Source organism: Acinetobacter sp. AOR18_HL, from assembly GCF_027855145.1.
Taxonomy (GTDB): Bacteria; Pseudomonadota; Gammaproteobacteria; order Pseudomonadales; family Moraxellaceae; genus Acinetobacter; species Acinetobacter pittii.
Genome location: NZ_JAKTIG010000023.1, coordinates 1 through 57,671 on the forward strand (window position 1 = coordinate 1; position 57,671 = coordinate 57,671).

A 57,671-nucleotide genomic window follows, 5' to 3' on the forward strand; every position below is an offset into this window, starting at 1 on the left:
GGCAGAGTAAAACTTGAAGTGCGACATAAACCACCTAATTAATTTAAAGGGTTTATGGAGTATATAAAATTGTCATACCATCATCTTAACTTTGAAGATCGTACTGCATTAATGCTTGAGTCAAGAAAAGAAGGCTTTTCAGCCAGAAAATTTGCTGAACTCATTAAAAGACATCCTAGTACGATCTATCGTGAGCTTAAAAGAAATAGCATCAATGACGTTTATCAAGCTCGATATGCTTCTGATAACACCTTCGCTAGACGTAGACGTGGTCACAGAAAACTCAAAATCGATTCAATCCTCTGGAAATTTATTGTTGAAGCGATCCGTTGTTTATGGTCTCCTCAGCAAATAGCAAAGCGTTTAAAGACATTTCCTGATTTGGATCAAACAATGAATGTAAGCCATACAACGATTTATTCAACGATACGAGCATTACCCAAGGGTGAGTTGAAAAAAGACTTATTATCCTGTCTGCGTCATGAAAATAAAAAGCGAAAAGCTAACGGTGAACCTAAAAAAGATTCTATATTACAGGATATTAAAACTATTCATGAGCGCCCAGCCGAAGTTCAAGAAAGAAAAATACCGGGTCATTGGGAAGCTGATTTAATTAAAGGTAAAGACAATAAAAGTTCGATAGCAACACTTATTGAACGAAATACACGGCTCTGTATCTTGGCAACATTACCTGATGCAAAGGCAGAATCAGTGCGCAAGGCTTTAACTGAAGCTCTGAAATATTTACCTGCAGAACTGCGTAAAACGTTGACCTATGACCGTGGACGCGAGATGTCAGAACATAAAATACTCGAAGAAGATTTAGGCATAGATGTATATTTCTGTGACCCACATTCACCTTGGCAAAAAGGCACATGCGAAAATATGAATGGTTTAATTAGGCAATATTTACCTAAAGGGATTGATTTAAATCAGGCAGATCAGCATTATTTAAATCAAGTTGCCATGTCACTGAATACTCGTCCTAGAAAGGCGTTAGATTGGCTTACACCATTAGAGAAATTTGCTCAGCTTGTTGATTATCATATGGCTTTTGAAACTGTCGCACCTCATGTTTGAATTCGCCGAAAGATACTTTTTAATCATCAGATAGGGTATAGAAAATGTTTATTGCAAAAAATATATTTGTATATTTACTATCAATGTTAGCTTTATGCTTACTGATTATTTTCTTTAATTACATAGGAATGAACGAGACGATTAATCTCCTTCTCTCTTCTGCACTGTTTGGAATATTTATTACTTGGTATTTTAAAGGTAGTAGACTCTGTCTCGCCCTATTTAGCTTTTTTTATTGGGCTATGTTTGTCATTAGTCAAAGCTTAGAAGTGATATGGATGCTCGCAAGTTCAGTTATTGTATATTTAGTCATGACTAAAATATTACCTAAACTCAAGACCATCCATATTGGCGTGATAGCCAAATAGCTAAAACGGTTTCACCCCACGATTCACCATACCCACTTTCTTAACTGTGTTAATTTTAGTTTGTTCGGCAATAACTAATTCATTGATGAAAGCTTTTAAGTTTTGCTCATCAAGACGAATAGGATTAAAAGTACTTTCTCCCATTTTTAGAAAGAAAGATTCGATATTTGTATTACGTTGTACATATTTCATTGACCATCGTTGAAACGAGTTTTGTTCAATGGAATATGTACACAACCATTTAACATTGTGGTGTCTTTCATCATTTGTAATTTTTTCAAATAATCGTTCAACCACCTCTCGTTCACCTTCCAAACATTGAAAGAAAGCATTATCGGCATAATAGAGCACCCCACAGATCTGATTCAAATCATTGAAATCTCGTGCTTCTGTCAAAATATCACGTAAATCTTGCAACAAGTCTTCATTTTTTTCGTTTCGTTGACTGGCATAACACAGGCGAACGTTCATTAGCAATTCCGTGAAATATAAAATTTCTTTATTTAAAGATTTTTTAATCTACCATATCTCTATTACTAATAATTTATATTTCACACATATTCTAAAGTTTAAATTAAAAATATGCTCGATTATTAACTATAAGAGCTTAATAACTAATGATTTATATTAACAAGAAAATAAAAAGCCCTCCTATTGAGGGCTTTTAATGCTCTAAAAGAAGAATAAATTTCTTTAAAAGCTAAAATAAAAAAAAGCACTAAAAAGTGCTTTTTTTAGTTGCTGTTATATTATTGTGGAATAATATTTACAGCATTTGGGCCTTTTTGCCCTTGAGTAACGGTAAATGTTACGCGTTGACCTTCATGCAAAGTTTTGAAGCCAGAACCTGCGATTTCTTTGAAGTGAGCGAACACATCTGGACCGTTGTCTTGTTGAATGAAACCAAAACCTTTAGTTTCGTTAAACCACTTTACTGTACCACTTACTGTATTAGACATGATATATCCTACTGATTTCTAATATTTTAGAATCATTAAATAATGACCCTATCATAACTTTGAAAAAAGAATAACAAATTGAGCTTAATATCTTAAAAAACGAAGGATTATGACTAAAACTACGATACTTAAAAGAAGATTTACTAACAAGTCTTTTTTCTAGTTAACAGCATCATACATGAAATAAAATTGTATTCAAGGCTTTTATATAAATAATTTCCAAAACTTAAGTTAAATAAATATAAAACAATAGCTTAATAAAAAGATTAAGAAATTCAGTATATTGCTTAATTAAAAAACAATCTATGATGTGATAAAAACATTGAAAAGCAACAGCTATAAAAATAGCTATTTAGAAAATTGCTTGAGCACGAATGAAAAGTTATTTTTAAAAATATAGATAATAAAAAAAACTCCCGAATAGGAGCCTTATTTTATGGCAGAGGATCAAGGACTCGAACCTTGACGAACGGTTTTGGAGACCGTCATGCTACCATTACACCAATCCTCTATATTCATGATTAAACACTCAAGATTTAATCACAAAAAAAGCAAGATCATAATCTTGCTTTTTTAATGGTGGGGGCGAAGAGACTCGAACTCTTACACCTTGCGGCGCTGGAACCTAAATCCAGTGCGTCTACCAATTTCGCCACGCCCCCATCTGGGACATTTATTTAAAATAAATGTGGCAGAGGATCAAGGACTCGAACCTTGACGAACGGTTTTGGAGACCGTCATGCTACCATTACACCAATCCTCTTCCAAGATCTAGATGACTTAACATCTACATCAAACTTTAAGTTATTAACTTAAAGTGGTGGGGGCGAAGAGACTCGAACTCTTACACCTTGCGGCGCTGGAACCTAAATCCAGTGCGTCTACCAATTTCGCCACGCCCCCGATGGCTGTGTATATTAGCGATAAGATCTGACAGTGACAAGTGTTTTTTTTCTAAAAAAAACTAACCGTGTAAATTGTATACAGATACTAGATCAATGATTTTTATCAATTTGAATCTGTTTTAAGCAATTTATTGCTTCATCAGCATTTGAAAATCGATTTTGCTGCTGTTTTTGTAATAAACCTGCAAGTAAGGGATAAAAAATCAAAAACTGCGCGGGTAATTGAATGGTTAAATTTTGACAGTGCAAGATTGCCCAATCACGATAACTACCTGCTTCTAAGCGATTTTGTGTTAACCATTCATATAGAACGATGCCAAATGCATATAAATCGCTTTGTATTCCCTTATACCCTCCTCTAAATAGCTCAGGAGCCATATAACGAGGTGTTGCATCCATGACTGTATCGCAACTTGAAATCGGTCTCGTTTTCTCAAAATCAATTAAATAAGGCTTTTGCTGAAACTTTCTAAAATGCTCTGCCTTAACGTCTCCATGAATCCAGCCAAGTTCATGAAGTTCTGCAAGCATATTTATTGCGAACCAAATCTTACGATATACATCAGTTAAATCACTTTCATGAACCAATGAACTGAACCACACTTCACTATCAGGTAAAATTAAAACCTTACCCAAAGAATGGCCTAGCTGAGGGATTAAACTGACCTCAATTAATTTATGAGGTAAAAGCCATGCAGGTTTTTTAAAGTGAATTTCTTCGTAAAATAATTGCTCATGCATGAAATCTTGCTCACTTTGAGCATGGGTTTCAGGCAAATGATATTTTAACCAGTAATTTTCGGTATCTATGGTACATGTCCATAAACACCGCCCTAACGCTGCACTTGTTGGCTTTGTTACACATGTTAAGTTTTCTATATGCGAAGCAAAATCATGCCTCAGCATAGTAAGACTCAGGCTGTTGTTTCTTTTCTTCAAAGCGCAAAACTTCTAAACAATGCTGAATTGTCTTACCAATACGAGCATGGGTTTCAATTGAAGAAATTTTTGGCCAAGTTGCACGCTCCCCTTCTCTTTGCAAACGCTTAAACAGATGCGGACGCGGGTTTTGCAAAGTGTAGGTATAGTGACTTAGGCTATATTTAGCAATGATATTTACATCACCATAATAACGCTGTCCCATTACGCCATATCCATGATCTAACAATCTTCTAACTGGAGATATAGAACCAAGTCGTTGACGCGTAAAGTCCATAATGCCCATTGATAGTACTTTACCTTGGCGTCTTAAAATTCTTTCAGGCCAACTTAAAACGTCTTTACGGAAGCGATCCGCATCATTTTGCATAAATGGAACAATATGTGGGTTAACCTGACTCGCAATCGTGTAGTTTAAATTATAAAGCCGCGCCATTCTTTCTTGCGGGAAATCGCTTCTTACACTTCCATCTACCCACTTTGTATTTGCCATATAAGGTGTATGTTCACCGTCATAACGTTTACTGGTTAAACGTACCGGTGGGAATAAAATTGGCACGGCACATGAAGCCAATACAGCACTCCAAACCAAAACATTCGGCGTCATAATGGCATTCATAATTCTTGGGTTTTCTGTTGCATCATATGGCGCCACTGCCACATTAATGTTTAAACCAGATTTTTTGAAAGCCTCTTCAAACGTAAGATCACCTAAATTCTCAATGAGGAATTTTTTCAAATACTGAACGTCGGCAATTCCACCATTGCCTTTAATGAGTTCACGGAATTTTCTAAAATGAAAAGCATCACTAAAAAATTGCTCACCATTTAATAAGTTTTGGATATCTTCACTAGCAGAGGTTCCAAGCATACCTGTCATAATTGCCCCTGCACTTGAGCCAGAGAGCACTTTAGGCATTAAGTCTTGTTCAATTAAAGCTTTACACACACCTGTATGAAAAAGGCCTAAAGTCGCTCCACCCGAAAACATAAGTGCAGGTTGTCCATATGCCTTTTCACAGTTTTCAAAAAACTCTATTTTTTCTTTTCTTTGAAACGTAATACATTCACTTGAAGCGATGTAAGCCAAACTTTGGCTAACTTCTTCAATATAGTCTTCAATTAACTTTTTTGTACCAACATGTGTTGCGGCAAAAAGCATTGGATGACCAATATTTGCAATATCGTAGGTTAGACCCTCTTTAAGTAAATAGATGAGGTCTAATGTACGATGTTGCTGACGATATCTTTTGAGCAAAGTGTATCGATAAGAAATGAGTTCGGCATCGAAGTAAGGTGAACTATTATCAAACTTCCACTCTTGCACACCTGTTTCTTCATCTAGTTTTAATGCAAAAGACTTCCATTCCTCATAAGATTCAGCCATGTCTAACTGACGTTGTAATTTTTTGATACGGTAAGCCTGATGTGGATTCATATCACTTCGTATTTTTTCAAACATATTTCGTCCTCATCTTCCCAGATGATTTTACTGAATAGACATCACAACACTATGCTCGGTCTGAACATTTCAATCAATTGCAAAACCGATAAACTGTATAGGCAATAAGTTTTTTGTCAGCCTGTTAATTTCGGTGTTAGTATCCTATCAAACACTGTTTAACATGATTGACTTACCATGGCTACCATTGATTTACCGGACAATTTAGTTCAAACATTATCACTTGTATTAAATCAGTTACAGCAAGTCTTGCCTGAGCCTCGACAAGAAACAGATTTTACTGCACCTGCTTTTAGATGGGAAAATCAGCAACTTAATGCCATCTATAAGCCAAAAAATATTTATCTTGATGACTTAAAAGGCATTGAGCGTCAAAAAGAAAAAATTATTCAAAATACTTTGCAATTTTTAAATGGTCTACCAGCGAATGATGTGCTGTTAACAGGCTCACGTGGTACAGGAAAATCTTCTATTGTTCGTGCTTTACTCACTGAGTATGCCCCTCAGGGATTACGTTTAATTGAAATTGAACGCGATGATTTATCAGACTTACCTAAAATCCAAAAAATCATTCAAAATCGACCTGAAAAATATATCGTCTATTGTGATGACTTGGCTTTTAATGCCGAAGATGAAAATTACCGTAGTCTAAAAAGTGTATTAGATGGTTCATTACAGTCAGGTTCAAGTAATTTTATTATTTATGCAACCAGTAACCGTCGCCACCTGTTACCAGAATTCATGCATGAAAATACACCTGTAACTAAGGTCGATGTTCCCCAATATACTGAACTACATCCACAAGAAGCGATTGAGGAAAAGATCTCTTTATCGGATCGGTTTGGTCTATGGCTATCTTTTTATCCAATGGATCAAAACCTATATTTAGAAATCGTTGAGCATTATCTTGATAAAGCAAACATGCCTTTCAATGATGAAGTTCGTGCTGAAAGTTTACGTTGGTGTCAAATGCGGGGGCAGCGCTCTGGTCGAGCGGCTTATCAGTTTTCTAAGCATTGGATTGGTTTAAACGCCTTAAAAGATTTGTCTAACAATTAAATAAAATGTCCCGCAAAGCCTTAGCTTTGGCCTATAAACCGCTTAGCTTTGGCAGTTGTTTTTCATAACCTAAAACAAAGATAGCCCTTCTTTAGGTTTATATATGAAAAAACAATTGCCAAAAATTTCTACAGCCAGTAAAGCGCTTGGTAAAAGTTTATTACTTGCACAAGGCGTTTTAGACCAAGCAAAAAAATATTCAACTCTTCCTTTTACTCAAACTCATACCATCCATCCACGAGTTGACGAAAAATATTATAGTTGGACACATTACGGTATCTTTTTCCCGCTTTTACCAGAGCCGCATCGTTACTTAAATATTATGATTTTAATTGGTACACCAGGTGCACTTGCTTTTGACCATGATGATATCATCACTGGAAATCCTAGAAAAACAGCTACATTCTTTTCAAGCACAGCTGCTCTGGAACAAGCCTTATTGAAAGCCTATGTCATTCCCGAAGATACAAAAATTAATAAAGATGGGACCTTAATAGAACTAGGTCAGGAAATTTCAATTCAAGGCAAATTTCCGCACATCCATATTAATGGAGATTACGATGGGTTTGATTTCGACTTTGATATCGATATCAGTTCACATGTTTCATGGTTTATAAAAACACCAATCTATGATCATTTTAGCTTATTGGCAAAGTTTAAAGGTTTTCTAAACTATCAAGCAGAACGCATTGAAACCCAAGGACTTTGTACTTACGAATATGCTCGAGCAGTTGGTCCTCACTCCATCACAAATAAACTTATTCCTGATGCATATAAACTGCCACTTGATTTTTTCACTTATCAAATCATCAATTTAAATGAAACCACTCAGCTTCTTCTTACCAAAGCCGATATTGCAGGACAAACAGCTGCATATACCCTACATATTAGACATCTGGACCAGCCAGCTGAAATTTATACAGATGTAAGCTTTGATATTATTTCGCATCAAGTTGATGACTTTGTTTCACCTAGTAGGCAAAAAATGCGACTTCCAAAATATTTTTCTTGGATCGCTAGAAATGAGGCAAAGCAAATCATCTTAAACATTCAGGCAGAAATTGACTGCCCATTCCGCTATGGTCATGGGCGAGGTTATGCGAGTAGCTATATATTTACAGGTCATTATTTTGGCAATGAAGTTCAAGGCCGTGGTTATATCGAATACATTGATATTGAAAACCAAAAAGCCTTTGAAGAGGAGTAATCTTACTCAGGAATAGTAAGTTCAGTCATTGGCCATCTTGGTGTGGTCGTTACCGCCAACCCATCATGCTGACCTGCTTTTAAACGTTGATAACCAGCAAAAGCAATCATTGCCCCATTATCAGTACATAAAGCAGGCTCTGCATAATAAACTTGCGCTTTAATTTTCGCTAAAGAGGTTTCTAATTGCTCGCGTAGTCTTAAATTTGCGCTAACTCCACCTGCAATCACTAAACGTTTAAGTCCAGTTTGCTTTAAAGCTTTTACTGATTTTTTTACCAAGGTATCTACAATTGCTTCTTGGAATGAAGCAGCAATATCAGCGTCACGATTTTCGCCATTCAATTTTTTCAATTGAACAGAAACAGCTGTTTTTAAACCACTAAAAGAAAAATCCAAGCCTTGATGAAGCATAGGTCTTGGAAACTCAAATGCTAATGGATCACCAGATAATGCAAGTTTTGCGATATTTGGCCCACCTGGATATGGCAAGCTCATCATTTTGGCAACTTTATCAAAAGCTTCGCCCGCAGCATCATCAATAGACTCACCCAATAGTTCATATTGACCAATAGCGTGGGCTGCCATCAATTGTGTATGCCCACCTGAAACTAACAATGCTACAAACGGAAATTCAGGTGGTTGACTTGAAAGTAATGGGGCCAACATATGACCTTCCATATGGTGAACACCAATTGCAGGCTTATTTAAAGAAAAAGCTAAAGTTCTGCCAAACAGTGCACCTGTCATTAATGCTCCCATTAAGCCAGGACCACGCGTATAGGCAACCGCATCAATCTCTTGTTTTGTTACACCACTTTGTTCAAGCAATTGATTCATTAAAGGAATTAATTTACGAACATGGTCACGAGAAGCAAGTTCAGGTACTACTCCACCATATTCGGCATGAAGTTTAATCTGGCTATAAAGAACCTGTCCCCGTAAGCCGAGTTCGCTATCATAAAGTGCCAACCCTGTTTCATCACAAGAAGTTTCCAAGCCTAAAACAATCATCAAAACTGCCTTTTATATGAGTCAAAATATTGCAATCGCTATTATAGACTTGTGATATGAGTTGTAAATGAGTAAAATACTGACCTTCACTTGTGATCGGGCGCAATGGTGTGCCTGATCTTATCCATAATCTAGAGGATTTTACATGCCACAAGTTAAGTTGAAAGAAGGCGAACCAGTTGACGTAGCTATCCGTCGTTTCAAACGTTCATGCGAAAAAGCTGGTGTTTTAGCTGACGTTCGTAAACGCGAATTCTATGAAAAACCAACTCAAGAACGTAAGCGCAAAAAAGCTGCAGCAGTTAAACGCTACCAAAAGAAATTGGCTCGCGAATCTGTACGTACTACTCGCCTTTACTAATTAATTTGTGATTGACTGCTGAATTATGACTACTTTAAAAAACCAAATTACTGATGCATTAAAAACTTCTATGCGTGCCAAAGATATGGCAACAGTGACGGTTTTGCGTAGTCTACAAGCGGCAATTAAGCAAATCGAAGTCGATGAGCGCAAAGAGCTTGACGACGCTCAGGTTCTTGCGGTCATTGAAAAGCAAATTAAACAACGTAAAGAATCGATCAAAGCCTTTGAAGGTGCTGGTCGTAATGATTTAGCTAGTAAAGAACAAGCCGAAGCTGAGATTATCTCTCAGTTTCTACCAGAAGCTATGACTGAGGAAGAGCTTGATTCTATCATTGAGCAAACGATTGCTGCTCAAGAAGCAACTAGCATGAAAGATATGGGTAAGGTGATGAATTCTCTACGTCCGATCATAGCCGGGCGTGCCGATCCTGCTCAAGTTTCAGCAAAAATTAAAGCTAAATTAGCTTAATTCCCTCTCTTCTTATATACCCTTAAATTAAACTTTCTCGTAAGTTTAAATATATTTATGCCTGTGAAAATTCCTAAGTCATCCTAGACCTTAAATTTTCATTCGTCGCTCATCTTGCATTTGTTTCAAACGACTGTCTATTCTTGCCGACATTGCTTGATTATCTTTTGCCAATCGCTGAGCATGCAACATTGATTTAATTGCATTTTCCTCACTACCTGACCAATATTCTGCTTCAGCCCGATAGCGTAGAACATTAACCGCTCTTAAAGGTCCATTCTTATCCAAATTTGCAGCTTGCTGTAAAAATTGCCAACCCTGTATATCTCTTGGATTCTTATTAATAAATCTTTGAACCAAGGTTTGAACTTGCGCAAACTTACCCTGGCGTAGCAGCACCTCAGCCAACTTATAACTAAAAGCTTTATTTTCAGGCATCGTCATTTGTGTAGCAGCAATAGTAGTATAAGCTTGATCTAGCTTGTTTTGGCCAAGATAAATATCTGTCTGCAACAATGTGACAAGAGGCTTTCCACTAGATTTCGCTTGATCTAGAGTAGATTGCGCTTGCACATAATCACCTTGTCTTGTGTAAAATGCCGCTAAAGCAATCAGACCAGCAATATTTTTTTGGGACGCCAAACTTTGTAGTTGGTTTTCAGTTGCTTGATTGGCAACCACCATGGTATACCATTTTAAAATCTCAAAATCTGCATCATATATACGATTTTTAACTCTAGGCAGCTGGTTTGCACGCAGCCGCGCTTCACTCATACGCTCAGTCGTCAATGGATGAGTCAGCCAGAAATCCGGTAAAAAACTTACTCGACTTGTAGCTCTATGCATTGTTTCAAAGTAATCAGCCATACTTTGAGGGTTATAACCTGCCGCATACATATATTGCATGCCGATACGGTCTGCTTCACGCTCTTGATTTCGACTATATGTTAATTGCTTATCCATGAGTGCAGCTTGGGTTCCAAGCATAACTGCTGCTCCCGCATCGCCACCACCCTGCGCAGCTATAGCCACCCCCGCTAAAAGTCCTGCTAGACTTAGCAATGTTTGACCCTTAAAGGCTTCTTCAGAGCGACTAAAATGTCTTTGCGATACATGCGCAATTTCATGCGCCATAACACCAGCAATTTCGTCAATATTTCGTGCTGAGGCAATAAGCCCTGTATTGAGCGCAAATAAGCCACCTGGGACAGCAAAAGCATTAATTTGCGGATCTTTAATCACGACTAGACCAATCGGCTGACCAAGCTGAGTTTCACTTAAAATACTCGAAAATACCTGAAAAAATTGATCTTCTAGCCAGACATCTTGAATAACGGGCATTTGTTTATGAACTTCACGAAAAACTTTTTCGCCAATAAATTTTTCTTTTTGTTGATCAAGCAAACCAATCCCACTTCCAATATTTGGAATTTCTACTTGATTTGCAGAAGGCTGAGGGTCGAAAGGCTGCGCGTACGAAGCATTTGTTATAAAAGCCGTACTTAAAATAATTGGCAAAAATCTCAAATGTTTTTCTCTAGTAAAATTAAACCATCAAAAAAAGTCTACTGATATAAAACATAAAAAATTATGTTCAATCAATAGACTTTTAATATATCACTCGAGATCGCTTAGTTTTGCAATGAAGTGTTATTAATCATTTATGCAAAGTTTGGGTTTACCAAATATCTAGGAGTTTTATCCTCTAAAGCTTCAACTAGATTTTTATAAGCAAGATTTGCCATTTTTTTACGGGTCTCTGCAGTCGCAGATCCTACATGAGGCAAAGTAACAACATTTGGCAGTTTAAAAAGCTCTGAATCTTGTAATGGTTCTTTTTCATATACATCTAAACCAGCTCCAAAGATTTCCCCGCTTTGTAAGGCCTCAATTAAAGCTTGCTCGTCAACTACTGAACCACGCGCAATATTTATAAAAATAGCATGCTTTTGCATAAGCTCAAATTGAGCTTTCCCCATCAAAGCTTTCGATTCATTATTTAAATCAACTGCAGTTACTACAAAATCAGACTGTTGCAATAACTCATCTAAACCAAGATATTGTGCTTTTAAAGGTTCTGCCAATTCAGGCTTTTCACGGCGGTTATGGTAAACAATATTCATGTTAAATCCATAAAAACCACGGCGTGCAATTGCAGCACCAATATTACCAAGCCCAATAATCCCTAATGTCTTTCCAAAAACATCTAAACCAAACTGCTGAGGCCCAACAGTTCTTTTCCATTCACCTTGTTTCGTCCAATGATCAAGAAAAGGAACTTTTCTAGCAGCGCTTAGTAATAATGTAAAAGCAAGATCAGCCGTTGTTTCAGTTAAAACATGAGGTGTATTTGATAACCAGATTTTTCTTTGGTTTAGATAAGCCACATCATAATTGTCATAGCCAACTGTTACAGATGAAATAATTTTGAGTTTTTGAGCAGGCGCAAGATTACTTTCATTAAGAAGTCGACCAGCACCAATCATTCCATCAGCATCTACAACTTGTTGGCGTATTTGCTCATTAATATCACCCAGTTTTGGATTAAGAACCACAACATGATAATCCTGTTGTAATCGAGACAAAATTTCTTCATCAATTTGGCTAAAAACTACAACTTTTTTCATGTAAATCCCTACTACTCGTTGTTATCTTGCATTAATTGCCATAACCTTTTTTTAAGGAGTGGTTTCTCCAACATCTCTTTTAAACTCGCCAAATGGATAATATTGGCATGCTGAATATAAGAACATTCACCAAGGCATAAGATCTTCTTGTCTGCTGCGACAGCATCTAAAAAGCCTTGAATATATGAACCTGCACCACGTTGGTCTTGATAGTTAGCTAAAGGGAAAGGCCATTTTAATTCAGCATATTGCCCTATTTTTGCTTTTTGAATGTTATTCCAAAGCTGCTTTTCTTCTTCACTTAAATTAGTAACATCTAAAAAAATAACGCATTTTTCAAGCGCAAAAGCTTGCAACTCAAATGAAGCAATCGTAACCACTGGAGCTTGTACTTCAGTACGAGGTGACACAACAGGCGGAACTTCTACTGGAAGTGGTACCGCAATTTCAGGTTCAACTTTTGGAACTTCGTTGACTTGTGGTTTTGTCGGTTGCTCAACAACTGGATTGTTCTTAGAAGGCAATATAATTGGTTCACCTTCTGGTGCAGCTTGATCTCGCCAGAGACTTTGAGCATTATTTTTTTGGCACACCTGTGTCTTAGGAATCCACACATCAATTCCTAAAGTTGCTAATATATTTCTTTGCTGCCCAATCATCTGTAAATCAATACCTCTACTCTATCTACATTCTAACGGGCTTCGGTTTTTTTTTCAGTGTTTTATTTCATTCAGATGTTTTTATAATCGTATATGTCTTTTAAATAATCATCACACTATTTCTCTTTTGCATTTGATCCACAATTTCTTCTGTCTCAAAACCAAAACGCCAATAAAGCAATTCAAGCACATCGAGTTCATCTTGCGTGATAATACGGTCGCTCCACAAACACATTTCTGCAATAGCTAGAATACTTAGACGGTCACGCAATAATAAACCAGCAATATCATTTAAAATTTCAGCTAGATCTAATGGCTCATCTGAAATTTCATCATAGATATACATTTCATCGGGATTGAGCAGCGAACGTAAAATGCGCTCACGTACTTCCAACTGATTAGGGCTATTAATTTGCTGAACATGAAGCAAAGCATCAATCAAACGAACAATTTGAGGTTTCTCTTCTTCAAATGCGGTCGGTAGATGTAACGGCATCAAGTTCAACTCATATTTAACACGCTCCAGTAAAAGTGCATCTAACAATCCAATTTCACCATCTTCTTGGATAATAAGGGCTAGCTTAGTAAGAAATTGCCGCGCAATACTTGCAGGTATATGCCCAATATTTTTACAAGCATCATGAAATATTTGAATATGAATACGCCCATCCAAATTCAATAATGCATCGATAATGGCATGACTCACAGGTGCATCTTTTGGAATGAATTCCCGATATTGGCGAATCATCAAAATAGCAACCATCACTTCACGTGAACCAGTCGCAGTTTGTAGTGCTCGCTGAATTAATTCAGGACGCTTTTTATTTCGACGTACATCACTACTCAGGGGCTTAATGGCATCATTTAATGCAAAACTAATTGGTGATAACCTTAATAAAGGTAAAGGCTGTGGAGATGACCACGGAATATAAATTTCTTTCTCAGATTCTTCTAAGAAATGAAATAAGCTAAACAACGGACGGTTGCGAAGTTTCTTTAAATTTTCTAATTGTAAATCTTGTAGCAAAGTAGGATTTAACTCATAAATACGTTCACGAATACTCGGGTGAATATTCATCCAGCTTTGCGGGCTTAGCGAGTTAGCAAAACACATATGTGCGATTGATTCGGAATAAGCACTATGAATTTGCGAACCAGAGTGGTGAACATAAATACGCAATAAAGTTTGGGTATTCGCATTATTTTTTAATAGTCGTACTGTTTTTTGGTCATTACGAAATGTGCGCCCACTCAAAGTCAAATATTTAATAAAGCGAGTAATCAGTACACCTAGGCTTCCAGCCAACCAAATGACTCCACCGACCGCAACAAAAACAGTTTCAAATTTATGTTTATAGCCCGGGCTATAGCGCTTAAAACCTTGCTTGGCTAATTTACTGCCCCACTGACTAAAAGTTGTTAAGCCACTATATAAAATCTTTAATTTTGTATTCTCAACAGCCTCACCAGATAAAATCTGATTAAACTCATGGCCCAACAAACCATATAACTCAAGCTTATCCAGATTCTGTAAAGCACCCCATGTCAGAATAATTACAATATCTTTGGGATGAAAACCTGCCGTAAGTGCATTTACACCAACTTCATCAGGTAGTACATATACAGTTGGAACTTTAAGTGAAAAATTTTGAGCTAAGTGTTCTGTAATTTTTAATGCTGCGAGTTCTTCGGGAGTACTCTCCTCTTTCACCAAACGACGTGCTTTAAGTTGTTTTGCTAAAGAGTGCCCACCTTTACGCAGGATATAAAGTTCGGTAAGTACCGACCAAACCATAATAAAAAGTAATAGTGCAACGAAGTAAGGACTTAAGGTATGCCACCAAATTGGCTGGCTATAATCAAAAAAATGAACGAGTAAACCTAAAATTAAATTTAAGATAAAAATAGTAAGCAGCACAGCAACCAAACACATAGTGATGGACCATGCCATATTTTTATTTTCGATGAGATAGTGGCTTACTTCTTTCAATGTAAATATTCCCAATTACATTGTTAGGTTTCATCATAAAAGAAAAAAGCGGGAAATACCCGCTTTTTTCGGCTATTTCTATTCTTCTTTGATGCCTGTTAAATCTACAGAAGCAGCATCGACATTAACGTCAATATAACCATCTTTTTTCTTCTTAGCAGAGTCATTACGCTTCTGCTCCAAATTATTTAGATAGTTACCATCAATATCACCTGTTACGTAGATTCCATCAAATACCGAGCAGTCAAACTCAGTTAAGTCAGGCACTTTGCTGGTACGCACAGCATTTTTCAAGTCTTCCAATTCTTGGAAAATCAAACGATCAGCACCAATAATTTCTTGGATTTCTTCCACGCTGCGTTCTGAAGCAATAAGCTCAGCTTTAGCAGGCATATCGATACCGTAAACGTTTGGATACATTACTTTCGGTGCTGCTGACGCAAAGTATACTTTTTTTGCACCAGAATCACGTGCCATCTGAATAATCTCATTACACGTTGTACCACGTACAATAGAGTCATCCACCAATAGAACGTTCTTACCTTTGAATTCTAACTCAACAGGGTTTAATTTCTGACGTACAGATTTTTTACGTTGCTGTTGACCCGGCATAATAAAGGTACGGCCGATATAACGGTTTTTCATAAAACCTTCACGGAACTTCACACCTAGAATATTTGCAAGTTCTAAAGCTGAAGTACGGCTCGTATCTGGAATTGGAATCACCACATCAATATCGTGGTCTTCGCCCCAGTCACGTAAAATTTTATGAGCAAGCTTTTCACCCATTTTTAAACGTGCTTTATAAACTGAGATTCCATCAATAATCGCATCAGGACGAGCAAAATAAACGTACTCAAAAATACATGGGCGGTATTTCGGATTAGCAGCACATTGCTTAGAGAACAACTCGCCATTTGCATTGATGAAAATTGCTTCACCCGGTTCAATATCACGCTCAATTTTGAAACCAAGAGCAGTAATAGCAACCGATTCAGAAGCAATGATGTATTCCATCTCACCTTGTTCAGTTACACGCGAACCGTAAATAAGTGGGCGAATACCGTTTGGATCACGGAAACCTACTAAACCATGACCAGTAATCATCGCCACTACACCATACGCACCTTGGCAACGCTCATGCACACGAGAAACCGTGTGAAAAATATCGTCAGCGGTAGGATTTAAAGTGCCTTTTTTCTGTAATTCATGCGCGAATACGTTTAAAAGAACTTCTGAGTCAGAATCTGTATTCATATGACGTAAATCTGTTTTAAACAGGTCATCATGAATTTCTTCTGCATTGGTCAAGTTACCATTATGTGCAAGCGTAATACCATAAGGTGAGTTTACATAAAATGGTTGTGCTTCAGCACTGCTCGCAGAACCAGCAGTTGGGTAACGTACATGGCCAATACCATAATTACCAAGTAATGCTCTCATATGACGAGTATGAAAGACATCACGCACCATACCGTTATCCTTACGAAGGAAAAGACGACCTTCATGGCAGGTTACTATTCCAGCTGCATCTTGCCCACGATGTTGCAACATCGTTAAAGCATCAAACAACATTTGGTTCACTGGCGATTTACCGGCTATACCAACAACTCCACACATAGCAACCTCGCAGACAAGCTAGGAATTAATAAAAAGGATTCTTTGTCGAATGGTCGGATCGGTTTTCTAAATCTTCCGATTCGTCCATTGGTTTTGAAGGAGTGCCTGATGCACTACCTCCAGATGTTATTTGATGAAATGCCTCACTTGCAGCATCTTTAGACAACTCGGTAGCTAAAGGCGCATAAGGCAATAAAAACTGTATAAATTTGGACTGTTTCCAGTGCGGTGAACTTTCAACCCAAGGCCCTACACCCTGCATTGTAATTAGTACAACCAACAAGCCCTTTAAAGAACCAAAAGCACCACCTGCTAAACGATTTAATGGCCCCAATTTCAGACTTTTCAAGAGGCCATTTAAAAATGCAGAGACGATCCATGTTAAAACAATGATCAAAAGCGCTATAAATGCAAAAGCTGCAATTTTTTGAACAACTGGATCATGACTTAAACCCGACATAGACGGAGCAAGAAGGACAGCATATTTTGCACCCATAATTAATGCAATGACCCATCCTACCAAGTTCGCAAAGGCTTTAATAAATCCTTGTCGCAAACCGTTTAGCCCCCCAATGAGCAAAAGTATCAGAATAATGATATCAATTGTGTTCATATTCACTTAAGACATAGCTGCAACACATTGTTTCACTAAAATAGGACCTGTATAAATTAGCCCACTATAGATCTGTACTAATGTTGCTCCAGCTTGCTGTTTGACTGCTGCCTGTTCACCCGACAAAATTCCACCCACGCCAATTAACGGGATTTGTCCTTTTAATGTTTGGGCAAACAAACGTAAGCATTCGGTACTTTTTTCAAAAACAGGTGCGCCTGATAAACCGCCCGACTCATTACCATAAGGAAGATTTTCTACACCTTCTCTTGATAAGGTCGTATTAGTAACGATCAAGCCATCAATTTTAAACTGCACTAACTGCGCTGCAATAAATTCAACATCTTCCGCTGTTAAATCAGGTGCAACTTTCAGAACCAAAGGAACATAGTGATTATTTTGTTCAGCTAGCTCAAGTTGTCTTTCTTTTAAGGTTTGCAATAGTTCAGTTAATGCATCGCCACTTTGTAAACTTCTTAAGTTCTTAGTATTTGGAGATGAAATATTAACGGTAATATAAGAAGCGTAGTTATACACTTTCTCAAGGCAAATCAGGTAGTCATCAACAGCTTTTTCTACAGGAGTATCAGCATTCTTACCAATATTAATGCCTAAAATTCCTTTAAACTTTGAAGCTTTGACATTTTCAATCAGCTTATCAACACCATCATTATTGAACCCCATACGGTTAATAATGGCTTGAGCTTCTGGAATACGGAATAAGCGCGGCTGCGGATTACCCGATTGAGGACGAGGTGTAATGGTTCCAATTTCAATAAAACCGAACCCTAACCCAGCTAAAGCATCAATGTGTGCACCATTTTTATCAAGACCGGCTGCCAAACCTACTGGATTTGGAAATTCAATTCCCATACAAGTCGTCGGTTTCGCTTCTACGCTCTGACGGAGTAAGCCGAACTTATGTGCTTTATCAAGCATAGATAATGTTAATTCATGGGCACGCTCTGGTGCTAAACTAAACAACATCGGGCGAGCAAGTGAATATAACATACCAATCACAATCTACTGATTTTAGGTAGGCATATTATAGGCACAGGGAGCACAAAACACCATGCTTAAGACCAGCATATTTTAATATGTTATTGAACCGTCGCTGTTAATTTAATCTGACCTTCACTTGAAACCATTTCCATTTTTTCAATACTTAAGCCCATTTGTGCCAGTTGGGTTAAAAAGTTAGCTAAAATTGCGTAATTCTGATGAGTAACAATAATTTGTAACTGCTCGCCATTTTGCTGAGAAGTAACCGTTAAACCTTGCTGTTGAGCTACACGTTGTATTTTTTCTGCCTGCCCCAGCTCAAGCTCACTCGCAGGTTTCATAGTGACTGCATTACTTTGCATCCACACCATCAAATCTTTTAAATCATTTAAGCGCTGTTGCTGCTGTTCTGCTAAGGAATGCATTTTCCAAAGTGAAGCCCCAATAATAGCCACTACAACAAAAATTGTAGTAAAGACCACCATGATACGTTCACGGACAGTCAAACGGTCTAAATATTGATTAACTTGTTCGATCCACTGATCAAAGCGGTTTTGCAATTGAGCTAACATTTTCATTATTGTATTTTCACCGCCCCAATAGCCCCACCACCATCGGCTTGAACATTACCTAACTCCGCCTTAAATCCTTGCTGATTAAGCTGCTGTGTTAAAGCTTGCAAATCATCTGCCGATTTTGCTTTCAAGGCCATGGTTAGTGTAGAAGCATCATAATTTAATTGCTGAGCTAAAATTTGTCTTTGCATCAAAATAGGTCCAACACGACTCAATAAAGAAAGTGCTTGTGTATCGCCTTGTTTACTCATTCTTAAATGACTTTCAAATTGGCTTTTTATATTTTGTTCATTTACGCGACTAGAAGGACCAAACCAATATTTATATTGCTCAATTGTCTGCTCAGCTGTTTGATTTGCTACATTTCTTAATTTTACCCAACGCAACAAATCATAGCTAAACTGAACTACTATAATTGCTAACAGAATAACAGCACATGCTTTCCAGTAACCTGAGACAGTTTGCTCTTGTCCTTTGGCTTTTGGCAAAACATTAAAAGGATGCTGTTTAGGTTTATCTAAACCCTGAAATTGATAAAAAAACTCTGAACGTTGCTCAATACTAGAAGCTGCTTCTAAGCTTTCTAACTGTTCTACCGTTAACCCACTATATTGATAGTTTGTTTCAACTGGCTGGAATTCCAAAAACAATCCCAAATCATCTAGTGAATTACCGACCCATTTACTTTCACGCGCCAGTAATTTTTGGTCAATATTACACAGTATAACTTGCTGTTCTTGTGGTTCCGGCAAGATCAAAAAATCTGGCAACAAAGCAACCAGCTTGATTGGCAACAGATTCATCGCATGTTGCCATGTTTCCACAGTAGTTTTTGCAACGCCCAATATTGTTAATTGATCAGCATGAAAATGATGAACTACTTTCATGTGATCAATAGGCAAAGTTACAAACTCTTCAAGCAAATATTTAACACCATCTGCTCCAAGTTGCTTGTAATGAGACTTTGCTATGTGTTGCTGGAATACCTGAGCATGACGACTAGGAAAAAAGACGACAGCCTCTTTTCCTTGGTGCAATTGTAGGTCTTGTATTAATTGATCAAGGCTTTCAGCCTGCAACCAGTTTTCTCCGTTAGACCAATGCCATATTCCATTGGTTTCAGGCATCCATAAATACAGCATAATGGGCTAAATAACCTTTTTAATTATATTGTGGGTATAAAACTATTTTTTTGTGTTGATAAACCAGTTGCAATCACAGCCTGATCATAAATTCGAGCTTCAGCCAGTGCAAATGGATTAAAGTTTTCATGGGTCAGGAGTTCAGCAATATGCCCTACTACATTCATATGACACACGACCACAATTGACTCATAAGGAATCTGAGACAACCACTCGACTGCCTCTTTGGCGTTATCATCCGGTTTAATTTTATCGCATAACAACACAGGCACATCTTTAAAATAAGCTTGAATATGTGCCAATGTCTCTTGAGCACGTAACAAAGGACTAACTACAAAAATATCAGGCTTAACAATATCTTTTAAAAATGTTGCTGTCTGTTCTGCTTGAGCATGTCCACGAGCAGTAAGAGGGCGTTTAGTGTCGTTACCATTTACAGGTGGAGCGGCTTCCCCATGGCGAACCAATGTCAGTTGCATAAATTTTCCTTGTTAATAATTCCTGCATTATAACCACAATTTATGACATTTCTTCTTCAGACTTCGTGATGAGGTAAAACAAATTCAACATCACTACGGTGTCCGTTTTTCATAAGAGATAATGCAATATTTAAAGGAGGCGCCCCTTCGAAAATAACTTCATATAAAGCGTTAGTGATAGGCATATAAACATCTAGTTCTTCTGCTTTACCACGCACCTGAACAATTGTATTAATGCCTTCTGCTGTCTGCCCCAACTCTTTACTTGCCTGATCCAGCGTTTTACCCGAACCTAAAGCATAACCAATCTGATAATTACGGCTTAAAGGACTATTACAAGTCGCGAATAAATCACCAACACCTGACAACCCCAAGAATGTAAGCGGATTTGCACCTTGTTTTACTGCAAAACGGCTCATCTCAGCCAACGCACGCGTTAAAATCATACTCTTGGTGTTTTCACCAATTTTGTAAGCGGCACCAATTCCCATTGCAACCGCATAAATATTTTTAAGTGCACCACCTAATTCCACTCCGTGTACATCATCACTACCAAAAACACGGAATAAAGCACTATGCAGAGCATGTTGCACAGCATAACGAACTAACTCAGAATCACTGGCAATAACGGTGCCAGACGGCATACCCGCCATAATTTCTTTTGCAAGGTTTGGACCTGAAAGTACACCATAAGGAACTTCAGGTAATTCTTCACGAATGATATCGCTCATGAAGCTGAAAGTTTTAGCTTCAACACCTTTGGTCAAAGACACAACCGCTTGTGCAGTAATATAAGGAGCGATTTGTTTTAAGACATCGCGGAATGAGTGACTTGGAATTGCGACTAAAATAATATCTCGGTCACATACAGCTTGTTCAAGATCAGACACAGCGCGTAATGATGACTCTAAAATAAAATCTGGCAAATAACGTTTATTAATGTGGGTTTTATTAATTTCCTCAGCTGTTTCGGCATCACGAATCCAGATCATGGTATCGCAACCATTACGTGCAGCTAAATTTGCCATAGCCGTTCCAAAGCTTCCTCCCCCTAGAACGGTAATACGTAAAGCAGTTTTTTTATCAACCGCAACAGGTTCCACCAAATCTGTAAACTTAAATTCAGCCATCTTTTATTATCCTATTTCTTACTTCTACAGACGTTTAAGCCTGCCAAACTTTTACGAATTCTTTACTTTCAATATCTGCACGTGGTGCAATTACTTTAGCTGCTGTGCCGACGTAAATAATACCTGAAATTAAATCACGAGGTTGCAGACCTAAATGCTGTTTTAACCAATTTGATTCGACAACTGCACCACTACGCCACATGGTCGAAAAACCTTGAGCTTGTAGAGATAATAAAAGATTTTGTACTGCGGCACCCGTACTTAAGATTTGTTCGAAATGCGGTACTTTCGGATGATCTTGTAGTTGTGTAAGCGCCAAAATGAGTAATGGTGCGCGAAAAGGATGTTGTTTAACACGTTCGAGTTGAGCGGGATCAGTTTCACCTAAATCTGCTAGAGCCTTTGCTAAAACTTCACCAAAAGCACCACGTTGTTCGCCTGAAACAACCACAAAACGCGTTGGCTTAAGTCTATGATGATCTGGAGCAGTCAAAGCTGCTTGGAAAGCTAACTCTAATTGCTCTGTACTTGGAGCTGGCTCAACTAATTGGCCAATAGACTGACGCTGATGAATATTTTGGTGAATTATTTGTATTGCTGATTCCGTCATTAATATTGATCTAACTCAAAAATTCAAAATAGATTAGCATAATCTACCGTTAATCCACCATTGAATCTAGCTTATAAAATTAGCGAACTCTCACTTTGACATTTTTTAATACAAAACATCAAAACTCATACAACGTCTTCAAAATCAACTAGAAAACTTATGTTCAAATAGCTATGTCTTTTAGCGATTAACTTTAGGTGCATTATGAAAAAAATAATTTTAGCGAGCGCAATGAGCGGTGTTGTTTTATTACTTGGTGCTTGCGCAACTACTCCTAAAAATACTTTAGCAGTTCAAAAAGAAAATAATCAGTTTGAAGTTACAGGTATTGGCAAAACCAATTTAATTGCGAAAAATAATGCGATTACTGCAGCTCAAAAAACTTGCTCAAAAAGCACTACACCAGTCGTTGTAGATGAAAAAACAACATATAACGGTGTATTAAAAGATGTTGTAAGTGAAAAAACCGGTCAAATGGTTGAAGCAGCAGCAGGCGTTATTGGTACATTAACTGGTAAAAATGCATCTTTAGCAAAAGATGATGACTACCAAACAACGCTTACTTTCTATTGTAAAATTAATTAATCAAAAAAATCCCAATCAAATGATTGGGATTTTTTTATTAGCAATAACCATCTAATCTGGTCAGTGGTAATTTTTTACCAATTGCTTTTTCAATTTCGGGTAAATAAAAGGCATCATCTTCAGATAAGAAACTAATACTTACCCCTTGTGAGCCAGCACGACCTGTACGACCAATACGGTGTACATAATCATCAGATTGTTCAGGCAATGTAAAGTTGATGACATGCGACACGCCATCCACATGAATACCACGACCAGCAACATCTGTCGCAATCATAATATTATGTTTACCTTGCTTAAATTGCTCTAACATTTTTAAACGTTTATCTTGAGCAATCTCACCAGAAAGCATACCAACTCTATATCCATCTTTCTTTAAATGATCATAAAGACGGCGGACTTGGTCACGTCGATTAGCAAAAATCATGACCTTATCGATTGGCTCTTCACGCAAGATATCTTGCAGTAAACGATATTTATCTTGTTTAGCTACAACATAAACACGTTGCTCTACATCGTTATTGGTCTTTTGTTCAGGCTCAATTTCAACAGTTACAGGTTCAAATAACCATTGTCTTGCCAAATTCAAGACGTCATAACTAAACGTCGCTGAGAACATGAGTGTCTGACGTTGTTCCTTACGGGGTGAATAACGAACAATACGTTTTACCGAAGGAATAAAGCCCATGTCTAATAAACGGTCAGCTTCATCAATGACTAAAAATTCAATTTGATCGAGCCAGACTTCTTTTTGTTCTACAAAATCGATTAAACGCCCAGGTGTGGCTACCATGATATCGACAAAATTAGCATCAAGTTGCTTCTTCTGCTTATCGAAATCAACACCACCCAATAGGGTCACTAAATGTAAATTAGAGAATTTTGTGAGAAATTTCGCATCACTTTCAATTTGCAATGCCAACTCACGAGTAGGCGCCAAGATTAAAGCACGAGGCTCGCCACGGAAGCGTTGCTCTTGAATCGGATTATTGAGTAAATCATTAATTACACTAATCAGAAAGGCAGCTGTCTTACCTGTTCCTGTTTGTGCTCGCCCAATTGCATCATGCCCGGCTAATGTATATTTTAAAACCTTTTGCTGAATTGGGGTCATTTGAGTAAACCCTAAAGCATCAATCGCCTTTTTAAGTTGCGGATGTAAATTCAAGGTTTCAAAACCAGATGTCATAAATACGCGCTCTAACAAACAATCTCTCGAATGAGAAGATCATTATAAACAAAAACGCCCCAATTCAAAAATTGGAGCGTCCATCATTCATCAAAAAGATGAATTAGTCTTAGTCTAAAGGCTGAACGTTTTCAGCTTGAAAACCTTTTTGACCTTGTACAACGCTAAATTCTACACGTTGACCATCACGTAGAGAACGGTGACCGTCACCTACGATCGCACGGAAGTGAACGAATACATCGTCGCCGCCGTTACGTTGAATAAAACCAAAGCCTTTAGTGTCATTAAACCACTTTACTACGCCTTGTTCACGAGCTGTCATAAGTCAATCCTCAGATGTTGAAAAAAGGACCTTCCGGTGTTGCAAACAGCAGAGCAAACAAGGTTTTAAAATATTTATAATCTTAAAGCTTGTAATCATTCTGTAAAACTATCAACAATTTCCGGTTACATCCATTTGTTATAGGGTTATTAAATCAATTTGATTGTGTGGTAAATCCTAAAACGGTTCGAGCTTAACACGGGTTTATGACAATTAATAGAATTTTTTTCAAATATTTCCCCTATTTTTAGTTCTTTTTTTAAACAGCTTATTACAATATTTTTTATAGAAATTCCCTGCATCTTCTTTCATAAAATATGCTGTATTTATTAAAAATTTGTTAGAATATTTTTTTTAGTTGTTTTGATGATGAATGAGCAATACTTCTTCTAATACAGCACCCATTGAAATTAATGCCCTTGGACAACCCTGCCCAATGCCATTGTTAATGCTAAAACGTGAACTTAAAAAAGCGTCAGGCAAACAACAATTTTTATTAAAATCTTCAGATCCTCATAGTGAAATTGATGTAACTCGTTACTGTGGTTTACATCATTTTACGTGTCAAACTACACACATATCAGAAAGAGAATTTCACTATTTAATTGAAACTCAATAATTCTTTGCTAAACTAAAAGATTAGAAATTGCATAAAATTTTACATTTCTCTACCCAATTTTCCTTAATTATGAAGCTGATTCAAATTAAGATGAATTTATTGGTTATCCCATTTGATCCTATAAGGAGAACTCATGAGTGACAGCAGCAATCAATTGATGCCCCTGTCATTGTCTGCGCCCGGTGTAAACCTTGGTGCATATATCAGTACTGTCAATCAGATTCCTATTTTAACGGCTGAGCAAGAAAAAGAACTTGCTGAACGTTATTATTATGACCAAGATCTTGATGCCGCAAAAATGCTGGTAATGTCGCATTTACGTTTTGTCGTTCATATTGCGCGCAGCTATGCAGGTTATGGCCTACCACAAGGCGACCTTATTCAAGAAGGTAATTTAGGCTTAATGAAAGCCGTGAAACGTTTCGACCCAAATATGGGCGTGCGTCTAGTATCTTTTGCCGTCCACTGGATTAAGGCAGAAATTCATGAATATGTTATTCGCAACTGGCGTATCGTCAAAATTGCAACAACAAAAGCTCAGCGTAAATTATTTTTCAATTTACGTAGTTTAAAAAAATCGAGTAAAAAGTTAACGCTCGAAGAAGCTCAATCAATTGCTAATGACTTAAATGTAACTCCAGAACAAGTTCTGGAAATGGAAGGTCGTTTAACTGCTTATGATGCTGCTTTTGAAGCACAAGGCGATGACGACGACGATACTCCACACACAGCACCTGCGTTATATCTTGAAGATAACCGCTACGACCCTGCCCGTTTAGTCGAGAACGAAGACTGGGAAGAGCAAAGCACTTCAGCCTTGCATGATGCAATGGACCAGTTAGATGACCGTTCGCGTAATATTTTACAACGCCGCTGGTTAGATGATGATAAATCTACTCTTCACGAGTTAGCAGCTGAATATAATGTTTCGGCAGAACGTATTCGTCAGCTTGAAAAGAATGCGATGGAAAAGATTAAAACTGCCATGTCAGCAAGCTAAAATAAATTTAAAAATAAAAGGGCGAATCGCCCTTTTGTTTTATCTGGCTATGTTTAGCCAACCCAATCTATGTTAACGTTGCCTTTCATTATTCAGTTGCGTTTTTTGTTATGTGGATCGCCATTTCAGCCCTTAATCTTGCTTTTGCAGTCATGTTGGGTGCTTTTGGAGCACATGGTCTTAAAGCTCACGCGGGTCCTGAGCAACTTGCTTGGTGGCAAACTGCAACCGACTACTTTTTTTATCATGCGCTTGGCCTACTAGCCCTTGGTATTTTAAGTAAGGTTCTTCCTCATTTCCCAATCAAGTTATCTTTCTTGCTTATCCAAATTGGTATTCTATTCTTTTGTGGTTCGCTTTATATCATGGCGCTGGGTTTACCACGAATATTAGGTGCAATTACGCCAATCGGTGGAGCCTTAATGATTGCGGGATGGCTAATCTTGGCTTGGAATGCTTTCAAATACGCAAAATAATCGGAATGTGATCATGCAAATTTATTTAAATGGCGAATTAACGGACACGCCTAGCCAAAACCTGTTGCAACTTATTCAGGAGTTGGCACTTGAAGGAAAACGTTTTGCTGTCGAGCACAACCAGCAAATCGTTTCTAAAAGCAAATTAGAGCAAATTTCTATTGCTCAACATGACCGTATCGAAATTATTCACGCTGTTGGCGGCGGCTAAGTCGGAGTTATCCATGCAAGACACCCCTCTCATTATTGGTTCACGTTCTTTTCAATCTCGCTTATTGGTCGGAACTGGCAAATATAAAGACTTAAATGAAACGGATTTAGCTATTCAAGCCAGTGGTGCAGAAATCGTAACTGTCGCAATCCGCCGTGTGAATATTGGACAAAATCCAGATCAACCGAATTTACTGTCTGTCATTCCACCAGAAAAATATACAATTTTACCAAATACCGCAGGTTGTTTTGATGCTGATAGCGCAGTACGTACCTGCATGTTAGCGCGTGAGTTACTTGATGGTCACAACCTAGTAAAACTTGAAGTTTTGGGCGATGAAAAAACCTTATATCCAAATGTAACCGAGACCTTAAAAGCGGCCCGTACTTTGATTGATGATGGTTTTGAGATTATGGTCTATACCTCTGACGACCCAATCATTGCTCAAGAACTTGAAAGTATGGGCTGTGTTGCAATTATGCCTTTAGGTAGTCTAATTGGTTCAGGTTTAGGTATTTTAAATCCACATACCATTTCAATTATCAAAGAAAATGCGAAAGTTCCAGTTTTAGTTGATGCAGGTGTTGGCACAGCAAGTGATGCTGCTATTGCGATGGAACTCGGTTGTGATGGTGTATTGATGAATACAGCGATTGCAGCTGCGCAAAACCCTATTTTGATGGCTTCAGCAATGAAAAAAGCTGTTGAAGCAGGACGTGAAGCATTTTTAGCAGGTCGTATGCCACGTAAACGCATGGCAAATGCAAGCTCACCAGAAACAGGTTATTTCTTTAAATAATCATTTCTTGTGAGAATACAGCCTTTAACTGCCGTTTTAACTTTAATGCGACTTGTATAGGCATTTTACTTTTCAAAGATGAAAAGTAACAAAAATCTTTTGTTTCGCTGATATTACATCCATGTAATACAGCGAAACAGTGGCATCCATGCCACTTCACGATAATCATCGCTTACGAGAGTTTAAGTTGAGTAAGACTAAGCCTGTTGCTCATCACGTTTAAATACCAACTCTTTTGCCGATGAGTTATCAGCATCAAAGTAATAACCCTCGGTATTAAACGCTTTGATGTCTTCAGCTTTATTTAATTGGTTTTCAATCATAAAACGAGCCATTAAACCGCGTGCTTTTTTCGCATAGAAACTAATGACTTTATATTTGCCATTTTTCTGGTCAAGGAAAACAGGCTTTACAATTTCAGCCTTAATTTTCTTTTCATTGACAGACTTGTAATATTCATCTGAAGCTAGATTTACCAGCAATTCAGATTTAATTGCTGCCAAGTCTTCATTAATTTGGTTAGTGATGATATCACCCCAGAATTCATACAAATTATGACCGCGAGTATTTTTTAATTTAGTACCCATCTCTAAACGATAAGGCATCATTAAATCTAAAGGACGCAATAAACCATATAAACCAGAGAGCATACGCAAATGCTGCTGTGCAAAATCAATATCTTTGTCTTTTAAATGATAAGCATCTAAACCGGTGTAAACATCCCCTTTAAATGCATAGATTGCTTGGCGAGCATTTGAGAAATTAAATTCGGGATTCCAATCTCTAAATCGATCTGCATTTAATGTGGCAATTTTCTCACTCACACTCATTAAACTCGCAATTTCCGAAGCAGAAAGTTTGCGACAAACATCAATTAATTGTGCTGAGTTTTCTAACAAGCGAGGCTGAGTAAACTCATCTGTAGGTAACGCTGTTTCATAATCTAAAGTTTTTGCAGGAGAAATTAAAGCAAGCATAGACAACCTGAAAAAATTATTCTTAATACCAACTATAACAGTAGATATTTTTTAATGCTAACTCGTGTTTTCAATGACGACTATCGGTAAAATAGCACTACGTATTGTTATTTAGCGGTTCTTATATGTCTGAGCAAACTTTCATCCAGGGTCCAGTAGGTAAAATTGAACTTTTCGTTGACCGCCCTGAAGGTGAAATCAAAGGCTTTGCGGTTGTTTGCCATCCGCACCCATTGCAAGGTGGAACTCCTCAACATAAAGTCCCTGCTCTTTTAACCCAAATTTTTAATGAATATGGTTGTATTGTTTATCGTCCTAGTTTCCGTGGTTTAGGGGGCAGTGAAGGCATTCATGATGAAGGCCATGGTGAAACTGAAGATATCTTAGCTGTAATTGAGCACGTTCGTAAGCTTCATGAAGGCCTACCATTTTATGCAGGCGGTTTTAGCTTTGGCTCACATGTTTTAGCAAAATGCTTTGCACAGCTTGCACCTGAATTACGACCTGTACAGTTAATTTTATGTGGTTTACCAACAGCTACTGTAGTAGGTTTACGTCACTATAAAACTCCTGAAATTCAAGGTGATATTCTACTCATTCATGGTGAGCAAGATGATATTACTTTACTTTCAGATGCAATTGCATGGGCCAAACCGCAGAAGCATCCAATTACGATTTTGCCGGGCGCTAACCACTTCTTTACAGGTTATTTAAAACAGCTTCGTCAAATCATTACACGCTTTATTATCATGAAATAACAGTAACTTGATGGGCATAACTTGAGAGTATGTCCATCATTTTATAAGCCGTGTCATTATTGAAAATTATTCCAACTTAACCCAAAACGTGCCAAATATTTTTTTACTCGGTCGCTATCATTTGTTGTATTACGTTGTTGTCGAGATACTGAAAAGAGTTGTCTCCCAGCCTCTGCCATTGATTTTGAATTTTCACAGACTTTGAGTACACCTCGTAATTGAATCTGATCAAATTCATCTATTTGTTTTATTTGTTCAGAATCCAAATAGCTCAACAAAATATCTGTATTTTTATCATTGTAAGATTCATCCTGAATAAGCCAAAGCTGCTTTAGACGTTGAATTTCTTTTTCTACAGCTTCACGGCGAATTAACTCACCTTGCGATAAAGTTGCCAAACGAGTTACGCTCGCTGCTAAATCTCTAAAATTTCCTTGCCATGATGCATCTACTGATTTAGCAAACTTTAAATATGTTTCTAAAGCATCACGTTGAAAACGTAATTGTCTTTGATGAATTGCAGCAAAACGCTGTAGCTCAAAATCAATATTGGGTGCAATATCTTCTACACGGTCTTTTAAATTGGGCAAAAAGAACGTCCACGTATTCAAACGAGCCCATAAATCTTCACGAAAACGGCCAGCTTGAACCTCATTACGCAAATCACGGTTAGTACCTGCTATTAGCTGAAAATCGACTTGAATTTCTTTATCACTTCCAACGGGAAAAAAGCTTTTGTCTTCTAGCGCTTTTAGCAGCATAGCTTGTTCATCAAATCCCAATTCACCAATTTCATCTAAAAATAAAATACCTTGGTCAGCACTTTTTAATAAACCAGCACGAGAAGCTGCTGCTCCTGTAAATGCACCTTTTATATGACCAAATAAAGTTGACATGGCACTATCACCACGTAAGGTTGCACAGTTAACATCAATAAAACGACCATTTAATTGAAATTTATCTTTCTTTAACTGAAAAATTTGTTTTGCTAAATGAGACTTACCAACCCCTGTTGCCCCCATTATTAAAATAGGCGCACTAGAGCGGGTTGCAACTAATTCAACTTCCTCAATAAGCTGATTAAACGCTTTATTATGAGTAGAAATATTTGCTTTAAGTTGTTGCCAATTTTGTTTTTGTTCATCATCGAATCGCTGTTTTAAAACATCGTATCGAGACAAATCCAGATCAATAATTCTATATTCACCTTCTGAGGTCTTTTGCTGACTAGGTGAACTTTGGATAAGTTGAGCTGGTAAATAATGCGCATCTATCAATAAATACCAACAAATTTGAGCAACATGCGTTCCCGTTGTGATATGCAGTAAATAGTTATTTTTTTCGACATCAAACGGATAGGTTTTTACAAAGTCATAGAGTGCACCATAAACTTCAGCAAAATCCCAAGGATCTTTAATACTTACCTTATGTCCAGAAACTTCAGTTTGTGGAGAGATCTCTTTAGCATCTGCTGCTATAGATTTAACTAAATTATGATGTTGTCGATCATGTAACAGCACCAATTCATCTACAAGCAAATCTTCATGCATTAACAGGCTAATCGTAGGACGCCAACGCTGCCATCTATCTGGCTTTCTCCCCTGATCAAGTGTAGAACCGACAAAGCCAATAACGACTGTTTTCTTTGCATCCGCCATAATTTCTATAAAATTTTATAAGTGTCTATAATATACAATACGCATTTGACCAAAAAATTCCAAGAATATGCTTCATTTTACTTTTTTAGGCACATCTTCAGGTATACCAACCCTAACACGTAATGTTTCAGGATTAGCAGTTCGTAACAGCAAAAATAAAGACTGGATTTTAATTGATGCCGGCGAAGGTACACAGCACCGCGTTCAACAAGCCAAACTTTCATTACAAAACCTAGTTGCCATTTGTATTACACACGTTCACGGCGACCATTGTTATGGTTTAGTTGGTTTATTGGCAAGTGCAGGCATGAATGCCCGTAGCAAGCCCTTAATCGTGATTGCACCGAAAGAAATTCAGCAATGGTTTAAAATCACTGCCCAGCTTACAGACTTACATTTGCCATATTCCCTTCAATTTATTGATGTAAATGAAGCAACACAGCCACAACAAATCACTGACGAATTCATTGTTCAAGCACATCCACTAAGCCATCGTGTTCCAAGTTTTGCTTTTAGCATTTACATCAAATCGATTCAGAAGAAGTTAGATACCCAAGCTCTAACCCAGTTAGGCGTACCTCAAGGCGATATGTGGGGCCATTTAAAACGAGGCTACGATGTTAAATTTGACGGAAAAACTTTAAAAGCTCAAGACTTTATCAAAATTCAAAATCACCAAGTTCATGCAATTATAGGTGGTGATAATGACCAACCAGAACTATTAGCTGACGCTTGCAAAGATGCCCAACTCCTTATTCATGAGTCTACATACTTACAAACGGTTTTAGATAAAGTCGGCAAAGGTCCAATGCATAGCTCAGCAAAAATGGTGGCTGAATTTGCAGAACAGCAATCTTTAAGTAATTTAATTCTGACGCATTTTAGCCCCCGACATCAGGATAAAGCTGGGCAGCAAGCTATTACTGAAGAAGTTCGCCAGTTTTATAAAGGTCATTTTTATTTAGCAAATGATTTTGATGAATTTACTTTAAATGAAGCTGGACAGCTTTTAAAAGTCGAAAAAAATTATAAGACCAATTAAATACATATATCCAAAAAGATATTTAAATATATTTATGGATATATTTTTAACATTAAAAGTCACCAATAAAATTTACTAGATATAGTTTAAAATTATTTTTATCTATTATTTTCAATATCTTGTATTTAAATTAACTATTTTAAAAAAGTTGGCACACTCAGTGCAATAGTACAAAGCACACAACATCATTCGGATATTGTGAATAACACCTGCCTGCAAACGCTTGGCAGGCAGGCTTTGAAAGGAAAAGAAAATGTCTGTCATTGAAGAAATTAACCAACAAGCTCAGTTTGAACAAAAGCAGCAAGAACGTTCTTATGAAGTTCTGCAAAATGAAAAAAGTATGCCAGTCAAAATGTGGACTAAAGGCGTGCTTGTTGATGACAACTCAAAACAACAATTATTGCAAACAGCTCAAATGCCTTTTATTTATAAATGGATGGCTGTTATGCCAGATGTACACTTCGGTTTAGGAGCAACTATTGGTAGCGTAATTCCAACTAAAGGGGCAATTATTCCTGCAGCTGTGGGTGTAGATATTGGTTGTGGAATGATGGCAACTCGTACAAGCTTAACTGCTTCAGATTTACCAGATAACTTACATGCACTACGTACTGAACTTGAACGTTTAATCCCACATGGAATGACTAAGCGCGGACGTGATCGCGGGTCATGGGAAACTCCACCAGAAATGGTAGATCAAGCTTGGACCGATCTGGTTGCAGACTTTGAATACATTTGTGCAAAACACCCACGTTTAAAAAACACCAACAACCGCAAACATTTGGGAACTTTAGGTACGGGAAACCACTTTGTCGAAATCTGTTTAGATGAGCATGATCATGTTTGGATTATGTTGCACTCAGGTTCTCGTGGTGTAGGAAATGCTATCGGTAATCATTTTATCGAACTTGCCCGTAAAGACATGGAGAAGCATTTCATTAATTTGCCAAATAAAGATTTAGCATACCTAGTAGAAGGAACTGAACACTTTGATGATTACTGGTTTGCTGTAGGTTGGGCTCAACGCTTTGCAATGAAGAACCGAGAAATCATGATGCAATCTGCGATTAAAGCCTTGGCGACTATTGTACCAAAGCCTTTTCAGGCACGTTTGGAAGCAGTGAACTGTCACCATAACTATGTGGAAAAGGAAGAACACTACGGTGAAGAAGTGATGGTCACTCGTAAAGGTGCAGTTCGTGCGCGTTTAGGTGAATATGGAATTATTCCAGGCTCAATGGGAGCGAAGTCGTTTATTGTCCGTGGGCTTGGAAATCAGGAATCTTTCTGTTCATGTTCGCATGGTGCAGGTCGTGTTATGAGCCGTACTGAAGCAAAAAGACGTTTTACTGTTGAAGATCAGATTGCACAAACTGAAGGTGTGGAATGCCGTAAAGATGCTGCTGTTATTGATGAAATTCCTTCGGCATATAAACCGATTGAAGATGTAATGAAAGCACAAAGCGATTTGGTTGAAGTGGTTTATACATTAAGACAAGTGGTGTGTGTTAAGGGCTAGATAATTTACCATACCCAGAAGGTGAGCATATGTTTGTCCAATTAGATCATTTGAAGACCAAAGAGTTACAATCTGATCTTGATGCCATACAAGCCGTATTTGAAGTATTTTTGTTTAATGTCGTACATAAGACAGAATCTTCGAATACGCTAGCTATTCATCAACAGATGTTATTGAATTGTGAAAGTTTAGCAATAGAAAAAACGTTAGACTTAAATACTTTAACCACTAAAAAATTAGATCGCAGCCTTGTAAGTTTTGATCGTTTGGACAAACCTAATTTATTTTCTAGACATAATTGGTTTTGGGGTTTGTTAGAGGCAATCATTGATCCACCATATGGCACAACCCTTACCCATTCTAATCAGGTAGCATTCTTTCAAGCTTTCTTGCGGCTATGCCTTTTCACGGAGAAAGACTGTGAAATATATGATTGGGTTGGTTATTCAGGTAGTGGTCGGGAAGAAAGTTCTGAATGGAATGATTATTTTGAACCGGGCCGAGAATGGTGGGGTAATTGGTGCTTAACCATCTATTCACCAGAGCAAAATAAAGGCTGCTTACTACTTGCCAGCTCAACAGATTAAAGAATAAATTTTTAGGAAAATAAAATATGAAACTCGCAGAAGCACTTTTACTTCGAAGCGATCAACAAAAAAAGCTCGCTTCGTTAAAACAACGAATCAATGCGAATGTATTGGTACAAGAAGGTGATGAACCTAGTGAAGATCCAAATGAACTCATCAAACAAGTGTTTGCTTTAACTCAGGAAAGCAATCAATTGATTTGTCGTATTCACTTGACCAATGCACAAGCAAAACTGGAAGATGGCAAAGTATTGTTGTCCCTATTAAGCTTGCGTGATAGTTATGCTGAACAGCATAAGATTTTAATAGATGCGATTGCCAATACACATCGAGAACCTGATCGTTATAGCTCACGTGAAATTAAGTGGAAGAAAGTCATTCCTGTTTCTAGCTTACAAAAGCAGGCGGATGATATCAGTGCAAAACTCCGTGACTTAAACGTTAAAATTCAGGCTGCTAATTGGCAAATTGATCTAATCGATTAAACAATAGATTTTGTGAAATCATTTTCACAATCAAAGTTTGGACATACTGGGCGAGTACAAGATCCTGCGTTACTCCGATCTGAGGGATTGAAAATAATTCAGGCGGCTATGGCAGCATGTGAGTCGTGCATCGATATTCACTTATGAGACTCAGCACTATGCACCTAGTAAACCTTTGTCGAAAACAAAGTCAAACGTTACTTCGCATTACCATGTACTGACAGTATGTTCATTAAATTAGAAAATAAGGAAAACAGAAGTGAATAAAGCTTTGGCAAATATGCCCAAAACCATCCAAATTGATGGTTCACAAGGTGAAGGTGGTGGACAGATTTTAAGAACTGCTCTTGCCCTTTCAATGATTACAGGTCAGGCATTTGAATTAATTAATATACGTGCAGGACGTAAAAAACCAGGATTAATGCGTCAACATTTGGTTTGTGTACAAGCATCTCAACAAATTAGCCAAGCTTATGTAGAGGGTGCTGAATTACATAGCCAACGTTTATATTTCGCACCTCAGCATGTTCAAAGTGGTAAATATCAATTTCAAATCGGTTCAGCGGGTAGTACAACACTGGTTTTACAAACGCTTCTACCTGTTTTGTTATTACAAAATGAAGCTACTGAACTCACCATTTCAGGGGGTACACATAACCCCCTTGCACCAACAGCAGATTTTATTGAACACTGCTTTTTACCTGCTCTAGCTCAAATTGGAATTAACGTAGATTTTAAATTAAGTAAAGCCGGCTTCTTTCCAATTGGTGCAGGTGAAATTCAGGTTACCGTTCAACCATGGCAACATCGAAACAAGCTAAATTTATTAGATCGCGGTGCTTTGCAAAGTAATGAGGCCTTTGCAGCTGTATTAAATCTTTCAGAAGAAGCACAGATAGCACAACGTGAATTAACCACATTAAGTAAAAAACTAAACTTAAGCTCTCAGCAGCAATATCATTTAAATGGAATTAGCCAAGGCAATACAGTCTATGTGAAAGTTGCTCATCAATATCACACTCAACTGTTTACAGCTTTAGGTGAGATGCGCAAAAGTGCAGAGCAAATAGCTGAACATTTAGCAAAAGATGTAAATCTATATTTATCTTCGCAGGCTGTTGTAGATGAGTATTTGGCAGATCAATTGCTTCTGCCTTTAGCTTTAGGTCAAGGTGGTGAATTCACCGCACAATGTATTAGCGAACATACTCGTACTCAAGCAGCCATGATTGAAAAATTTATTGATTGTGAAATCGAATTTGTCGAGTTAAATCCACATCATTTTCATGTAAAAGTTTAAGAAGCTCACAATTGAGCTTCTTATTTGTAAAAACTACTCTACAGATGCTAAAGCTGTTACCAACAGCTTCCAGCATTTCTCTACAGTATCAACTTTGACTCGTTCACCCGGTGCATGCGCACCTTGAATATCCGGTCCAAAAGAAACCATTTGTAAATGTGGATAATGCTCGGCAATAATCCCACACTCTAAGCCTGCATGAATTACTTTTAGATTTGGCTCAATATTAAATGCATTTTGATAGGCCTGCTGTAAGCACTTTAGAGCAGCTGAATCTGGATTTGGTGTCCAACCCGACACTAACGGCGTAAGTGTAGAGCCGATATTAAATTGACTGAAATGTTTTTGAATTTTTTCTGCAAAGTCTTGAGCTTCTTGGTTCACCATTGAGCGGACCATTAAGACAGCTTTTCCGCCTTCTCTATTTAGTCTTACCACTCCAATATTATTTGAAGTCTCAACTACATCTGATAGAACCTGACTCATACTTGCAACGCCATAAGGACTTGTTGCTAAAGCTTGCAACCATTCATTTTGCGGTTGTTGAGCAATCACTTCGGTCACTTCAGCACTATTAGGCTGAATAGTTAATTGCAGATTGTCATCAATACCTTGTAGCTGTTTTGTCCATGCTGTTTGATATTCAGTGAGTAATTGTTCTAATTCAGGCAATTGGTTAGATGAAATGGCAATGGTTGCTACAGCTTCGCGAGGTAAAGCATTACGAGCTGTACCACCTATAAACTCAACAAGCCGTCCACCAAGCTTCGCTAAATGCTGATTTAAAAAACGGGCCAGAATAACGTTGGCATTACCACGTCCTAAATGGATATCTACGCCAGAGTGGCCACCTTTAAGACCAGCCACCTGAATATTAACAATATTCAAATTTTCAGGAATTGGTTCATAATTAAGCGGTTGCTCAACTTCAATATCAATACTACCAGCACATCCGAGATACAACTCGCCCCACTCTTCTGTATCAATATTAAATAGCCACTTCCCTTTTAGTACACCTGCCTGTAAAAGTCGCGCACCACTCATCCCTGCTTCTTCATCAACTGTTAGAAGAACTTCAATTGGCCCATGAGCAATATCATTTGAGTCTAAAACTGCCAAAGCTAATGCTACCCCAATGCCATTATCAGCACCTAAAGTAGTATCTTTAGCAATTAACCAGCCATCTTCGAGGACTGGCTGGATCGGGTCTTTAAAGAAGTCGTGTACTGTGCCAGTATTGGCTTGAGTGACCATATCTAAATGGCCTTGCAGAATAACGCCAGACACATGTTCTTTACCCAGAGTCGCATTCTTACGAATAATCAAATTCCCCACTTCATCTACGTAAGTTTCTAAATTTCGACTTTCGGCCCAGTTTTGTAAAAATTCACGAAGCTGCTGTTCATGCTTTGAAGGACGAGGAATAATGCAAAGTGTTTGAAAATGCTGCCAAACCACTTGAGGAGATAAGTTCGAAAAATCAAATGGCACCATATATTTATACTCTCACAAATATTCTTAATAAACGTAGGTTTATTGAAAGATAAGACATTATCAGCGCAGTTTTAGGTTTTTATTAAAATCGACGCTGATAAATTAAAAAATGACTTTAAATGTAGAATATATTAGGTATAAAAATCAAAGCTAAATTTCGCGAACCAAACGGAATCCCCACATAATTGAACGAGCTTGTGAAGTTACATAAGCATTACGATAAGCAGTTCGCACATTATAAGTGTTATATATCCATGCCCCTCCACGTAAAACTGGGAAATTACACTGTCCATTATTTTCTTCACCCCAGCGACGATTGGTAACAGGGGCATTTTGATAATTTGGATGCCAGCAATCATCCACCCATTCTCGTGCGTTGGCACTCATATCATATAAACCAAAATTATTAGGCAAGAACTTTCCGACAGGCGATGTTATTCCATAACCATCTGTACAATTAAATAAGGCCCAAGTACTTGTTTGTGGTAGTGCTTGGACTGTCGTAGGGTCTAAAACATTTGCATATTTGCATGCCTCTTCATGATTCAAATCATCTCCCCAGTAAAAGGCTGTTGTCGTTCCGGCACGAGCAGCATACTCCCACTCAACTTCTGTTGGTAAGCGGTAGGTCTGACCTGTTTTTTTAGATAACCATTTCGCAAATTCTCTTCCATCTTCACGACGAACACAAACTGCAGGATCCTGAGATGTTTGAAAGAAACCAGGATTGCTAGGTGTTAAATCATCTCTGTACCACATATTAAATAGGCCATCTCGCTCTTCCCAATTACGGCACCCTTGTACCTCCCATCCCGTTTCTTTTTGGAAAGCCTGAAACTCTGCAATTGTTGTTTCATAAGTTGACATTGCAAATGGTTTTTCGACTTGTACTAAGTGCTGAGGCAATTCGTATGGTCGAGATTGAGCTGGTACATTTTGTTGCTCTTGCTCATTTATATTTCCACCCATTAAAAAGCTACCAGCTGGAATAACCGTCATTTCTGGACAAAAACTATCTGAACAATCTTTGAATTTAGACTTTGCTAGAGTTGATTGATTAATATTGGTGTTGGTTAATGACGCTAATTTAATTTCAGGATTCATATTTGGCGGGTTATTGATTTGACGAATCAATAAATTAATTGTTCCTTGCCATTCACTTAACATTTCCCTTAGCATGGCAGGTCGTTCAATACTTACGCCTGTTCCATCATAGTCTGGAGCATTACACCTCGCTCTTAATACAGTTGACTCATCGGTAAGCTGAGCTAGTTTCGGAATAATTTGATTATCAAGAAAAACTCCTAAATTATTTGAACTAGCGATATTGGCTCTTAGTTCTGCCGCTGATTTTTGAGCAATAGCTGCCTCACTGATAACTTTAGAATAGACACTATCACACTGATTTTCTTGCCATACTAGATTTTGCTTAAGATTCTCTAAAGAAGTAATTGTTCCTTCTAGCAACTTCTGGTTTGTTGAGTTTATGGTGGTATCTTTATCATCACTATTACACGCTGATAATAAGGAGATAATCAATATACCAAAGCCTTTTGAATAATTACTGGAAATTATGTTCATGTTAATTCTCTGTAAAATAATATAAATAAGAAGAGGAAATTGAGTAGTTCTTTGTTAAGAAGCATTTTTAAATTAATAGAAAATTAGTTCAAAATTCAAACAATATTATTTTTTCGTTTGTTAATTTTTATTAAATAATGTCACTACAAAAATAAATAGTTCTTATCAATATTAATAAATAAAAAGGGTGAACAAATATGTTCACCCTTACTTCATAAAATATATTTAATTGATCAAGACTTCCAAACAAATTGGGAAAAGCTATGATCAGCTTTCAAACTATTTTCAACGGCCTGTGCAAGCTGACGAATAATGCTTTGTGTTTCGATTTTCTCAAACCAGTCTTGTTCTTCATCAGGATTGGCAGAGATTTCACACATCAAATGCCCTTCATGGTCTGTTTTCTGGCAAGTAATCGATAATGGCAAAAGATGATTATCAATACTCACTTCTACTTTTTCATGTTCATGCACAATGTGCTGCGCATCAAAACCATAATGCCCCAATTGTTTAAACAGTAAAGCCGCTACATATTCTTGAGTGATATGGCATTCATTTGGTGGATGATCAAGCACTCCATGTTGTGGGCAACTGGCAATAAATTGTAATTTTTTCATCCTTTGTCCTAACACTATTATCATTATCTGCGCTTAGCATAAGCAATAAACAAACAGCAGCCAAGCCTTTAGCCCGCTGCTGCCGTTGCTATTGTGTTAGCAATTATAAAATGTGTCAGGTCAAAAGTTATTGGCTAACTTCGATTGTTAAGCCTGCACGATTCGCCAACTCAGTGAAAGTCGGGAAGCTTGTCGCCACAGTTTCAGTACCCTGAATTGTAATCGGACCAGAATTACGAAGACCTGCCATACTAAAACTCATCGCAATACGGTGGTCATGATGTGATTCAATTTCGCCGCCAGTAAAGATTGGTGACCAATCGCCAGATTTGCCTTTACCTTCGATAATGATGCCATCATCAGTTGGGGTGCAGTCAATACCCATGATTTTTAAGCCATCAGCCATGACCTGAATGCGGTCAGACTCTTTCACTCGAAGCTCTGCTGCACCAGTTAATACAGTTTGACCTTCGGCACAAGCTGCTGCAATAAATAAAGCTGGGAATTCATCAATTGCCAAAGGTACTTGGTCTTCCGGCATATGAATGCCTTTAAGTGTGCGTGAACCTTTAATATGAATATCAGCAATAGGCTCGCCACCGGCAATACGTTCATTTTCAACAGTCAAGTCAGCACCCATCTGTTTTAAAATTTCAATTACGCCAGTACGTGTTGGGTTAATACCTACAGCTTCCAGAATAACATCAGAACCCTCAGTAATTGCAGCACCCACCATAAAGAAAGCAGCAGATGAAATATCAGATGGAACCTGAATATCAGTACCTACTAATTTTCCACCACCAACGAGTGAAATCTTGTTGCCTTCGGTTTTAACATCATAACCAAATGCACGAAGCATACGCTCTGTGTGGTCACGAGTTGGTTCTGGCTCAGTGACTGAAGTTTCACCTTCAGCCCATAGGCCCGCAAGTAAAATACCTGACTTCACCTGAGCAGATGCCATTGGCAAGTCGTATTGAATGCCTTTTAATTGCTGAGCACCAGTAATACTTACAGGTGGTGTACCTTTCTCACCTGTTGTCTGGATTTGCGCACCCATTAAACGCAATGGCTTAGCAATACGTTCCATTGGACGTTTAGAAAGTGATGCATCACCTGTCATCACTGAATCAAATTTTTGTGCTGATAACATGCCTGAAAGCAAACGCATGCTCGTTCCAGAGTTACCCATATACAAGGCACTCGCTGGTGCTTTTAAACCATGCATGCCCACGCCATGAATGGTCACTTCACCATTCTTAGGGCCTTCAATGCTTACACCCATATCACGGAAAGCTTGCAAAGTTGCCAAAGCATCTTCACCTTCAAGGAAGCCAGTGACATGAGTCGTGCCTTCGGCAATAGCACCAAACATAATGGAGCGATGTGACACAGATTTGTCACCCGGTACGGTAAATTTACCTTTAAATGCCTTATTTCCCGGTAAGATACTGAATTGCTGTGTCACCTTATTTTTCTCCATTAAAGGTTTTTTGGCTAACATATGATTGAAATGCTGACGTGCTGCCTGAGCATGGCCGAGTAAACCCATTAATGCATGAGAGTCTTCGTTTTCAATCAATTTTCTAAGTACGGTAAGTTGCTTTTCGAAGCCATCTACAGCATTTAATATGGCTGTTTTATTGGCAAAGAAAATGTCATGCCACATTTGTGGATCACTAGCTGCAATCCTTGAAAAGTCGCGAAAGCCACCTGCTGCATAGCGGAAAATATCAAGATTATCTTCACGATTCGCAAGTTGCTCAACCAAATTAAATGCCATCAAGTGCGGTAAATGACTTGTATGTGCTAAAACTTCATCATGCTTGGCAACGTCCATACAAATGACTTCAGCTTTAGCAGCAGACCAAAGTTGAATTAGTTTATCAACAGCCCATTCTGCACTTGTTGGTAACGGCGTTAAAATAACTTTGTGATTTGCAAATAAATCGACCTTACCTGCATGAACGCCCGTATGCTCACTACCAGCAATAGGATGTCCTGGTACAAAACCTGCTGGTAAATCTTCACCAAATACAGCTTTTGCTGCATCGACGACATTACCTTTTGTACTTCCCACATCAGTTACAATCGTGGTTTCTGTCAAATAAGGTTTAATTAGCTCAAGCACTTTTTGTGTTGCACGTACTGGCAAGGCCAAAACAACTAAATCTGCCCCTTTCACAGCCTCTACAGGATCAGAAAATCCTTGTTGTATTAAGCCAAGTGACTTTGCATCTTCTAAAGTTTTTTGTGAGCGTGTAGAAGCCACAATAGTTGTCGCCAACTTTTCTGCAACAATAACTCGCGCCAAACTCGACCCGATGAGTCCTAAACCAATAAATGCAACTTTTTTAAATAGGGGTTGTGACATAACTTCAACTTTGCTTTTGCTCAAAGTGATTTAAATCTTTGAGCAATTTGTTTTTAAGCATAATGACATGCCCATCTTGATGCATGTCATTATTCCAACATGAGTGATTAAAGAACGGCAGCAGGATAAGAGCCTAAAATACGAAGCTCTTTTACCATTGGGCGAATATCATTGATTGCCGCAGCAACATTCTCTTGATCGATATGACCTTCTAAATCGATAAAGAATACATATGCCCATTTTTCAGGTAATGCTGGACGGGTCTCAATACTTGTTAAGCTAATATTATGTTTTGCAAACGGCGCTAAAATTTCTAATAAAGCACCAGCACGGTCATGTGCTGAAATTAATAACGATGTTTTGTCATTGCCACTTTGTGGAATTTTTTCACGGCCAATGACTAAGAAACGAGTAGTATTTTCCGGATTATCTTCAATATTGCTATGTAAAATTTCAAGGTTATACATACCTGCTGCAATATCAGATGCAATTGCTGCTGAGTGCCATTCGTTACGAATACGGCGTGCAGCTTCTGCATTTGAGTTTAAAGCAACACGTTCAACACCCGGATAATGCGCGTCTAACCATTGACGACATTGAGCCAAAGTTTGTTGGTGTGCGTAAATCTGTTTAATACTGTCTTTACGTGTATTTTCAGAGACTAGAAATTGATGATGAATACGTAATTCAACTTCACCAATCACATTTAAATTCGATGTTTTAAAACAATCTAAAGTATGGTTCACAATACCTTCAGATGAGTTTTCAACCGGAACTACACCATAATGTGCGCTACCCGCTTCCACTTCACGGAACACTTCATCAATTGTTGGTAGTGGACGAACAACTGCATCTTTACCAAAATGCTTAAGCACGGCAGATTGAGTAAAAGTCCCTTCCGGTCCTAAGAATGCAATACTTTGCGGAGCTTCTAAAGCAAGGCAAGCAGACATAATTTCACGGAACAAACGCGCCATGGTGACATCAGACAAAGGACCTTGGTTGCGCTCCATGACTTTGCGTAAAACTTGTGCTTCACGTTCAGGACGATAAAACAAAGGATTCTCTTCAGAAGCAAATTTAGCTTTAGCAACAGCTTCGGCAAGGCTTGCGCGGCGATTTAATAATTCTTGAATCTGTTGATCTACACTATCAATATCTTCACGAATTTGTTCTAAACTAAGAGAAGTCGTTTTGTTTTGATCATCGTTGATCATTAGAATGCAGCCTCAGTAAAATCATCTTTTAAACGAGAGTATAACAATAGTCTGCTTTGATTTGTTAGGCAATATAGCTGTAAGAGCTTTTTTCATTAACCTTTTTGCTTCCATTTCTTGATTACTTTATTTGATAATGATTTTCATTTATCATTTGTATAATAAATTTTATTATCGCCCATTATGCAAAGATCATTTTTCCTTTTATCTACTAGTTTTTTATTGAGTACGTTAATAAGCTGTTCTACCTTCGCCCAAACGCCTATACAAAATCAACCAAAAATCGTTTTTCAAAATAATCAGGCTCAATTTCAAATTAAATCTAAAAATACAGGCCATGATTATCTTATTCAAATTTATAAACCGCCTGTCGCCCCGCCCCAACATGGGTATCCAGTACTTTATATATTAGATGGAAATGCTACATTTCCAAGTGCTGCCAATATTGCTCAGTCGATTGGCGCTGGTTCTACCAAATTAGGACTAGATCCACTCATGATCGTAGCGGTTGGCTACCCTCAGCAAAAAACCTTTGATGTGCAAAAGCGTGCTTATGATTATACTCCAAAACCTTCTGCTGAATTTCAAGCACAAGGTAAATATAAATATGGGGGTGCCGATCAGTTTATTGCTTTTTTAAATAGCGAACTCAAGCCTACAATTGCAAAACAATTTCCGATTAATAGCCAACAGCAAAGTCTTTATGGACATTCTTTTGGAGGTTTATTTGTGCTTTATCATTTTTTTCAAAAGCCAGATGCATTTCAGCGTTACTTTGCTGCAAGCCCTTCCCTCTGGTTTGACCAAGGCATGTTATTTCAGCAGTTAAATCATTGGCAAAGTCAGAAACCAAATCATTCCCCTTTACTCATGACCACAGTCGGTACACATGAGCAAGGTGGTCCTCGCACTCAACTTAACAATAAATTTAATGAAGCAGATTTCTTTAAAGCCTTAGAAAATGAACGTTCAAACCAATTTAGTTATTGGCATTTTTATAACCCTGCTGAACAACACATTACAAATTTGTATGCGAGCTTACCTAAAGCCCTTGTGTTTGCTTCTTGTCAAAATTTAGAAAGCTGTAAATCTTTATTTGATGAGCCATTGCAGAAAACAGCTAAATAATAAAAAAGCCTACTCAAAGGTAGGCTTTTTTGAAGCTATTATTAAGCTTTACCGATTAATCCACGCGCCACGATTTCTTTCATAATTTCATTTGTACCACCGTAAATACGTTGAATACGAGCATCTACAAAGAAACGTGAAATTGGATATTCAGTCATATAGCCATACCCACCAAAGAGTTGCAGCAAGTTATCTGCGACTTTCATTTGCATGTCAGTGCTGAAACTTTTAAGCGCTGCTGCTGTTTCAACATCAAGTTTACCTTCTTGATATAGAGCAACGTTTCTCTCGTAAAAAGCAGCTGTAGCAAGCTCATCAATTTTTGCTTGTGCTAAAACAAAACGCGTATTTTGGAACTGTGAAATAGGTTGACCAAATGCATGACGCTCTTTTACATAAGCAGTTGCCAAATCAATTGCACCACGAATAGCGCCAATTGCGGTAGATGCAATAGCGGTACGTTCACGTGGTAACTCTTGCATTAAATAAGCAAAGCCTTGTCCAGCTTGACCGAGTAACTGGTTTTTAGGAACTTTAACATTGTCAAAAAATAGCTCAGATGTGTCTTGAGAATGTAGACCGATTTTGTCGAGGTTGGTACCTTTCTTAAAGCCTTCCAGATGAGTATCTGCCAATAATAACGACACCCCTTTCGCACGCGCTTGAGGATCAGTTTTTACTGCAAGCACCACAAGGTCAGCATGTTGTCCATTTGAAATAAATGTTTTTGAGCCATTTAATAAATAATGGTCATCTTGCAAAATGGCACTGGTACGCATTGATTGTAAATCCGAGCCTGCTCCAGGTTCAGTCATACCAATTGCACCAACCACTTCACCTGTCACCATTTTCGGCAACCAATATTGTTTTTGCTCTTCTGTCCCGATGTGTAAAATATATGGTGCAGCAATTTCAGAGTGGCAAGAAATCGCTGTTGATAATGCACAGAATCCAGCACGTGCCGATTCTTCAACCAACATTAATGAATAATAGGTTGGTACGCCGTAACCACCGTATTCTTCTGGAACATCCACACACAAAAAGCCATTTTCGCCCAGTTGATTCCAGACAGCACGTGGCATGATTCCTTCGCGTTCCCATTGATCGTATTGCGGTGCAATATGCTCATTCATAAAACGTTTAAAATTATCACGGAATAATTCTAAATCTGCATCGTATGCCAACATAATATTTTCCTTCGGCTTTATTGTTTTATCTAATCTGATTGTTGTGCATGCTAATCATTTTTTAAGCTACTGTCATGACATAGCTGCTCATTAAAACTGTACTTTTCAGTCAGCCAATAAAAAAGGAAGCCAAAGCTTCCTTTTTTATATAGGTTTATTTGAATTAATCTAAACCTTCAGCGACTTGAGGAGTTTTTTGCTCCATCATTTTTCTGTCGACTTCATCTGGATTGTTTAAAGCATCATTTAGCTTATCTTTATCTAAAGCACCGACCCATTTTGCAACAACAATCGATGCTAATGAGTTACCAACGAGGTTAGTTAAAGCACGTGCTTCTGACATGAAACGGTCAATACCTAAAATCAATGCCAAACCTGCTACTGGAATATGTCCAACAGCAGACAAAGTTGCAGCCATAACAATAAAGCCAGAGCCTGTTACACCCGCCGCACCCTTAGATGAGATTAAGAGTACTAATAGCAAAGTAATCTGATGTTGAATATCAAGCTGTGTATTTGTTGCCTGAGCAATAAAGATTGCAGCCATAGTCAAATAAATTGACGTACCATCAAGGTTAAATGAATAACCTGTTGGGATAACCAAACCAACCACAGATTTTTCACAACCTGCAATTTCAAGTTTACGTAACATGCGAGGCAAAACAGATTCAGAAGAAGATGTACCAAGTACAATTAATAACTCTTCACGAATCAGGCGAATCATCTTAAGAATACTGAATCCACTAATACGGCTGATTGTACCCAAAATTAAGAAGATAAAGAGTAAGCACGTAATATAGAAGCAGATAATGAGCTGCCCTAATTGTACGAGTGAACCAACGCCATATTTACCGATAGTGAATGCCATTGCACCGAATGCACCAATCGGAGCCAATTTCATGACCATATTCACAATGTTAAAGAACACATGTGCAACTTGATCAATAAATTTTAAAACTGGACGTCCTGCATCACCTAACTTATGTAAAGCAAAACCAAAGAGGATTGCAAAAAGAAGGACTTGTAAGATTTCACCATTTGCAAATGCACCAACCACCGTATCAGGGATGATGTGCATTAAGAAATCAATGGTAGATTGTGACTCACCAGAACTGACGTATTTTTGAATGCCCGAAGTATCGAGAGTGGTAGGGTCAACATTCATCCCTACACCCGGTTTAGCAATGTTAATTACAACAAGGCCAATTAGAAGTGCAATTGTTGAAACGATTTCAAAGTATAACAACGCAACGCCGCCAGTTTTTCCGACTGACTTCATGCTTTCCATGCCAGCAATACCGCTTACCACGGTACAGAAAATAACTGGAGCAATGATCATCTTGATCAAGCGAATAAAGGCATCACCTAATGGCTTGAGTTTTTCACCTAACCCCGGAATATGCTGTTCGACACCATTGACAATTTGCGTTGAGCTTGGGGAAAAATGTCCTACCAAGATACCCGCAATAATTGCAATAATCACCTGAAAATAAAGTGATTTATAAATCGGTTTTTTAGCCATAACTTTACTTCAATCTATATTTCCAAGTCCGTTGGAAATACCAAAATGAAACGTCTATTCTTTACGAATACACAGCCCTAACCTTTCACATTAACACCGCAAAAGGGAAATGGTTTTTTGTGAACAAAAAACCTTCCTACTACCTCAATGAAAACAAAATCAATGTTTTCTAAAACAGGAGAATACCTGAAGTTTCTAACCACTTTGAGTAGCTAGAAATAACCTCTTACTTTTTCAATAAAAAGCTGAAGATATAGGAGAATCACATAAAATTATGATATGAGTGCTCAAAAAAGCACGGGAAAGTTTACTCGAATTAAATAACGATTCGGTTAATTTTTTAGCTAATACGCATAAAAAACACTCAGGTAACCCTAAGACTTTAGTATAAGAAACACTTTTGATATTTTTTCAGCAGCTTTTTATGTCATATTGATTAAATACTTGTGGACATTTCATTTTGAGCTGCCTACATCCCATCATTTTTATTGTTTTGAACTACGATGAATACTAAACGTAATATCTATAAAGATGCTGAACATCCCTTTGCTCAATATGTCCGTATTTTAGGTAAGGGGAAAACCGGATCTCGCTCTTTAAGCTATGAAGAAGCTTATCAAGCATTTACCATGATTTTAAAAGGCGAAGTGTTAGATGTGCAGCTAGGCGCATTTTTAATGCTGCTTCGGGTTAAAGAAGAATCTATTGAAGAACTCGCGGGTTTCGTTCAAGCAACCAAAGACCAGCTTCATTTTGAGCCTTTAGATGTTGATTTAGATTGGTCATCTTATGCAGGTAAGCGAAAACACTATCCATGGTTTTTATTAGCCGCTCTTACGCTTGCCCAGCATGGCCATAAAATTGTTATGCATGGTGCGTCAGGTCACACGCTTAACCGTGTTTATACAGAGCAAGTCTTAGAATATCTTGGTTATCAAATTTGTCATTCTGAACAAGAAGTTCGTACACAATTAGCAGAGCAAAATTTTGCTTACTTACCACTAGACGTGATTTCACCAGTTTTAAGCGAATTGATATCTCTAAGAAATGTCATGGGATTGCGTTCACCTATTCATACTTTGGCCCGTTTAATCAATCCTTTTAACGCTAAGGCTACCTTACAAGCAATATTCCACCCTGCTTACAGAACTACTCACCAACATAGCGCATTACGCTCAGGCTATCAAAATAGTGCCGTTATTAAAGGCGAAGGTGGTGAATTTGAACGAAACCCAGATGCTAAAACACTCATTTGCGGTATTAAAAATGGTGAGCTCTATGAACATGAGTTGCCAAAGCTCACACCTGAACGAAGCCCAATTGAAGAAGAATTAGATTTAGCAACGTTTAAAGCAGTATGGCTTGGTCAACAGCACCATGAATATGGAGAAATAGCCGTAACAGAAACCATCGGAATCGCGCTATATACGATGGGCGTTGTTGCTAGTTTTGAAGAAGCGATGCAAAAAGCAAAAGTGTTATGGAATACACGAAATTTAAGCAATCTTAATTCGTAGTTAACAAATGCTATCGTGAAGGTCGACATGGATGTCGACCGTATCACTGCGATACAGGAAGTATCGTCAGTGATACAAAGGATTTTTGGTTACTTTTGATCCTTCAAAAGTAATAAAAGCCTATATGCTATAACTTATGAAAAACATGCTATATAAGGCTGTATGGAATAACCAAAAATAATTTTCTGTCTTATTAAGTTTTAAACAAAACGAATAGGTTTAAACTCTGGCTCATGCTTGTGATGATCATCATCACACTCTTCACCTTCTTCTTTTGTACCACGGTCAATATAACCGCTACGCTGATCTTCTGGTAAGTTCTTCAACTCCCAAGCGATTACAGCTTGCATACAAGTTTCACGCTGCTCTTTGGTTAAAACAACGCCGTTTGGCCATTTACCAATTTCTACTGCTGTTTTTAAACGCTCTACAATTTCAGGGTTTAAAACAGATAGCATTTGTTCAATATTCATGATTCATCTCTTTGAAAAGATTCAAAATCTTGGTTCCAACCAAGTTTGGTACGGCAGGCCATATAGAAATCATAACCTGGTGGATGCAATAAACTTAGTTTAAATGGGTGTTTACGGATGTGTAAACTGTCTCCAACATTGAGCGAGACACTATGTTGCCCATCTGCACTCACCATTGGTAATACCCGATTTTCGCGAATAACGATTTTAATTTCGCTTTGACCACCGACTACGATGGGACGTGATGACAATGTATGGGGATGCATTGGAACTAATGCAATAGCATCCATACTTGGATGTAAAATTGGGCCACCACCTGACAATGCATAAGCCGTTGATCCGGTTGGCGTCGAAACAATTAAACCATCACTATGTTGGCGGTAAACATATTGACCATCAATATTAAGTTCGAAGTCAATCATGTGTACTGATTTACCCGAGTGCAAAACCACATCGTTTAAAGCAATGGCGTCATAAATGACTTCACCATTTGTTCTTACTTCCATTTCAAGTAAGAAACGACGGTCAAGCTGGAAATGCCCTTGAAGTACTTGGTCAAGTTTGAAAATGGCTTCTGAAGGTTTGATATCAGTTAAAAAACCCAACCGCCCACGGTTGATACCAATAACAGGCGTATTGTAGCGAACTAAAACTCTAGCAGCGTGGAGTAAAGAACCGTCACCTCCAACAACTATGACTAAATCAGCAACTTCACCCAATAAATGACGACTTACAATTTGTGCATGATCATAAGGCACTAATTCAGCAGTTTCCTGATCAAAAATGGGGTTTAAGCCTAGGTTCAACAAATGATCATGAATTAAACATAGTGTTTCTACTACTGATGATTTATCTGGTCGACCGATTAACCCGACGTTTCTGAAGGACTTATGTGAAATTTGCACGAATGAGTAAGCTCCGCAGCGATACTTGGCTATAATAACATTAACCTGATTAATTTAAAAAAACATAACAACAAGATGCAGTAAAATTCAATCTAAGTTTTCCAATTATTCACAGTTTTATCATTGCAAATTGATGACAAGCTATCGCATCATTACAGGCATTGTTAGGGTTTTATCTCATTTTTATGAAGTTTGAACGTGGTATCGGTTTCTTTGCACTAATCTTTTCCATTTTGGTCATTGGTGCTTTTATTGCTCTTAGTATCTATCTGATTCGTTTAGATAATATTATCCGTGAAAAATTTGAAGGACAACGGTGGGATATTCCCGCCAAAGTGTTTGCACGTCCTTTGGAAATTTATAATAACGCACCTATTACCCAAGCAAATTTCACTCAAGAACTAAAACTCTTGGGTTACAAAACTTCAAGTAATTATGACAAGTCTGGAACCTATGTTGCTCAGGGCAGCAATATGTATATCCACACGCGTGGTTTTGATTACGGCGACAGTGTCGAACCCGAACAAGTACTAGAGTTAAGTTTTGCAAATGATCAGGTTGCTGAAGTTCGAAGTACAAAACCTTCTTCAACGGGTGTTGCACGACTAGAGCCACTTCTGATTGGAGGGATCTACCCTCAACATAATGAAGACCGTGTTCTCATTAAACTGAATAATGTCCCTAAACCACTTATTGAAGCTTTAATTTCAACAGAAGACCGTAATTTCTATCATCATCACGGTATTTCAATTCGTGGTACTGCCCGTGCATTAGTGAGTAATATCACAGGTGGTAAACGTCAAGGTGGTTCAACCCTGACTCAGCAATTGGTTAAAAACTTCTATCTCACACCTGAACGCACATTAAAACGTAAAGTTAATGAAGCATTAATGGCTTTACTCATTGAGCTGCATTACAGCAAAGATGAAATTTTAGAAGCCTACTTAAATGAAGTGAATCTAGGCCAAAATGGTAGCTACTCAATTAATGGCTATGGTTTGGCTTCTCAATTTTATTTTGGTTTACCTTTACGTGAGCTTAGCGTTGCACAACAAGCTTATTTAGTTGGTTTAGTGCAAGGCCCTTCTTTATATAATCCTTGGAAAAATCCTGAAGGTGCAAAAAAACGCCGCGATACCGTGTTAAATAACATGCGTGTAATGGGCTATTTAACTCAAGCAGAATATGAAGATGAAATTGCACGTCCTTTAAATGTGTTAAGTAAGCCAAGTTTGGGCCCTGCAAAATTCCCTGACTTTTTAGATATTGTGCGTCGTCAATTACGCACAGAATATCAAGAGAGTGACTTAACTAATCAGGGCTTACGTATTTTTACGACTTTAGACCCAATTACTCAAACCCAAGTTCAAAATGCGTTTAAAGCTTCTGTAGAGCGTTTAGCAAACAGCAACCCAGCCCGTTTGAAAAACTTACAGGGTGCGGTACTCATTGCACATCCAGAAAACGGCGAGCTCGTTGCTGCTGTTGGTTCTACACAAGACTTTACTGGTTTTAACCGTGCTTTAGATGCAAAACGCCAAGTCGGTTCTTTATTGAAACCTGTCATTTATTTAAGCGCTATTGAATCGGGGCGTTACAACTGGGCAACCCAAATTGAAGATGCACCGATTAGTGTTCCTGTAGATGGCGGTAAAAGCTGGACACCTAAAAACTACAGTGGTGGCGGACATGGTGTAGTCAGCCTGAGTGAAGCTTTAGCAAATTCATATAACCTATCTGCTGTGCGCTTGGGTCAAGAGTTTGGTTTATCTACATTTACAAACAACTTAAGAAAGTTTGGTGTTGAATCGACCATTCCTGCCTACCCTTCTATTTTCCTTGGGGCAGTCAATATGTCACCAATGGAGGTTCTTGGAATTTATGAGAACTTTGCTACAGGTGGCTTTAAATATCCGACTCGTGCAATTCGATCTGTCGTAGATGCCAATGGCCGCCTGCTTGACCGTTATGGCCTGAATGTTCAACAAACCATTGATCCATCTGTTGGCTATATTATGAATTATGGTCTACAACAGGTCATGTCTTCGGGTACTGGTCGCGCAGCTTATAATAGCTTGTCTCCTGCTTTAAAGTTGGCAGGTAAATCAGGTACGACTAACGATACACGTGACTCATGGTTTGCGGGCTACTCAGGTAACCACGTTGCTGTAGTGTGGTTAGGTTTAGATGACAACAAAGTGACTGGATTAACAGGTTCATCGGGTGCATTGCCAGTATGGATTAATGTGATGAAACAATTACGTCAAACGCCTGTAAATCTACGTCAACCAGACACAGTACAGTGGCAGTGGATTGACCGTGCAACGGGTGATTTATCTGCTCAAGCTTGTGATGGTGCTATGTATATTCCGATGCTAACGCATACGGTTCCGCACCGTGCTACTCCATGTGGAGCACCTTATTATCAAGTTGATCCAACATATACGCCACAAAGTGATAACACAATTCCTGACTCTCAGGATGATAATACCGACAGTTATATTCGTGAAAGTGAAAACCAGATGGAACAAGATCTGTCAAACAACTCACGAGTAATTTCAAGTGGTAGTTATAACAACTAAGCGTTAACAGGAAATTAGGATATGTTGAAGAAAGGTGTTTTTTATATTGGTGCTGTTCTTATGGTCGGCTGTACAACTCTGCCCGATCATTCTGACTCCAAAGAGAAAACACCTACTCCTCCAGTCAAAAAGACGGAAACTCCATCAGGTGTAAAAATTACGCCTTATGATCACCCAGAAATTCAACGTAAAAATTTACAGGTGATTGTTCCTCAGCAAAAAAAGCCTCAACATTTTAGTGATGATGGCAGCCAGTTACCTGCATTTAAAGTTTTAATGCAAAAAACACAGCAGGCTTATAAAAATCAGCAGTGGTCAGAGGCAGAGCGCTATGCACTTCAAGCACAGCGTTTAGCACCACAGGCCGCTGAGACTTATTTATTTCTTGCACTTACGGCAAATCATAAACAGCAATATTCTAATGCTGAGTCTTTAGCAAGACGTGGTTTGAGTTTTGCCCAAAGTCAGCCAATGAAAAAGCAGCTTTGGTTGGTTATCTTAAAAGCTGGGCAACAACGCAATAATCAAAAAACTGTTCAAGAAGCACAGCAAGCATTAAAAGCCCTTTAGCTTTTAATGCTTTTTTATTTTCTCATTAGAAATTACGAATACCTCCTAAGCCATATGCACCATGCTGCTGTGCAGTGGCTAAATCATCCGGATGCACTCCTCCTAATGCAAAAACTGGAATCTGGCTATTTTGAGCGAGATCACTAAAACGTTCCCAACCTAATACAACAGCATCTGGATGAGTCGTTGTTGGTTTTACAGGACTAATAAAAACAGCATCACAACCAATCTGCTGAGCTTGTTTTAAAGAAACGGCATCATGACAAGCAGCAATATAACGTACGCCCACTGTTAAATCGCCTTTATGCAAATTCATGAGTTGAGATTGCTTTAAATGAACTGTCTTTATTTGTTTTTGTAATTCAGGACTTAATTGATGCCAGATATCTACATTTATAATTAAACTTGATCGTTGCCCTTCATCTAAAGCAGTTAATTGCTCTATATACTGCGGCTCAAATTCTTCGATACGCCAGTACAATAAAGCATCACTACTTTCTACCGTTGAAAGCGTATTGCTAATTTTGATGAGATGAGGCCAATAGAGTCGTTTTATGATGTTTTTATTGGCTTTTGGAAAGTTTAAATGAAGTAGCTGATCACGTATGTACCATGCCCATGGCTGGTGAATAAGATTTAATAACTCATCAGGTACATAACTATGGAACAAATGAAGGTTGACGATAATGTCATCATATTCATGGTGAATATAATCAAACTGATGCCAATCTTTTAAACCAATACCCACCTCTTCATAAATCTCACGGCGGCAGGCTTCTTCTGGTGTTTCACCTTGTTCAACCTTTCCACCAGGGAACTCATGCTTTCCACCTTGATGTTGCTGCTCTTCGCGCCATCCAACTAATATTTTTCCACGATGGATCAAGATTGCTATAGCGACATCGACTATTGGTTTGGGCATCTTTTTACTCTCTAAAACTTTTCTCAAGTGTAAGCAAATTTTATCATTTTATAAAATCTTAAAAATCTCATTGACAGATCTATTCGATAATGATTATCATTTAAATCGTTCAAGAACATACCACGGAGCACAACAAATGAACGCACCTTTTAGCTTATTTACCCGTAACAATGACACAGCTCACGCCTTACCAATGTTACATTCTAATAACCTCTTTGCATTAGGCCGTGAAATTCGCATTATGCATGCTGGCGAGGAATATCGTTTACGCCTCACTCGCAACAATCGCCTAATTTTAACTAAATAAAAAATATACTCGCGTTTCAATAATATTCGTGGGAAAACAAAAAATGGATAGCATGGGTAACCATGCTATTTTTTATGAAGGAAGAATAATCTCTGCCCTCAGACCACCTTGTTCAGCATGCATAAAACGTAATTTGCCATTATGCAATTCAATAATTTTTCGAGTAATTGAAATTCCTAAGCCAGAACCTTGCTGCTGAGTACCCAGTACCCGAAAAAAACGCTGCCCTAACCGTAATAGCACTTCATCATCTACTCCATTTCCCGTGTCTTCAATACACACCTTAATTTGCTGTTCATATTGACTAATCTCAACATGAATAGAGCCTAGTGTCGGGCTATAACGAATGGCGTTATCAAATAAATTTCTAAAAGCAATAAACAGTAATTCTTCATTCGCATATGTTTTAGTTTCTGTCGATAAAGTATTGGTCTCTATCAACATCTGTTTAGCTTTCGCGTCTAAATCTACAGTTTCAATGACTCTTGCTAGTAAGTAATTTAAATCGATAACTGTCTTAGGAAGTTCAGGCTGTTCAGCTTCATTAGGTTCTAAGCGGGCCAGAAGTAATAAATTTTCAAGTATTTTTGTACTTCTAGAAACGTCTTCTTGTATGCGTTCAAAATCTTGATGAAGTTCTGGAAGATGTTGGTATTTACGCTGCAAAACCTGAAGACGCATTTGTATGGCAGATAAGGGAGAGCGTAGCTCATGCGAAGCATCCGCGGTAAAACGCTGTTCAGCAACGAGAGCTCTTTGCAGTCTTGCAAGCAATTGATTTAAAGCATCTATAACAGGTTGAATTTCTGTAATGACATCCGGCTCTTGAATCGGTTCTAAATTTGATGCAGTTTTTTGAGCAATCCGTCTAGAGAGTAGATTTAACGCGGCCAACTCATGTTCGGTACGCCAACTTATAATCACCCATTGTAATAGCCAGAACAACACCATAAGACCGCTATATCCAGCAAGTGCTTTAAGTACCTCTTCCACACGCGTACTCATTGGTTGAAAAACTTCAACTTGTAACTGAGAATCTTCTTGTTGTGCAGCCAGACTACGCCATAATTGACCATCAAACCAAAAATATGAAAAACCTTCCGATAAGTTACCTTGTTCAAAAAGTTCATGCTGATAGGTATGAGAATGAGTAAGTACTTGGCCTGTGTTTAATAACTCATACTGAATATCAAATTCATCACTCAGCTCATCAAACTGTTTCATGGAGTGTTCAGAAAGATCGGAAACCAGCAAAGTATCTGAAATTTCATCCATGATTTCGTCTTGCACTGACATGTTGTGATAGATCGAAAATATGGTGAGTAAGCTTAAAGCCAGTAATCCCACCACGATACTACTCCACATCGTAGTTTTAACCAGTTGAGACTGCAAAGATGAGCGATTCGATTTCATTTTACATCTCCCATACGGTAGCCTAGCCCCCGTATGGTTTTAATACTGCTGCTTCCGATTTTTTTTCGAAGTTGATAAATAAATACTTCGATTGCGTTACTTTCAATTTCCTCGCCCCATGCATAGAGTGCTTCTTCTAATTGATCACGGGTAATAATATGCTCGGGATGCACCATAAGCTTACGCAATATTTGGAATTCTTTTGCCGTTAAATCGATAGACTTGCCAGCGCTTAATACGACTTTCGCTTGTGTATCAAGTTGTAGGTCACCCCATGTTAAAACCGATTGCTGACTCAAAGTTTGTTTGCGTAATTGAGCGCGGATGCGAGCCGATAATTCTTCTAAACTAAAAGGCTTAACCAAATAATCATTTGCACCTAAATCTAGCCCCTCTACCCGATCATGAATGCTGTCACGTGCAGTAATAAAAATAACAGGAACATTTTTTTGTTTATGGCGGATCGTTGTTAAAACCTTTTCACCAGCCAGTTGAGGTAGTCCCCGATCAAGCAAAATACAGTCATAATCATGCTGTTCGATTGCCGTAAGTGCATAATCACCTCTTTCGACCCAATCTACCTGATAACCGTCTAACTCTAACCATGATTGAATGCTTTCAGCTTGAGAGCGATCATCTTCTGCAAGCAAAATTCTCATCTATTTTTCCTGTTATATCCTGATTTGATCTTGCCAAGCCTTTATAAAAAAAGCAAAGCCGCATGATTTAAATGCGGCTAAAAGTAGTAGATCTACAGACCTTATTCATTAGAACTGAACTTGATCCACATCAATTTCTACTCGTTTTAAAGGTTTATAGTCAATGTCTACTTCACCAATTAAAGTCACATTTGTATTGGCTGAAATAGGGCGACCTTGCCAAAGTTCATCATCTACATCAATTGTAATGTTACCTGTCTTGTCACGGAATTGATATTTTTCATCACCTAAAGACTTTACAACCTGACCATGTAATTTGATCGGTGTATTATCTTTTGAGGTTAATGCCTGTTTTACTGTGGTGACAGTTGTCGGAGCAATTGCAGCTTGATTCACTGGTGTATTCGCGACAACTACGCCAGCAGCAGTCATACCAGCAGTCATCAACATTACTTTAAGCATATTCATATTATTACCCTCTGTTTATGGTTCCCTCTTGGGATAAAGCAATTAAATCAACCATAAATGAGGTGAATCTTAAGAAAAACTTAATTTAATGGCACAACCCTCAAGACCTCTTCTAATGTCGTAAGTCCTTCAATCACTTTACGGGCTCCTGCAATTCTTAAAGGTTCTATACCTTCTTTTTTAGTTTGAGTTCTTAAATCATTTAATGTCACATGACTACTAATAAGGTGTTTAAGCTCAAGACTGACCGGCATAAATTCGTAAATACCGACTCGCCCTTTATAGCCTGTATGACGACATTCTTCACAGCCTACCGCTTGATAAACCGTTTCAGGCATTTCCATAATGTAGTCAAAGGTTAAGTGTTCCCACTCATCCTCATTAATGTGAGTTTTTTTCTTACAGTGTGGACAAAGTTGGCGGACTAAGCGCTGCGCGAGAACACCCAAAATTGTTGCAGCTGTCAGAAATGGCTGTACACCCAAATCATGCAACCGAGTCAAACTAGACGGTGCATCATTGGTATGTAAAGTTGATAAAACCAAATGACCTGTTAATGCTGCCTGAATGGCCATATTCGCTGTATCTTGATCACGAATTTCCCCAATCATAATAATGTCAGGGTCTTGACGCATCAGTGCACGTACACCGTCTGCAAAGCCTAATTCAATTGCATTATTGACCTGCATTTGGTTAAAACTAGGCTCTAGCATTTCAATCGGATCTTCAATGGTACAGACATTGACCTGCTCGGTTGCAAGCTGCTTTAAAGATGAATATAGCGTAGTTGTTTTACCGGAGCCTGTAGGACCCGTGACTAAAATAATACCGTGGCTATTTTTGGTTAATTGTTGCCACTGTTGTAATAAACGCTCTTCAAAACCCAATTGCTGAAAAGAACGTACCAACACATCAGGGTCGAAAATACGCATA

General features: G+C 38.1%; 58 protein-coding genes and 4 tRNA genes (1 of these 62 running past the window's edge). 23 read left to right on the top strand and 39 right to left on the bottom strand.

From position 1 onward, the window contains the following. Nucleotides 1-54 precede the first annotated feature (54 nt). Together MKL51_RS05105 and MKL51_RS05110 are read left to right on the top strand one after the other, a co-directional pair. Nucleotides 55-1,080 carry an IS30-like element ISAba125 family transposase gene (locus MKL51_RS05105; RefSeq protein WP_004994718.1) on the top strand — a complete coding sequence of 342 codons (1,026 nt, stop codon included), beginning with the start codon at nt 55-57 and terminating at the stop codon, nt 1,078-1,080. 44 nt (nt 1,081-1,124) lie between these two features. Continuing rightward, entirely contained in the window at nt 1,125-1,448 is a 324-nt protein-coding gene (locus tag MKL51_RS05110) for a hypothetical protein (RefSeq protein WP_032005339.1), read from the top strand. On the opposite strand, the gene MKL51_RS05115 is transcribed toward MKL51_RS05110, so the two are convergent. From MKL51_RS05115 to MKL51_RS05150, 8 genes are all read right to left on the bottom strand, one after another. Next, nucleotides 1,449-1,919, bottom strand: coding sequence for an AnBLUF65 family BLUF photoreceptors (locus MKL51_RS05115; RefSeq protein ID WP_005073517.1), 471 nt, complete (start codon nt 1,917-1,919; stop codon nt 1,449-1,451). It lies immediately after the preceding gene. A gap of 278 nt (nt 1,920-2,197) precedes the next feature. Further along, nucleotides 2,198-2,407 carry a cold-shock protein gene (locus MKL51_RS05120; protein ID WP_002115279.1) on the bottom strand — a complete coding sequence of 70 codons (210 nt, stop codon included), beginning with the start codon at nt 2,405-2,407 and terminating at the stop codon, nt 2,198-2,200. Nucleotides 2,408-2,844: 437 nt separating this feature from the next. Continuing rightward, nucleotides 2,845-2,918 (bottom strand) — tRNA-Trp (locus tag MKL51_RS05125). A gap of 66 nt (nt 2,919-2,984) precedes the next feature. Beyond that, nucleotides 2,985-3,069: transfer RNA gene (locus tag MKL51_RS05130), tRNA-Leu, on the bottom strand. Nucleotides 3,070-3,096: 27 nt separating this feature from the next. After that, a tRNA-Trp gene (locus MKL51_RS05135) sits at nt 3,097-3,170 on the bottom strand. Nucleotides 3,171-3,225: 55 nt separating this feature from the next. After that, nucleotides 3,226-3,310: transfer RNA gene (locus MKL51_RS05140), tRNA-Leu, on the bottom strand. A 92-nt stretch (nt 3,311-3,402) separates the two neighbouring features. Continuing rightward, the gene (locus tag MKL51_RS05145; RefSeq protein ID WP_032005335.1) at nt 3,403-4,218 is read right to left on the bottom strand and encodes a protein kinase domain-containing protein; all 816 of its coding nucleotides are present in this window, start codon (nt 4,216-4,218) and stop codon (nt 3,403-3,405) included. Continuing rightward, nucleotides 4,205-5,713, bottom strand: a complete 1,509-nt coding sequence (locus tag MKL51_RS05150) for a DUF3336 domain-containing protein (RefSeq protein WP_005073515.1) — start codon at nt 5,711-5,713, stop codon at nt 4,205-4,207. The genes MKL51_RS05145 and MKL51_RS05150 overlap by 14 nt, the downstream gene beginning before the upstream one ends. 177 nt (nt 5,714-5,890) lie before the next feature. Here MKL51_RS05150 and MKL51_RS05155 point away from each other — a divergent pair, with 177 nt between their 5' ends. Next, complete coding sequence (locus MKL51_RS05155) at nt 5,891-6,772, top strand: ATP-binding protein (RefSeq protein ID WP_017480789.1); 882 nt, start codon at nt 5,891-5,893, stop codon at nt 6,770-6,772. 103 nt (nt 6,773-6,875) lie between these two features. Then, nucleotides 6,876-7,979, top strand: a complete 1,104-nt coding sequence (locus tag MKL51_RS05160; protein ID WP_032005333.1) for a DUF6670 family protein — start codon at nt 6,876-6,878, stop codon at nt 7,977-7,979. Between the two features lie 2 nt (nt 7,980-7,981). On the opposite strand, the gene tsaD is transcribed toward MKL51_RS05160, so the two are convergent. Next, nucleotides 7,982-8,992: a tRNA (adenosine(37)-N6)-threonylcarbamoyltransferase complex transferase subunit TsaD gene (tsaD, locus tag MKL51_RS05165; protein WP_005068344.1), complete on the bottom strand. Its 1,011-nt coding sequence runs from the start codon at nt 8,990-8,992 to the stop codon at nt 7,982-7,984. A 145-nt stretch (nt 8,993-9,137) separates the two neighbouring features. Here tsaD and rpsU point away from each other — a divergent pair, with 145 nt between their 5' ends. Both rpsU and MKL51_RS05175 read left to right on the top strand, forming a co-directional pair. Next, the gene (rpsU, locus tag MKL51_RS05170) at nt 9,138-9,353 is read left to right on the top strand and encodes a 30S ribosomal protein S21 (RefSeq protein WP_001136722.1); all 216 of its coding nucleotides are present in this window, start codon (nt 9,138-9,140) and stop codon (nt 9,351-9,353) included. Between the two features lie 25 nt (nt 9,354-9,378). Next, the gene (locus MKL51_RS05175; protein ID WP_002115302.1) at nt 9,379-9,825 is read left to right on the top strand and encodes a GatB/YqeY domain-containing protein; all 447 of its coding nucleotides are present in this window, start codon (nt 9,379-9,381) and stop codon (nt 9,823-9,825) included. Nucleotides 9,826-9,915: 90 nt separating this feature from the next. On the opposite strand, the gene MKL51_RS05180 is transcribed toward MKL51_RS05175, so the two are convergent. The 12 genes from MKL51_RS05180 to MKL51_RS05235 all read right to left on the bottom strand — a co-directional run bounded on the left by MKL51_RS05180 (nt 9,916) and on the right by MKL51_RS05235 (nt 22,272). Then, nucleotides 9,916-11,343 carry a M48 family metalloprotease gene (locus MKL51_RS05180; RefSeq protein ID WP_080612830.1) on the bottom strand — a complete coding sequence of 476 codons (1,428 nt, stop codon included), beginning with the start codon at nt 11,341-11,343 and terminating at the stop codon, nt 9,916-9,918. A 143-nt stretch (nt 11,344-11,486) separates the two neighbouring features. After that, on the bottom strand, nt 11,487-12,452 hold the full coding sequence (locus MKL51_RS05185; RefSeq protein ID WP_017398569.1) for a 2-hydroxyacid dehydrogenase: 966 nt from the start codon (nt 12,450-12,452) through the stop codon (nt 11,487-11,489). An 11-nt stretch (nt 12,453-12,463) separates the two neighbouring features. Then, nucleotides 12,464-13,111, bottom strand: coding sequence for a hypothetical protein (locus MKL51_RS05190; protein WP_017480785.1), 648 nt, complete (start codon nt 13,109-13,111; stop codon nt 12,464-12,466). Nucleotides 13,112-13,211: 100 nt separating this feature from the next. Continuing rightward, on the bottom strand, nt 13,212-15,101 hold the full coding sequence (locus MKL51_RS05195) for a M48 family metalloprotease (RefSeq protein ID WP_270904190.1): 1,890 nt from the start codon (nt 15,099-15,101) through the stop codon (nt 13,212-13,214). Between the two features lie 78 nt (nt 15,102-15,179). Further along, nucleotides 15,180-16,721 carry an amidophosphoribosyltransferase gene (purF, locus tag MKL51_RS05200; protein ID WP_005073509.1) on the bottom strand — a complete coding sequence of 514 codons (1,542 nt, stop codon included), beginning with the start codon at nt 16,719-16,721 and terminating at the stop codon, nt 15,180-15,182. A gap of 25 nt (nt 16,722-16,746) precedes the next feature. Continuing rightward, nucleotides 16,747-17,334 (bottom strand): CvpA family protein, encoded by a 588-nt coding sequence (locus MKL51_RS05205; RefSeq protein ID WP_002115251.1) that lies wholly within the window; start codon nt 17,332-17,334, stop codon nt 16,747-16,749. A 6-nt stretch (nt 17,335-17,340) separates the two neighbouring features. Further along, a complete protein-coding gene (locus tag MKL51_RS05210; protein WP_005068330.1) occupies nt 17,341-18,345 on the bottom strand; it encodes a quinone-dependent dihydroorotate dehydrogenase in 1,005 nt (334 codons plus the stop codon). Nucleotides 18,346-18,434: 89 nt separating this feature from the next. Further along, a complete protein-coding gene (gspM, locus tag MKL51_RS05215) occupies nt 18,435-18,914 on the bottom strand; it encodes a type II secretion system protein GspM (protein ID WP_005073507.1) in 480 nt (159 codons plus the stop codon). Continuing rightward, a complete protein-coding gene (gene gspL, locus MKL51_RS05220; RefSeq protein WP_017480783.1) occupies nt 18,914-20,053 on the bottom strand; it encodes a type II secretion system protein GspL in 1,140 nt (379 codons plus the stop codon). The genes gspM and gspL overlap by 1 nt, the downstream gene beginning before the upstream one ends. A 23-nt stretch (nt 20,054-20,076) precedes the next feature. Beyond that, nucleotides 20,077-20,532, bottom strand: coding sequence for a SixA phosphatase family protein (locus MKL51_RS05225; RefSeq protein ID WP_005068324.1), 456 nt, complete (start codon nt 20,530-20,532; stop codon nt 20,077-20,079). A gap of 56 nt (nt 20,533-20,588) precedes the next feature. Further along, nucleotides 20,589-21,662 carry an NAD(P)H-dependent glycerol-3-phosphate dehydrogenase gene (locus MKL51_RS05230; protein WP_002115297.1) on the bottom strand — a complete coding sequence of 358 codons (1,074 nt, stop codon included), beginning with the start codon at nt 21,660-21,662 and terminating at the stop codon, nt 20,589-20,591. Between the two features lie 34 nt (nt 21,663-21,696). After that, nucleotides 21,697-22,272 (bottom strand): nitroreductase family protein, encoded by a 576-nt coding sequence (locus MKL51_RS05235; RefSeq protein WP_005073504.1) that lies wholly within the window; start codon nt 22,270-22,272, stop codon nt 21,697-21,699. A 204-nt stretch (nt 22,273-22,476) separates the two neighbouring features. Here MKL51_RS05235 and MKL51_RS05240 point away from each other — a divergent pair, with 204 nt between their 5' ends. Beyond that, a complete protein-coding gene (locus MKL51_RS05240) occupies nt 22,477-22,857 on the top strand; it encodes a hypothetical protein (protein ID WP_005068317.1) in 381 nt (126 codons plus the stop codon). A 37-nt stretch (nt 22,858-22,894) separates the two neighbouring features. Here the strand turns inward: MKL51_RS05240 and rhlB are convergent, their stop codons facing one another. Continuing rightward, entirely contained in the window at nt 22,895-24,046 is a 1,152-nt protein-coding gene (gene rhlB / locus MKL51_RS05245) for an ATP-dependent RNA helicase RhlB (RefSeq protein ID WP_002115257.1), read from the bottom strand. Nucleotides 24,047-24,155: 109 nt separating this feature from the next. Beyond that, nucleotides 24,156-24,368 (bottom strand): cold-shock protein, encoded by a 213-nt coding sequence (locus tag MKL51_RS05250; RefSeq protein ID WP_000126912.1) that lies wholly within the window; start codon nt 24,366-24,368, stop codon nt 24,156-24,158. A gap of 373 nt (nt 24,369-24,741) precedes the next feature. Here MKL51_RS05250 and MKL51_RS05260 point away from each other — a divergent pair, with 373 nt between their 5' ends. The 5 genes from MKL51_RS05260 to MKL51_RS05280 all read left to right on the top strand — a co-directional run bounded on the left by MKL51_RS05260 (nt 24,742) and on the right by MKL51_RS05280 (nt 27,473). Continuing rightward, nucleotides 24,742-24,987: a sulfurtransferase TusA family protein gene (locus tag MKL51_RS05260; RefSeq protein WP_005068314.1), complete on the top strand. Its 246-nt coding sequence runs from the start codon at nt 24,742-24,744 to the stop codon at nt 24,985-24,987. Between the two features lie 133 nt (nt 24,988-25,120). Beyond that, nucleotides 25,121-25,987 carry an RNA polymerase sigma factor RpoH gene (gene rpoH / locus MKL51_RS05265; protein ID WP_002115267.1) on the top strand — a complete coding sequence of 289 codons (867 nt, stop codon included), beginning with the start codon at nt 25,121-25,123 and terminating at the stop codon, nt 25,985-25,987. A 110-nt stretch (nt 25,988-26,097) separates the two neighbouring features. After that, nucleotides 26,098-26,463, top strand: coding sequence for a DUF423 domain-containing protein (locus MKL51_RS05270; protein WP_005068311.1), 366 nt, complete (start codon nt 26,098-26,100; stop codon nt 26,461-26,463). 13 nt (nt 26,464-26,476) lie between these two features. Beyond that, nucleotides 26,477-26,674 (top strand): sulfur carrier protein ThiS, encoded by a 198-nt coding sequence (gene thiS / locus MKL51_RS05275; RefSeq protein ID WP_002115323.1) that lies wholly within the window; start codon nt 26,477-26,479, stop codon nt 26,672-26,674. Between the two features lie 13 nt (nt 26,675-26,687). After that, nucleotides 26,688-27,473: a thiazole synthase gene (locus MKL51_RS05280; protein WP_001154366.1), complete on the top strand. Its 786-nt coding sequence runs from the start codon at nt 26,688-26,690 to the stop codon at nt 27,471-27,473. A 197-nt stretch (nt 27,474-27,670) separates the two neighbouring features. On the opposite strand, the gene yaaA is transcribed toward MKL51_RS05280, so the two are convergent. Then, on the bottom strand, nt 27,671-28,450 hold the full coding sequence (gene yaaA, locus MKL51_RS05285) for a peroxide stress protein YaaA (protein ID WP_032005330.1): 780 nt from the start codon (nt 28,448-28,450) through the stop codon (nt 27,671-27,673). A gap of 125 nt (nt 28,451-28,575) precedes the next feature. Here yaaA and MKL51_RS05290 point away from each other — a divergent pair, with 125 nt between their 5' ends. Next, on the top strand, nt 28,576-29,208 hold the full coding sequence (locus MKL51_RS05290) for an alpha/beta hydrolase (RefSeq protein WP_017386507.1): 633 nt from the start codon (nt 28,576-28,578) through the stop codon (nt 29,206-29,208). Between the two features lie 56 nt (nt 29,209-29,264). On the opposite strand, the gene rtcR is transcribed toward MKL51_RS05290, so the two are convergent. Beyond that, nucleotides 29,265-30,866, bottom strand: a complete 1,602-nt coding sequence (gene rtcR / locus MKL51_RS05295) for an RNA repair transcriptional activator RtcR (protein ID WP_032005329.1) — start codon at nt 30,864-30,866, stop codon at nt 29,265-29,267. 67 nt (nt 30,867-30,933) lie between these two features. Here rtcR and MKL51_RS05300 point away from each other — a divergent pair, with 67 nt between their 5' ends. From MKL51_RS05300 to rtcA, 5 genes are all read left to right on the top strand, one after another. After that, nucleotides 30,934-31,908: a ribonuclease Z gene (locus MKL51_RS05300; protein ID WP_032005328.1), complete on the top strand. Its 975-nt coding sequence runs from the start codon at nt 30,934-30,936 to the stop codon at nt 31,906-31,908. 253 nt (nt 31,909-32,161) lie between these two features. Further along, complete coding sequence (locus tag MKL51_RS05305; RefSeq protein ID WP_032005327.1) at nt 32,162-33,430, top strand: RtcB family protein; 1,269 nt, start codon at nt 32,162-32,164, stop codon at nt 33,428-33,430. Between the two features lie 29 nt (nt 33,431-33,459). Further along, nucleotides 33,460-34,017 (top strand): hypothetical protein, encoded by a 558-nt coding sequence (locus MKL51_RS05310; protein WP_032042561.1) that lies wholly within the window; start codon nt 33,460-33,462, stop codon nt 34,015-34,017. A 26-nt stretch (nt 34,018-34,043) separates the two neighbouring features. Beyond that, a complete protein-coding gene (locus MKL51_RS05315) occupies nt 34,044-34,502 on the top strand; it encodes a DIP1984 family protein (RefSeq protein WP_005073494.1) in 459 nt (152 codons plus the stop codon). A gap of 259 nt (nt 34,503-34,761) precedes the next feature. Then, nucleotides 34,762-35,802 carry an RNA 3'-terminal phosphate cyclase gene (gene rtcA, locus MKL51_RS05320; RefSeq protein ID WP_032042560.1) on the top strand — a complete coding sequence of 347 codons (1,041 nt, stop codon included), beginning with the start codon at nt 34,762-34,764 and terminating at the stop codon, nt 35,800-35,802. A gap of 33 nt (nt 35,803-35,835) precedes the next feature. Here the strand turns inward: rtcA and MKL51_RS05325 are convergent, their stop codons facing one another. From MKL51_RS05325 to pheA, 5 genes are all read right to left on the bottom strand, one after another. Then, on the bottom strand, nt 35,836-37,296 hold the full coding sequence (locus MKL51_RS05325; protein ID WP_032005324.1) for an aminoacyl-histidine dipeptidase: 1,461 nt from the start codon (nt 37,294-37,296) through the stop codon (nt 35,836-35,838). A 150-nt stretch (nt 37,297-37,446) separates the two neighbouring features. After that, nucleotides 37,447-38,877: a formylglycine-generating enzyme family protein gene (locus tag MKL51_RS05330; protein ID WP_017480774.1), complete on the bottom strand. Its 1,431-nt coding sequence runs from the start codon at nt 38,875-38,877 to the stop codon at nt 37,447-37,449. Nucleotides 38,878-39,110: 233 nt separating this feature from the next. Continuing rightward, a complete protein-coding gene (locus tag MKL51_RS05335) occupies nt 39,111-39,494 on the bottom strand; it encodes a hypothetical protein (protein WP_002118252.1) in 384 nt (127 codons plus the stop codon). A 127-nt stretch (nt 39,495-39,621) separates the two neighbouring features. Further along, complete coding sequence (locus MKL51_RS05340) at nt 39,622-41,868, bottom strand: bifunctional prephenate dehydrogenase/3-phosphoshikimate 1-carboxyvinyltransferase (RefSeq protein WP_032005323.1); 2,247 nt, start codon at nt 41,866-41,868, stop codon at nt 39,622-39,624. Between the two features lie 107 nt (nt 41,869-41,975). Beyond that, nucleotides 41,976-43,085, bottom strand: coding sequence for a prephenate dehydratase (gene pheA, locus MKL51_RS05345; protein WP_002049199.1), 1,110 nt, complete (start codon nt 43,083-43,085; stop codon nt 41,976-41,978). 183 nt (nt 43,086-43,268) lie between these two features. Here pheA and MKL51_RS05350 point away from each other — a divergent pair, with 183 nt between their 5' ends. Then, complete coding sequence (locus tag MKL51_RS05350; RefSeq protein ID WP_032042559.1) at nt 43,269-44,213, top strand: alpha/beta hydrolase; 945 nt, start codon at nt 43,269-43,271, stop codon at nt 44,211-44,213. Between the two features lie 41 nt (nt 44,214-44,254). On the opposite strand, the gene MKL51_RS05355 is transcribed toward MKL51_RS05350, so the two are convergent. Together MKL51_RS05355 and MKL51_RS05360 are read right to left on the bottom strand one after the other, a co-directional pair. Beyond that, a complete protein-coding gene (locus MKL51_RS05355; RefSeq protein WP_005073480.1) occupies nt 44,255-45,400 on the bottom strand; it encodes an acyl-CoA dehydrogenase family protein in 1,146 nt (381 codons plus the stop codon). A 163-nt stretch (nt 45,401-45,563) separates the two neighbouring features. After that, on the bottom strand, nt 45,564-46,922 hold the full coding sequence (locus MKL51_RS05360; RefSeq protein WP_270904191.1) for a dicarboxylate/amino acid:cation symporter: 1,359 nt from the start codon (nt 46,920-46,922) through the stop codon (nt 45,564-45,566). 503 nt (nt 46,923-47,425) lie between these two features. Here MKL51_RS05360 and MKL51_RS05365 point away from each other — a divergent pair. Further along, nucleotides 47,426-48,439 (top strand): glycosyl transferase family protein, encoded by a 1,014-nt coding sequence (locus MKL51_RS05365; protein ID WP_032005319.1) that lies wholly within the window; start codon nt 47,426-47,428, stop codon nt 48,437-48,439. A gap of 200 nt (nt 48,440-48,639) precedes the next feature. On the opposite strand, the gene MKL51_RS05370 is transcribed toward MKL51_RS05365, so the two are convergent. After that, nucleotides 48,640-48,912 (bottom strand): YeaC family protein, encoded by a 273-nt coding sequence (locus tag MKL51_RS05370; RefSeq protein ID WP_002118245.1) that lies wholly within the window; start codon nt 48,910-48,912, stop codon nt 48,640-48,642. Continuing rightward, complete coding sequence (locus tag MKL51_RS05375; protein WP_032005317.1) at nt 48,909-49,817, bottom strand: NAD(+) kinase; 909 nt, start codon at nt 49,815-49,817, stop codon at nt 48,909-48,911. The genes MKL51_RS05370 and MKL51_RS05375 overlap by 4 nt, the downstream gene beginning before the upstream one ends. Before the next feature lie 185 nt (nt 49,818-50,002). Between MKL51_RS05375 and mrcB the strand changes: the two genes are divergently transcribed. Beyond that, complete coding sequence (gene mrcB / locus MKL51_RS05380; protein ID WP_032042557.1) at nt 50,003-52,399, top strand: penicillin-binding protein 1B; 2,397 nt, start codon at nt 50,003-50,005, stop codon at nt 52,397-52,399. A gap of 21 nt (nt 52,400-52,420) precedes the next feature. Beyond that, nucleotides 52,421-52,969: a tetratricopeptide repeat protein gene (locus MKL51_RS05385; RefSeq protein ID WP_002118198.1), complete on the top strand. Its 549-nt coding sequence runs from the start codon at nt 52,421-52,423 to the stop codon at nt 52,967-52,969. A gap of 25 nt (nt 52,970-52,994) precedes the next feature. On the opposite strand, the gene MKL51_RS05390 is transcribed toward MKL51_RS05385, so the two are convergent. Beyond that, entirely contained in the window at nt 52,995-53,891 is an 897-nt protein-coding gene (locus MKL51_RS05390) for an NUDIX domain-containing protein (protein WP_032005313.1), read from the bottom strand. Nucleotides 53,892-54,027: 136 nt separating this feature from the next. Here MKL51_RS05390 and hemP point away from each other — a divergent pair, with 136 nt between their 5' ends. Next, on the top strand, nt 54,028-54,198 hold the full coding sequence (gene hemP / locus MKL51_RS05395) for a hemin uptake protein HemP (protein WP_002118129.1): 171 nt from the start codon (nt 54,028-54,030) through the stop codon (nt 54,196-54,198). Nucleotides 54,199-54,270: 72 nt separating this feature from the next. Here hemP and MKL51_RS05400 read toward each other — a convergent pair whose 3' ends face one another. The 4 genes from MKL51_RS05400 to MKL51_RS05415 all read right to left on the bottom strand — a co-directional run. Next, on the bottom strand, nt 54,271-55,611 hold the full coding sequence (locus tag MKL51_RS05400; protein ID WP_032005311.1) for a sensor histidine kinase: 1,341 nt from the start codon (nt 55,609-55,611) through the stop codon (nt 54,271-54,273). Further along, entirely contained in the window at nt 55,608-56,270 is a 663-nt protein-coding gene (locus tag MKL51_RS05405; RefSeq protein WP_014207221.1) for a response regulator transcription factor, read from the bottom strand. Before MKL51_RS05405 ends, MKL51_RS05400 begins: the two co-directional genes overlap by 4 nt. Before the next feature lie 108 nt (nt 56,271-56,378). After that, the gene (locus tag MKL51_RS05410; protein WP_032005309.1) at nt 56,379-56,738 is read right to left on the bottom strand and encodes a NirD/YgiW/YdeI family stress tolerance protein; all 360 of its coding nucleotides are present in this window, start codon (nt 56,736-56,738) and stop codon (nt 56,379-56,381) included. An 80-nt stretch (nt 56,739-56,818) separates the two neighbouring features. Further along, nucleotides 56,819-57,671, bottom strand: partial view of a GspE/PulE family protein gene (locus MKL51_RS05415; protein WP_032005307.1) — the final stretch only. Its footprint extends 905 nt past the window's final position; only the last 853 of its 1,758 coding nucleotides appear in the window; its start codon lies beyond the right edge, outside the window — the gene reads right to left on this strand; the stop codon is at nt 56,819-56,821.

What these genes read in the sequence shown, in the direction of transcription:
- MKL51_RS05105 (WP_004994718.1), top strand. Translation starts at nt 55, where the DNA reads ATGGAGTATATAAAATTGTCATACCATCATCTTAACTTTGAAGATCGT.
- MKL51_RS05110 (WP_032005339.1), top strand. Translation starts at nt 1,125, where the DNA reads ATGTTTATTGCAAAAAATATATTTGTATATTTACTATCAATGTTAGCT.
- MKL51_RS05115 (WP_005073517.1), bottom strand. Translation starts at nt 1,919, where the DNA reads ATGAACGTTCGCCTGTGTTATGCCAGTCAACGAAACGAAAAAAATGAA.
- MKL51_RS05120 (WP_002115279.1), bottom strand. Translation starts at nt 2,407, where the DNA reads ATGTCTAATACAGTAAGTGGTACAGTAAAGTGGTTTAACGAAACTAAA.
- MKL51_RS05145 (WP_032005335.1), bottom strand. Translation starts at nt 4,218, where the DNA reads ATGCTGAGGCATGATTTTGCTTCGCATATAGAAAACTTAACATGTGTA.
- MKL51_RS05150 (WP_005073515.1), bottom strand. Translation starts at nt 5,713, where the DNA reads ATGTTTGAAAAAATACGAAGTGATATGAATCCACATCAGGCTTACCGT.
- MKL51_RS05155 (WP_017480789.1), top strand. Translation starts at nt 5,891, where the DNA reads ATGGCTACCATTGATTTACCGGACAATTTAGTTCAAACATTATCACTT.
- MKL51_RS05160 (WP_032005333.1), top strand. Translation starts at nt 6,876, where the DNA reads ATGAAAAAACAATTGCCAAAAATTTCTACAGCCAGTAAAGCGCTTGGT.
- tsaD (WP_005068344.1), bottom strand. Translation starts at nt 8,992, where the DNA reads ATGATTGTTTTAGGCTTGGAAACTTCTTGTGATGAAACAGGGTTGGCA.
- rpsU (WP_001136722.1), top strand. Translation starts at nt 9,138, where the DNA reads ATGCCACAAGTTAAGTTGAAAGAAGGCGAACCAGTTGACGTAGCTATC.
- MKL51_RS05175 (WP_002115302.1), top strand. Translation starts at nt 9,379, where the DNA reads ATGACTACTTTAAAAAACCAAATTACTGATGCATTAAAAACTTCTATG.
- MKL51_RS05185 (WP_017398569.1), bottom strand. Translation starts at nt 12,452, where the DNA reads ATGAAAAAAGTTGTAGTTTTTAGCCAAATTGATGAAGAAATTTTGTCT.
- MKL51_RS05190 (WP_017480785.1), bottom strand. Translation starts at nt 13,111, where the DNA reads ATGATTGGGCAGCAAAGAAATATATTAGCAACTTTAGGAATTGATGTG.
- purF (WP_005073509.1), bottom strand. Translation starts at nt 16,721, where the DNA reads ATGTGTGGAGTTGTTGGTATAGCCGGTAAATCGCCAGTGAACCAAATG.
- MKL51_RS05205 (WP_002115251.1), bottom strand. Translation starts at nt 17,334, where the DNA reads ATGAACACAATTGATATCATTATTCTGATACTTTTGCTCATTGGGGGG.
- MKL51_RS05210 (WP_005068330.1), bottom strand. Translation starts at nt 18,345, where the DNA reads ATGTTATATTCACTTGCTCGCCCGATGTTGTTTAGTTTAGCACCAGAG.
- gspM (WP_005073507.1), bottom strand. Translation starts at nt 18,914, where the DNA reads ATGAAAATGTTAGCTCAATTGCAAAACCGCTTTGATCAGTGGATCGAA.
- gspL (WP_017480783.1), bottom strand. Translation starts at nt 20,053, where the DNA reads ATGCTGTATTTATGGATGCCTGAAACCAATGGAATATGGCATTGGTCT.
- MKL51_RS05225 (WP_005068324.1), bottom strand. Translation starts at nt 20,532, where the DNA reads ATGCAACTGACATTGGTTCGCCATGGGGAAGCCGCTCCACCTGTAAAT.
- MKL51_RS05230 (WP_002115297.1), bottom strand. Translation starts at nt 21,662, where the DNA reads ATGGCTGAATTTAAGTTTACAGATTTGGTGGAACCTGTTGCGGTTGAT.
- MKL51_RS05235 (WP_005073504.1), bottom strand. Translation starts at nt 22,272, where the DNA reads ATGACGGAATCAGCAATACAAATAATTCACCAAAATATTCATCAGCGT.
- MKL51_RS05240 (WP_005068317.1), top strand. Translation starts at nt 22,477, where the DNA reads ATGAAAAAAATAATTTTAGCGAGCGCAATGAGCGGTGTTGTTTTATTA.
- rhlB (WP_002115257.1), bottom strand. Translation starts at nt 24,046, where the DNA reads ATGACATCTGGTTTTGAAACCTTGAATTTACATCCGCAACTTAAAAAG.
- MKL51_RS05250 (WP_000126912.1), bottom strand. Translation starts at nt 24,368, where the DNA reads ATGACAGCTCGTGAACAAGGCGTAGTAAAGTGGTTTAATGACACTAAA.
- MKL51_RS05260 (WP_005068314.1), top strand. Translation starts at nt 24,742, where the DNA reads ATGAGCAATACTTCTTCTAATACAGCACCCATTGAAATTAATGCCCTT.
- rpoH (WP_002115267.1), top strand. Translation starts at nt 25,121, where the DNA reads ATGAGTGACAGCAGCAATCAATTGATGCCCCTGTCATTGTCTGCGCCC.
- MKL51_RS05270 (WP_005068311.1), top strand. Translation starts at nt 26,098, where the DNA reads ATGTGGATCGCCATTTCAGCCCTTAATCTTGCTTTTGCAGTCATGTTG.
- thiS (WP_002115323.1), top strand. Translation starts at nt 26,477, where the DNA reads ATGCAAATTTATTTAAATGGCGAATTAACGGACACGCCTAGCCAAAAC.
- MKL51_RS05280 (WP_001154366.1), top strand. Translation starts at nt 26,688, where the DNA reads ATGCAAGACACCCCTCTCATTATTGGTTCACGTTCTTTTCAATCTCGC.
- yaaA (WP_032005330.1), bottom strand. Translation starts at nt 28,450, where the DNA reads ATGCTTGCTTTAATTTCTCCTGCAAAAACTTTAGATTATGAAACAGCG.
- MKL51_RS05290 (WP_017386507.1), top strand. Translation starts at nt 28,576, where the DNA reads ATGTCTGAGCAAACTTTCATCCAGGGTCCAGTAGGTAAAATTGAACTT.
- rtcR (WP_032005329.1), bottom strand. Translation starts at nt 30,866, where the DNA reads ATGGCGGATGCAAAGAAAACAGTCGTTATTGGCTTTGTCGGTTCTACA.
- MKL51_RS05300 (WP_032005328.1), top strand. Translation starts at nt 30,934, where the DNA reads ATGCTTCATTTTACTTTTTTAGGCACATCTTCAGGTATACCAACCCTA.
- MKL51_RS05305 (WP_032005327.1), top strand. Translation starts at nt 32,162, where the DNA reads ATGTCTGTCATTGAAGAAATTAACCAACAAGCTCAGTTTGAACAAAAG.
- MKL51_RS05310 (WP_032042561.1), top strand. Translation starts at nt 33,460, where the DNA reads ATGTTTGTCCAATTAGATCATTTGAAGACCAAAGAGTTACAATCTGAT.
- MKL51_RS05315 (WP_005073494.1), top strand. Translation starts at nt 34,044, where the DNA reads ATGAAACTCGCAGAAGCACTTTTACTTCGAAGCGATCAACAAAAAAAG.
- MKL51_RS05325 (WP_032005324.1), bottom strand. Translation starts at nt 37,296, where the DNA reads ATGGTGCCATTTGATTTTTCGAACTTATCTCCTCAAGTGGTTTGGCAG.
- MKL51_RS05330 (WP_017480774.1), bottom strand. Translation starts at nt 38,877, where the DNA reads ATGAACATAATTTCCAGTAATTATTCAAAAGGCTTTGGTATATTGATT.
- MKL51_RS05335 (WP_002118252.1), bottom strand. Translation starts at nt 39,494, where the DNA reads ATGAAAAAATTACAATTTATTGCCAGTTGCCCACAACATGGAGTGCTT.
- MKL51_RS05340 (WP_032005323.1), bottom strand. Translation starts at nt 41,868, where the DNA reads ATGTCACAACCCCTATTTAAAAAAGTTGCATTTATTGGTTTAGGACTC.
- pheA (WP_002049199.1), bottom strand. Translation starts at nt 43,085, where the DNA reads ATGATCAACGATGATCAAAACAAAACGACTTCTCTTAGTTTAGAACAA.
- MKL51_RS05350 (WP_032042559.1), top strand. Translation starts at nt 43,269, where the DNA reads ATGCAAAGATCATTTTTCCTTTTATCTACTAGTTTTTTATTGAGTACG.
- MKL51_RS05355 (WP_005073480.1), bottom strand. Translation starts at nt 45,400, where the DNA reads ATGTTGGCATACGATGCAGATTTAGAATTATTCCGTGATAATTTTAAA.
- MKL51_RS05360 (WP_270904191.1), bottom strand. Translation starts at nt 46,922, where the DNA reads ATGGCTAAAAAACCGATTTATAAATCACTTTATTTTCAGGTGATTATT.
- MKL51_RS05365 (WP_032005319.1), top strand. Translation starts at nt 47,426, where the DNA reads ATGAATACTAAACGTAATATCTATAAAGATGCTGAACATCCCTTTGCT.
- MKL51_RS05370 (WP_002118245.1), bottom strand. Translation starts at nt 48,912, where the DNA reads ATGAATATTGAACAAATGCTATCTGTTTTAAACCCTGAAATTGTAGAG.
- mrcB (WP_032042557.1), top strand. Translation starts at nt 50,003, where the DNA reads ATGAAGTTTGAACGTGGTATCGGTTTCTTTGCACTAATCTTTTCCATT.
- MKL51_RS05385 (WP_002118198.1), top strand. Translation starts at nt 52,421, where the DNA reads ATGTTGAAGAAAGGTGTTTTTTATATTGGTGCTGTTCTTATGGTCGGC.
- MKL51_RS05390 (WP_032005313.1), bottom strand. Translation starts at nt 53,891, where the DNA reads ATGCCCAAACCAATAGTCGATGTCGCTATAGCAATCTTGATCCATCGT.
- hemP (WP_002118129.1), top strand. Translation starts at nt 54,028, where the DNA reads ATGAACGCACCTTTTAGCTTATTTACCCGTAACAATGACACAGCTCAC.
- MKL51_RS05400 (WP_032005311.1), bottom strand. Translation starts at nt 55,611, where the DNA reads ATGAAATCGAATCGCTCATCTTTGCAGTCTCAACTGGTTAAAACTACG.
- MKL51_RS05405 (WP_014207221.1), bottom strand. Translation starts at nt 56,270, where the DNA reads ATGAGAATTTTGCTTGCAGAAGATGATCGCTCTCAAGCTGAAAGCATT.
- MKL51_RS05410 (WP_032005309.1), bottom strand. Translation starts at nt 56,738, where the DNA reads ATGAATATGCTTAAAGTAATGTTGATGACTGCTGGTATGACTGCTGCT.